Below are 57,671 nucleotides of genomic sequence, written 5' to 3'. Positions count from 1 at the left end.
ACGCAAACGATTGAACCGCAGTGGAAGATCGCGCGGAGGAGAAACATCGGATCGGACAGTTACAAGTACAATCCACATCGATATTATCAATGAAACCACCCCTAACATTACGCTTTCCACATTCTCAAAATCCTCAAAAAGATATCTAAAACAAAAAACCAAGAACGGAACATAAATAAAATTCATGCAAACCATAAGCCCCCGAGCCTCCACAAATGAGCGAGGCAACTCGAGATAAACGTCACTCAGATAATTTGGCGCCTGACCACCCAGACTTGGTTCGTCATTCGGTACATCATTAGGTCCTGGCAAATCTACCAGCCAACCACGCACGGGAGGATTCAATTTCGGTCGAATCATCGCGAGTCCCGAGAGATGCAAGCCATGCTCGATAAGGCATTTGACTCGACTGCCATCGTCATGCCCCGCCAACAATCGAGGCACGACAGGCCGAATCCGCAGGTGCAGTCCGCGATTCGATGTCCATCTCGGCAGGCCAGTTCACCTTCGGGCCCAATAAGTACGCTATGTTCAATGTGCGCTCGTCTTCGTTGTCGCGTGGCGGGTAATCAGGCGGCGGCAGTGAACCCGGACCTTCTTGCATGTACGTACAGATATAGGCCCATGTTGCTTCACCGTCACCTTTCGCCCCCAGTTGGAACCGATCGATCACCTCGTTGGTGCCCGGTTTGACCACCGATAGCACCACGCCCCACTTCATCACGTGGCCGCCATTGATTGCGCCTTGCTGTAACCATGCTTCGGCCCGAACATCGTCCCAATCATAGGTAACCGCCCGAATCGGCCAGCGAATAAACGGGTTCCACCACACCGCATCGATTTCATATACGTAGATCTTGCGGCGCAGACGGTTAAATCTCAGCGGCAAATCACGAGGAGGAGAAATATCCAAACGAAGTGACACACATACAATCCAAACGCATAGCAACGAAACGATAGATCCATATAATATCACCTCAAAATCATACGACCCCTCAAAGAATTCACACATCATAACCAAAGAAAATAACGCGAACAAAGAACCCACGAAAAACAACACACCCCTGATTTTCATAAGATTTCGAGGCAATTCAAGGTACACATCATTTATTTGATTTACCCCACGACCACCCAACTCCGGTTCTTCATTCGGAGTAGCGTTTGGCCCCGGCAAATCAGCCTGCCACCCGCGCACAGGCGGGTTCAATTTCGGTCGAGTCATCGTGACATTCGTTCCTGGGAGAAACAGGCCATACTTAATAAAGCATTTGATTCGACCGCGATCGTCATGCCTCACCAGCAGTCGATACACGGCAGGCCGAATCCGTCGGAGCCGTCCGCGATTCGATATCCATCGCGGCAGGCCAGTTCACCTTTGGGGCCAGCATGTACGCGATGTTCAATCTGTGCTCATCCTCGCTGTCGCGCGACGGAGAATCTAGCGGCGGTAGCGAGTTCGGGCCTTCTTGCATGTACGTACAGATATAGGCCCACGCTGCCTCAGCATCACTTTTCGCCCCCAGTTGGAACCGGTCGATCACCTCGTTGGTGCCAGGTTTGACCACCGATAGCACCACGCCCCACTTCATCACGTGGCCACCATTAATTGCACCTTGCTGCTGCCAAGCTTCGGCTCGAATATCGTCCCAGTCATAGGCTACCGCCCGGACCGGCCAGCGGATAAATGGGTTCCACCAGACCATGTCCATTTCATACACATACATCTTGCGGCGTATCCGGTTAAAACGCAGCGGCAAGTCACGAGGGGGGGGGATATATCTGATCGAATTGTAAAAAGCGATACCCAAACTCCAACAACAAAGAGTAGCCCACCCATAACGACAAGAACCATATTATCCAAACTATCGAATACACCACTCACGCTCCAGCCAACAATCGGGACCCCAAATATATTAATCAACAAAAGCAAGCCCCGAGAATTCATATAGGATCGAGGCAACTCCAAATACACGTTATCCAGATAATTTGGCGCCTGACCACCCAGACTTGGCTCGTCATTTGGTACATCATTAGGTCCTGGCAAATCTAACAGCCAACCATGCGCGGGGGGATTCAATTTCGGTCGAGTCATCGTGACAATCGGTCCCGAGAAAGGCGAGCCATGCTTGATAAAGCATTTGGTTCGACTACCATCGTCATGCCCCATACACAATCGATGCACGACAGTCCGAATCTACAGGGGCGGTCCGCGATTCGATATCCATCGCAGCAGGCCATTTCACCTTTGGGGCCAACATGTACGCTATGTTCAATCTGTTCTCCTCCTCGCTGTCGCACGATGGATAATCTGGCGACGGTAGCGAGTTCGGGCCTTCTTGCATGTACGTACAGATATAGGCCCACGCTGCCTCAGCGTCACTTTTCGCCCCCAGTTGGAACCGATCGATCACCTCGTTGGTGCCCGGTTTGACCACCGATAGCACCACGCCCCACTTCATCACGTGGCCACCGTTGATTGCGCCTTGCTGTAACCATGCTTCGGCCCGAACATCGTCCCAGTCATAGGCAACCGCCCGAGTCGGCCAGCGTATGAACGGGTTCCACCACACCACATCAATCTCGTATACGTACATCTTTCGGCGCAGGCGATTAAAACGCAGTGGCAAATCCCGAGGCGGGGATATATCCACCCGGATCATCAATAACAAATACCAAGTACACAACAATAATGAAGCCCCCGCCAACAAAAAAGACTCCATACCGTCAAATATATAATCCGGAAACGAAAATAAAAAAACCAATGCTGACCCAACAGCAATCCACACCAACAAACCCCTCACTTTCAAATACGAACGAGACAACTCCAAGTAAACATCATTTAACTGACTTAGCACGCAGCCATCCAACCCCGGCTCCTCATTTGGGACAGCATTCGGTTCCGGCAGATCAGCCAGCCAACCGCGTGCGGGCGGATTCAATTTAGGTCGGATCATCGTGACATTCGTTCCTGAGAGAAACAAGCCATGCTCGATAAAGCATTTGGTTCGAGCGCCATCGTCATGTCTCGCCAGCAATCGATACACGACAGTCCGAATCCGTCGGAGCCGTCCGCGACTCGATATCCATCTCGGCAGGCCAGTTCACCTTTGGGGCCAGCATGTACGCTATGTTCAATCTGTTCTCCTCCTCGCTGTCGCGCGACGGATAATCTGGCGGCGGTAGCGAGTTCGGGCCTTCTTGCATGTACGTACAGATATAGGCCCATGCCGACTCACCATCTCCTTTGGCTCTCAACTGAAATCGGTCGATCACCTCGTTAGTGCCAGGCTTGACCACCGATAGCACCACGCCCCACTTCATTATGTGGCCACCATTGATTGCGCCTTGCTGCTGCCATGCTTCGGCTCGAACATCATCCCAGTTATAGGCAACCGCCCGAACCGGCCAGCGTATGAACGGGTTCCACCATACTGCATCGATTTCGTACGCGTACATCTTTCGGCGCAAACGATTGAACCGCAGTGGAAGATCGCGCGGAGGAGATATATCTGCACGAAGTGTTACAAGCGCGACCCAGACACTAACGAGAATCGATGAAGCTCCGACAAAAACAAACGGCAATCCGGACGGCCACTCAAGAGTGCCAAGAAAAAAATAAAATATTGCTGGGATATATAGTACATTAAACCAAAACAAAGCCCCTCTTACATCCATATAGGAGCGAGACAACTCCAGATATACATCATCGCAGTGATTAGCATGACACCCATCCAAACTCGGCTCTTCATTCAGCGCAGCACTCGGCTCAGGCAAATCAGCCTGCCAACCGCGCGCAGGCGGGTTTAATTTAGGACAATGCATTATTGCAATTTTTCCCGATACGAAACTTCAGCAAATCCATAATCATCCACTCTATCTTTATAAAACCTTGCCACGATCGACACAACATCAATCTTACTCGTTGGATTAATATAGATTTTACCGCTCACCACCATCGGATCACCTGGCCTTATGTTTTTAGAAAAATCAAATCTCGGCGATTCAATTTCATAGTCTAATACCCCGTGGGTCGGCGGTTGGATATTTGCGAGCGGCGCCATATTTTTATGTCCGCCTGTCAGCACCTGCGAACCACCTCCGCGACGTGTAACGGTTACCGCATATGCATAGGCAGAAGTTACAGGATCAAAATTCGGCATCACAATACGGTATTTCAACGCCTGTCGACTAGATGTCACAACATCGATGCCACCCGTGCTAGTTAACGTGTCCCATTCATGTTCAGTATTCGTATCGATACTGAATCCCAAGAGCGCCGCATTCAACGCAGCTACAGCGTCACCTGCTTCGCCCGGAGTTTTCCACGATGCGGAATTCCCCTTATTAGTTCCGAACACACACCGACGAGCCCACATCTCAACTGGCGTCGCCTCTTGAGATTTTCCCCACCGTGTTAGAACGTAAGCCGCAAGCCCAAGAATGACAGCCCCCGCCAGCGGCGCCAGAAGAACACCGCCCGTATAGACAACATATATGCCAAGGCCACCAGCACCTAGATTCATCAGCCAAGATAGTTGATATGCGATTTCAGCCTTTTTATCCCCTTGTGCTCTTGCACGCTTGGCCATCATGACACTCTGCGCCGCATCCAAAAACGCCAGCGCCGCGAACACATACCCAGCCCCCTTAACGAGCACACCACCAACATCCGCCACATTCTTCAACGTCGCCACCGTGGCACGCGACGCCCCGCCCATCCTCGCCGCCGTCCTCGCACCGCTCGAGAACGCCTTCAGCGACACCCCGACAGTCTCTACCACCGCCGCCAGTGCACCAATCGACGCAGACACCGCACCGAGCTCCGCCTCCGGATAAGCCGCGCCCACCGTCGTCTTCACACTGTCCATCGACTGTTTCAAACTGTCATAAGACATCCACAGCGCCACCGCCGAAAACAGCAAACTCTGCGGCCCCGATCTCCGATGCATCGACACCGCGGTGATCTGCGTGAACTTCACCGCATCGCTACTTCTCACCTTCACGGCCTGGAAAAATTTCCTGGCCGCCGGATCGAACGTCTCGAGCATCACCAGCGACCGCATCGACAGACTGCCGATCGCAAGCGCTTCGCCACTCGGCTTGCCCGCCAAGTCGCGCAATCGCTTGCCAATCGATTCGGCACTATCCATGGCCCAGCCGGTGACCTTGATCACCGTATTCCTCAACTTGGGATTCGGAATCGAGATCAGCCCTCCCAGCAGCAATGAACGCACTTTCTTTCCACCGCTCTCCATGCCTCGATGGAGAGACTCGGAGAGCAGCGACATGTATTCCGTCAGTGTCAGGTCCACCTGGAATCGCGTAGGCTGCGTGCGGCTATAGAGGTACTGACATCCGATATTCAAGTTCCGCACCCACTTCGACACCTCCTCGCCGACATTCGCCGACAGGCTGATCGCTGCACTATTCACCGCCATCAACAGCACCCCGGCCGTATGCTTGATCTTCGGCTGCAGGAATGCCCCGCCTATGTCCTTGCTTTCGACCGCGGTGCGAATGGCCCCATACAACTTGGACGAATCGTTCAGGCCATCGGAACTCGGCATCAACCCCGCCAGGAAGCTCTTGTTCTTCGCCAATAGCGCCTGATAAACCGGACTCTTCGGGTCGCGCAGCCATTTTTCCCAACGCTTTTGCGTCGCATCTGTCAGCAGCGGTGGCTTTTTCGGATCCTTCGGATCACGCTTCGCTGGCGCACCCGATGGCCCACCCGCTATGCAGATGGCCATCATGTTCGCGTACGCGTGGCACGATCCCGATTTCAGATTGTCGCCGTCGTAATCGTGCTCGCACTGGCGCATCCAGCTATCCGTCCCGCACCAGCGATCCCAATGCTTGCCGAATGCATCGATCTGCGACTCGAAATACTTGATCTTGTTGTCATACGCGGTCTGGAATTTGTTGCGGAGCGACTCGTCGTAGGCATCTTCCAGGCGCCGGTGATACGCTTTCGTCTTCTCTTTCGCGACTCGATCGGCAACCTGCCCGACGTTGACAGGCGGTAGCGCGGCCTTGTTCGCCAGCACCGGATTCGAATTCCAGTCCTTCACGCGCTTGACCTGCTCCTTCGCAGCCGCCAAACCTTCCTGCTTGGCCCACTCGGCTTCCACCTCCCTGAGCTTCAACAACGCCTGCGACGTGAAGCACTTGTACTGATTCTCCGGATCGCCCGCATAGTTCTGAAGCTGCTGCATCCAGTAGACGCGCAGGCTGTTGTACTCCTGCACCATCCCGACCGCATCAGGCAGAATCAGGACCGGCACGCCTTTCTTGAACTGGTATTTCGCCACGCTCGACGTGACGAACGCCTGCATCGCGGCCACCCGGTGCGCGCGTGCATAGAACCCATGCACGCTGTGAAAATCCACCGAATTCGCCACGAACTCCCAGACCTTCGAACCCAGCTCGGTTACCTGAGTCAGGCCCATCGCGTTGCTGTCGTTGTCGGCGCCGGCGCTCGACGGGTCCGACTTCAGCTTGGCGATGTCGTAAGTCGCAAAACGCGACATCGGCGATTTGCCAGTGCGATAGGCATTCAGCACTTCCTTCGGCCACGGGTCGTTCGCAAATGCGATCTGCGCTTTTTTATAGTTGCCGCTGATGTTCAGAAACGCCGCCGCCACCTCATCTCCATTGCTGATGCAGCTTTCCGGCAGCGGCGGAATGTTGCCGTCCGCGTCGAGCGGCGGCGATTGCAGCGGGTCGAACTGACGCAGCGCGCCCTGATAGGTCACCTGGTATGCCTGCCAGACCTTGCCGTCGAGCAGCACATACAGGTAACCCGCGCGCAGCATGCGCAGCGATTCGTTGAAACCCGATGCTTCCATCGAAATCGACCGCTTCCCGAAGATCGGCGTCACGGCCTTGCGCAATGGCAGAATCGGAATACCCGTCCGCTTGCACGACTTGCATCGGGCGGGATCGCATTGCGCGGTTTGTTTCGAACATTCGTTCAGTTGAGCGGAGACCGCCATAGTTCATTCTCCTTATCGCCGGGCCGACAGAATCTGCGCCCATGTCGTATCGCTGAAGCGATCGAATTGATCCGCGAGCGGCGTACCCGTCGCCACTGCGTGGTGAATCGCCTCGCGGACGATCGAGTACTCGTCCAGTTTCGGATGAAGGTTCAGCCGGTGCAGCGCGAACACGATCTGATCCTCGAGCATGTTCAATCCCAACGCGCGTGCATCCTGCAATTCACGCCACGCGCGCGTCGCTGCACCAGATGGCAATTCCAAGCCGTGTCCCCGGGCAGGGGCATAGCTCAGCGGCAACGACAGCGATGCACGCCATCCAGCCAGAATGCGAACAACTGACGGGACATCCTGTTGCACGGTCAGGCTGTTGGCCGACACCGGGCGCTCATCGCCGCGTCGCTCCGTCGTCTGCAGGACTTCTCCGTTAGCGGACGGGTACAGCCAGCGATTGACCGGCCCGAGCCACGATGCCGCCTCGTCGGGAGCCAGCGTCGCCAGCAGTTCGTGGCGTATCGGCTCGAATAGCGGAACGAATGCCGTTTCGTCGCCTCGATCGACGATGCAGCGTTGGGCAATATCGAGCGCCAGTAACTCCGGTGCCTCTGCGCTGCTCAACCATCCACACACATAGCGCTTGTCGTTGCCGGCTTCTGCCTCGGCATAGCTCAACGAGGCATCCAGCAAGTCGGGATCCGGTATCGCACCGGGCGAAGCCAACGTCACGAGACGCGGGCAATGATCAGGCGCATAGGCAAGGTCAGCACGCTCGATCAGCGTCACTGCCGCATCGCCCAGCGCGTCGTAGAGATTCGGCAAGCTGATCGGGCTGTAACCCGCGCCGCTCGCCAGCGGATCAACCAGCAGGTAGAAATAATCGGCATCGCGATGCGCGGCGGCAAGCCTCTCCCGATTCGATGGCGCATTCATCGCGTGCTCTCCGAACAGTTGGCCAGCCGGCCCGGCGATGGCGTGCCGCTCATGCTCAACCCGTTACCTGCGCCGCTCGACTGCGTCACCGGGCCCTTCAGTCTGATCGCCACGGCTTCGATGGTCACGCCGCCTGCATCGACGGTGATCGTGCCGCCCGGCCCCTTGATGACGAACCGATCCGAGGCGTTCACTTCTGCCATCCGGGTCGTCTGGGTAATGCGTTGACCGGCCTGAAGCTTGTACTGCCCCTGCACGGTGTGCTCGGCATGGCCCCCCGTCTCGGTCGTATGATTCGCCCCGATCCGGTCACGTCGATGATTCCCCACAGTCTCGGTACGATCCGAACCGATCTCCACCACATGGTTGTTGCCGATCTTCTTCAGGTCGTTGTTGCCAATCCGGTGCGAGCGGTTCTCGTTGATGGCGACCTGCTCGTTATTCCCGACCGTCTCGTTCCGATCGTGGCCCACCGTCGTGGTTTCGTCGTGCTCGATCGACTTTCTCCGATCGTGCTCCACCACGTGCGATTCGTCGTGCTCCACCTCCGTTCGCAGATCCTTCTCCGCGTGGATCCACAGCTCCTCCTCGCCCTTCTTGTCCTCGAAGCGGATCGCGTTCGCGTTCTCGTAGCCGCCGTTCTTCGTCGAGCGCGTCAGCGTCCCGCTCTGCGTCGCGTTCTCCGGCAGTTCCCACGGCGGCATCGACATCGCGTTATAGACCCGACCCGTCACGATCGGACGATCCGGATCCCCGTTCTCGAAGTCCACGATCACTTCACTGCCTACCCGCGGTACATGTATCGAACCGTAGTTCTGACCCGCCCACGGATACGCCACCCGCACCCAGCACGACGACGTATGGTCCATCGCCGGTGAGCGATCCCAGTGGAACTTCAGCTTCACCTGCCCATACTGGTTCGTCCAGATCTCGCTGCCCGGCGCGCCCGTCACCATCGCCGTCTGCGGGCCCGTCGTGTGTGGCTTCTTCACCGTGCGCGCCGGGCGGTACATCACCGTACGCGGCTGCACCACAAACTCTGTCTCGAACCGGCTCTGCCCCTGGCCGCTGACGTCCCCGATCTCGGTCGCGCGGATGCTCGACGCGATCACCAGATAAGCCCGGTTCGCATCGCCCTGCGGGTAGTTCGCCAGCGTGAACACCGTCCCGCACACCACGTTGCGCAAGTTCCCCTCGCCGTATGCCCGGTCGCCCCTCGCGTGCAACTCCTGGATCCGGATTCGAGCGAACTGTTCACCCTCCTTCTTCTCCGCATAGTCGCCTGGCCACTCGTAGCGCTCGAGGTCGTTCTGCGCCGTGTTCTGCGGCAACTGGCGATTCACGGTCAGCTTCGCCTTCGGCTGGTGGAAGTCGTAGTCGTCCGTCGTCCACACCCCGGCCTGCAGGCTCTGCGAGACGTCAAACCGGCTCACATGCTCCTGGTCGATGCGCTGATCCGGCGGGTAGTACGGCAGCGTTCGATACGCTTCGCTCTCCACGGGGCGATGCGCACTCACGCTATCGACCAGCACCATCCGGTGGAACCCGTTCGTGTGCTCGAAGAACCAGTAGATGCCGTGCTCCTGCATCAGCCGCTGAATGAAATCGAGGTCCGTCTCGCCGTACTGAACCTGATACTCGAGCTTCGAATACATCTCGCCCAGGCGCTTGTCGTACGAGTACAGGTAATGGCTCTTGAGCACCTCGTCGATGATCTCGATCACCGTCTTGTTCTGGAAGATCCGGTAGTCCTTGCGCTCCGCCGCCAGTGCAATCCAAGGCTTCAATTTGAGCTCGTATCGGCCCCGACGATTGTCCTGGCCAAGGTAGCGTGCTTCGAATACCAGTCCGCTGATCTCGCGTTCACCCGCTCCGACGTTCGCCCGGCCGGTGTTGCCCGGCTGTCCCGCAGCGTACGTGCCCATGCCGTCCAGCTGGACCACCACCGTCAGTTCCTTGCCGATCATCGACTTCAGGTCGAGATTGGCCGCCTGGGTTTCACCTACGAACGGCTCGGAAGGCGTCGCCAGATCCAGCGTGTACGTGTAGACCTCGGACAGCGCTTCCTGGCCGTGAATCGCGCGCAGTTCCAGCAGCGGTTCGTCTTGAGACGACTTCGGTAGTGCAATGCCCCTGACTGAAATCGTTCGGTTGGAAGTGAAGCTCAACATGGCAGCCCTCGTAATACGCCGCTCGACAGCGGTCTGGTTGAATAAGCGGAAAAATGCCGTGATTCAGGCAACGAAGTGCGTGGGGCACGGCGCGGTTGTTGCAATCTCACCCGCCTGCTCACGGTAGTAAAAAGTCACCTTTGATCGATGCGCCAAGCGTGACTTGTCCAATCTCACATCGCCCGCGACGGCGCGGCAGACTGCTCGCCGACGAACTTCCATTGGAAACCGAACGGATCCACACCCACCTTGCCGGGAAGGTTAGGCATCGAGTCGCCCTCCTTCACGAACGTTTCGTGGTAGCCGCCGAGCGCATCGATGCTCTTGCCGACCGCTTGCCAGTAACCCGTGCGCGGTGCGAAGTCTCCCGGGCGCGCGAACGGAAACTGTGGGCCCTGCGTCTTGGCGTCGACTTCGCCGAGGAATTCGATGTGCCGACCTTGTTTGGCTTCCTCTTCTGTCGGCTTGTAAACCTTGAAGTACAGACGGTTCGACGGAGCGTTGTCGGTGATCGGGTACATCATCCGGCCCTTGCCCTGGGAGTCTGTCCGCTCCAAATACTCGCGGACGTCGATCCAATCCAGCTGTGAATGCCAATAGACGATCTCGTAGATGTGGGTACCCGGGAGGAATTGACTGTTCATGACCACAAATTCTGCTGGTCCGTCAGTCATATAAACATCGTGCGCTTTCAAGATGCTTGAATTTGCTTTTATTTGTTGATCCCTCGGAGCTGCCACATAAGGAACAACATCGCTCTGCCTCGACGGCTCAGGTGAAATCTCCGTTCCGCTTTGGTACAAACGAATTCCTCGCTCGGTAGGCATCGGCATACTTGTCCACTTGACATCCTTGTCACTAGGATTGATGTAAGACAGAAAATATTTAATTTCAATATAATCAGAACCGCGAATGGCTCGGTCAAATTTAATTTTAGTGACCATGGGATTTTTGATCCAACCAATCCGTTCATCAGGAACGATTTCTGTCATATTTCCGCTCACACCGCCCTCCATCGACACAGTTTCACCATTTCTCGATGACGCCATCACCTCTTGCGCACAAACCATTGCCCCCCTCAACGACAAAACCAGAAAAATAAGAAAACAAATATTGATATTGAAATTTATGCATTCACATTTCCAAATTCTCATGACGATTACCTATCAATAGAATCATCTTCATGAAAAATTTTCTGATTTCTCTTCATTCGCGCCGATACCGCAGACTGATCCCCGATGAACTTCCATTGAAAACTAAACGGATCCACACCCACCTTGCCGGAAAGGTTGGGCATCGAGTCACCCTCCTTCACGAACGTTTCGTGGTAGCCGCCAATTGCATCGATGCTCTTGCCGACTGCTTGCCAGTAACCCGTGCGCGGTGCGAAGTCTCCCGGACGCGCGAACGGAAACTGCGGACCTTGTGTCTTCGCGTCCACTTCGCCGAGGAACTCGATATGCCGGCCTTGTTTGGCTTCTTCTTCAGTCGGCTTGTAAACCTTGAAATACAGACGGTTCGACGGAGCGTTGTCGGTGATCGGGTACATCATCCGGCCCTTGCCCTGGGAGTCTGTCCGCTCCAAATACTCGCGGACGTCGATCCAATCCAGCTGTGAATGCCAATAGACGATCTCGTAGATGTGGGTACCGGGGAGGAATTGATCGTTCATGACGACAAATTCTGCAGGCCCGGCTGTCGTATAAACATCGTGCGCTTTCAAGATGCTTGAATTTGCTTTTATTTGCTCGTCTCGTGGAGCTGCCACATACGGTACGACGTCACTTTGCTTAGGCGGCTCCGGCAAAATCTCTTGTCCGGCTGAATACATGCGGACAGCAGGCCCACCCGGTGTCGGCATAGCAGTCCACTTCACACCTTCGCCACTATTATTTATATAAGAAAGATGAAATCGCAATTTCACGCTATCGTCACGCACAATCGCGTCATAAAATTTAATACGCGTGATCAGAGGATTTTTCACCCACGAAATTCTATTATTTGGAACAATTCCCGTTTTGTTTGCAGCTTGACCGGATCTCGCCCCTTCAACTTCCCCATAATAAGACGGCACCATCACGCCCCGCGCAGAGATAACTGGTTTGTTTAAAACAAATGTCACTCCAAACACAAATAAACCAGCGCCCATTCTGCCAATCAGGATTTTATTTTTCACCTTTCGCATAACGATGCCTCATCAATGCACAAACACATGGCACTCCGGCATCACTTCATTAACGAAGATGCCACTGACTGCTCGCCGACGAACTTCCATTGAAAACTAAATGGATCCACACCCACCTTGCCGGGAAGGTTAGGCATCGAGTCGCCCTCCTTCACGAACGTTTCGTGGTAGCCGCCAATTGCATCGATGCTCTTGCCGACTGCTTGCCAGTAACCCGTGCGCGGTGCGAAGTCTCCCGGGCGCGCGAACGGAAACTGCGGACCTTCGGTCTTCGCGTCCACTTCGCCGAGGAACTCGATGTGCCGGCCTTGTTTGGCTTCCTCTTCTGTCGGCTTATAAATCTTGAAATACAGACGGTTCGACGGAGCGTTGTCGGTGATCGGGTACATCATCCGGCCCTTGCCCTGGGAGTCCGTTCGTTCCAGGTATTCGCGAACGTCGATCCAATCCAGCAACGTTTGCCAGTACACAAGTTCATAAACATGAGTTCCAGGAAGAAACTGACTATTTAAAACAACATATTCCACAGCCCCATCCGTTTTCCATGCGCCGCGTGCCTTCACAAAATTTTCATATAACTTTATTTCTTCATCCCGAGGACCAGCCATATACGGCACAACACCATTCTCCTTTAATGGTGCAGGTAGAATTTCTTTCCCACCCCCATACAACCGCATAGCCGGACCATTGGGTGTGGGCATACCAGTCCATTTGACATCTACATCAGACGGATTAATGTAAGATAAATAGTAATTAAATTTAATGCTATCGCCACGCACAACTGCATCACGGAATTTTATACGTGTAACCATAGGACTCTTTATCCAATCAATCCGCTCATTCGGAACAATTCCAGTTTGATTCGCACTCTGACCTGCTTCCATATCACCACCCGTGATTTCACCCGATGACGCATCAATCCCTTTAAAAATGAGGAATGAGCACATAATCACAAAAAAAACAAACGAAACCACAAAGCGAATACCACCTACCTTCGCCACCTCATCTTTCATTTTTCACACTCTCTATAAAGAAGGCGATATTTTCAGCATTGGCCAACGCTCGATCAGGAGCAAACTCCGCCAAAACTCGAGCCAGCTTTGCTCCGTAGGCAGTATTAGTATTTAATTTTTCTGGATCTGCGACAGTTGCAGCCAACTCAATTTTTTGATCTTTTGCGTGTGCAGTGTTTTCCAAATGAGCCACTTCATGCAACTGGATTTCCATGCGATTCTGATACACCTCTCCCTCAATATTGAATTTCGCAAAAGATGAACCATATTGACATCCTATATTTACGCACTCCATCTTAAAGCTTGATTTTGCCGGAGCCAGCTCTCTATTCGGATATACCCCAGCAAAAACCCATGCACCGGCCCTAAACCCCAGAGATCCCTTCACAACTCGCTGCATCGAGATGTGTCGAAAACAATCGTACATTCCCTTTAAGTATTTGTAGACATAGAATCCAGCTGGCGCTGGAGAAAGTTTTCCATGCAGTGTTTCTGGCCTCACAATACCATTGGGCGTCACACCAAACCAATACTCGAAATTCGACCAAAAATCGGAATGACTGACATTATGAATCGTTTGCCATGTCGCGTATTCCCGAACAATAGCTAGGCGCGGCGATGGTTCCTCTGGCAGAGGCGCATTTGCATCTTCCCAAGATTCCAGCTGCTTGAGACGTTTTTCGATAAATCTCAGGCTAATCATCCAATTCTGGCGAATTTCGAGTTCAAATGCCTCTTCAGATAACCATGCATCTGTAGTCAGACATTCACGCATTTGAGTTAAAAATCCCAATGGATGAAAATGCCAGTTCTTCGCATTCATTTGATCCGCCGACGGATGCATTTCGGGATGACCAACCCCATCCACCTTAATCTTTGCGTCGCGCCAGAATTGCTGCTTTTCCATGTCCTGCAGAAATGCCTTGAACTGCACGTCGGTGAGTTGCAGAAGCGATGAATTTTCGTTATTTTTTAATCTTTTATATCGCCTCTCATTCAAATTACTGTCCCATTCAGTATGAAAATGAACTACTGCAGCCCAAAGAATTGCTTCCACACCATTGACATGAAGATCGTCAAGACTCAGGCTTGAGGAGGACTTGTTCGCGGCAGATAGAATCGCTTGTATCACGGCATCGTCATCCTCCACGAAACCATCGTCTGTCGTGTTCAACTCCCTGTCCACGTAAGATCTCCATCCTCGCTCCTCCCAATCGCTATCGGTGGTTAGCGTGACCCATGCGTCTCGGACAAAACTACGACTATCAGAAGCTGCACCGGCCTCATCTGCATACGCGTAATAGACAGATCCATCCATGCAGAACAATTGGAAACAGATCAAATCACTGTCCGAGATCGGTTGCGCACCATCTCGTCCGCATGGAATCGCGGCAAGAAAACACGATCCCCTGGGAAACGACGTCAGATCAGTTGGCAAAATATTTGCAAGACGGATATCAAAGTGCTTTCGTGCAAGGAACGCCGCCCGCGTCAACCACACCTTCCCCATCCCATCGCACATCGTCCCATCCGCATATTTCTGATGCGCCTCGGCAGGATGCTTGATCTCGGCAGGAACCAACGGCTTCATCGGTTTCACCAGCGCGTTCTCCGCCGTGAAAATCTCAAAATGAAAGCTGTCGTCCAGCACACCAACCGGACCATCCGTCTTGCCCGCATAGCCGATCACTTCCCCGACCCGAACCGGATAACTGACCGTCCTCACCGAGTCCAGTTTTCGCCATACACGCTCCGACGGATGGTGCGCATAGACCGATGTAATCGGATAACCGATTCGAACCTTCGCGGATTCCACAAGCGGAACGGCCGGATCAAGGTCCAGGTAAAGATGCTCGACCCACCCCTCTACGACCTTCGCACTGTTGATATCCGTGACACGCACCTTCACCATCCGATGCGCGTCATCCTTGACCGCCACGACCGTGACTTCGTCGCCGCGCAACGCGTACACGGTCAGCAACTTTTCCCCCGTCGTCAGAAACGGCGGCAGCAGCGGCTTGTCGTGCATATGCTTTGCCGGCATCAGGTTGGCGTACAGCGAGTAAAAATGTGCCCCCGTGTAGCGATCAACAGTCGTGGCGCCATTGTTCACCTCGCATTCGTGGCGAATCAGTACGAAGCTGCTGCTGAACTCGCGCGGCGGCTTCCTGGACCCTGCAGCACCCGATGCAACCTGGGCATCGAACGCACTCGGCGTATAGTCCGAATCGAGGCGATAGGCAACGATGGTTCCATCCGCAACGGCACGAATAGGCTTCGTCCCCTTCAGATGGACGCCACCATGCCAAAATCGATTCATGCCGACCGGAAAGACTCCGCCCGACACGCTTTTTGCGAGATCGAAGTATTTTTTCGACAGGGCAGGCATGGTCAGGGCCGCCCCACTCGACGTCTCGTAGGAAGGAGGCGGCGGCGCGCTGTAATATGGATCGTCCTCGAAAGGAAAAGTGACAATCATTTTTAAATCTCTCAGTTTTACTGATTATTTTTGAGACAACAGAAAATCAGCCGGAAAACGGAAACCGGAGCGGATCGAGCGGCGTGCCCTCCCTCACGCTGGCACGCAGATCCAGAGCATTCTTCACCCAGCCGCTAGATTGCGTCACCGCTCCGTTCAACTTGATCGCCACACCTTCGATGGTCACGCCGCCTGCATCGACGGTGATCGTACCGTCCGGCCCCTTGATGACGAACCGATCCGAGGCGCTCATTTCTACCGTTTTCGTCGTCTGGATAATGCGTTGACCGGCCTGAAGCTTGTACTGCCCCTGCACGGTGTGCTCGGCATGGCCCCCCGTCTCGGTCGTATGATTCGCCCCGATCCGGTCACGTCGATGATTCCCCACAGTCTCGGTACGATCCGAACCGATCTCCACCACATGGTTGTTGCCGATCTTCTTCAGGTCGTTGTTGCCGATCCGGTGCGAGCGGTTCTCGTTGATGGCGACCTGCTCGTTATTCCCGACCGTCTCGTTCCGATCGTGGCCCACCGTCGTGGTTTCGTCGTGCTCGATCGACTTTCTCCGATCGTGCTCCACCACGTGCGATTCGTCGTGCTCCACCTCCGTTCGCAGATCCTTCTCCGCGTGGATCCACAGCTCCTCCTCGCCCTTCTTGTCCTCGAAGCGGATCGCGTTCGCGTTCTCGTAGCCGCCGTTCTTCGTCGAGCGCGTCAGCGTCCCGCTCTGCGTCGCGTTCTCCGGCAGTTCCCACGGCGGCATCGACATCGCGTTATAGACCCGACCCGTCACGATCGGACGATCCGGATCCCCGTTCTCGAAGTCCACGATCACTTCACTGCCTACCCGCGGTACATGTATCGAACCGTAGTTCTGACCCGCCCACGGATACGCCACCCGCACCCAGCACGACGACGTATGGTCCATCGCCGGCGAGCGATCCCAGTGGAACTTCAGCTTCACCTGCCCACACTGGTTGGTCCAGATCTCGCTACCCGGCGCGCCCGTCACCATCGCCGTCTGCGGGCCCGTCGTGCGCGGCTTCTTCACCGTGCGCGCCGGGCGGTACATCACCGTACGCGGCTGCACCACGAACTCTGTCTCGAACCGGCTCTGTCCCTGGCCACTGACGTCCCCGATCTCGGTCGCGCGGATGCTTGACGCGATCACCAGATAGGCGCGGTTCGCATCGCCCTGCGGGTAGTTCGCCAGCGTGAACACCGTCCCGCACACCACGTTGCGCAAGTTCCCCTGGCCGTATGCCCGGTCGCCCCTCGCGTACAACTCCTGGATCCGGATTCGAGCGAACTGTTCACCCTCCTTCTTCTCCACGTAGTTGCCCGGCCACTCGTAGCGCTCGAGGTCGTTCTGGGCCGTGTTCTGCGGCAACTGGCGATTCACGGTCAGCTTCGCCTTCGGCTGGTGGAAGTCGTAGTCGTCCGTCGTCCACACCCCGGCCTGCAGGCTCTGCGAGACGTCGAACCGGCTCACGTGCTCCTGGTCGATGCGCTGATCCGGCGGGTAGTACGGCAGCGTCCGATACGCTTCGCTCTCCACGGGGCGATGCGCACTCACGCTGTCGACCAGCACCATCCGGTGGAACCCGTTCGTGTGCTCGAAGAACCAGTAGATGCCGTGCTCCTGCATCAGCCGCTGAATGAAATCGAGGTCCGTCTCGCCGTACTGAACCTGATACTCGAGCTTCGAATACATCTCGCCCAGGCGCTTGTCGTACGAGTACAGATAATCGCTCTTGAGCACCTCGTCGACGATCTCGATCACCGTCTTGTTCTGGAAGATCCGGTAGTCCTTGCGCTCTGCCGCCAGTGCGATCCAAGGCTTCAATTTGAGCTCGTATCGGCCCCGACGATTGTCCTGGCCAAGGTAGCGTGCTTCGAATACCAGTCCGCTGATCTCGCGCTCGCCCGCGCCGACGTTCGCCCGGCCGGTGTTGCCCGGCTGTCCCGCAGCGCACGTGCCCATGCCGTCCAGCTGGACCACCACCGTCAGTTCCTTGCCGATCATCGACTTCAGGTCGAGATTGGCGGCTTCCGCCTCGGGGACGAACGGCTCGGAAGGCGTCGCCAGATCCAGCGTGTACGTGTAGACCTCGGACAGCGCTTCCTGGCCGTGAATCGCGCGCAGCTCCAGCAGCGGTTCGTCTTGAGACGACTTCGGCAGTGCAACGCCCCTGACTGAAATCGTTCGGTTGGAAGTGAAGCTCAACATGGCAGCCCTCGTAATACTCCGCTCGACAGCGGTCTATTTGATCAAGTTGAAATAGCACCGCTGTTCACGCGACGCCACGCATTCCCATGCGCACCGGCCACCGCATGACAGCACCACGCTGCAAGGAAACGAGGCTCGTCTGGATAAACGAATGTCCCGATACGCATCGCGCCAGGTAGTGGTCCAGAATCAAACCGAACAGATACGGACTCACGCCATCGAACTCACCTTCGTCGACAGTGAGTTCGACGGCCAGGCCACGGCCGAATCGGAGCGGGCCACTGCCCGGCAAATTCCTGGTGATGGCGCCGATCTTGATACCGACGAGACTGTCGATCTGGCGTAGCTGACGCGTGTTATCGGGAGACACGAACAGGCTCAGTGCCTGACGCAAGCTGCGGGCCGCATCTTCAGCCGGCGCATCCATCAACGCCTGGCCGTCGAAGCCCAGTTGCCGGATCAAATCCCACGCGAAGTCACGTTGCGCCAGCGGAGGCCGTGGAGGTGACGGCGGATGGACAAGTGCAGCGTATTCAATCGGCATCGAAATGTCCGGCGTCAGCCTACGTCCGCCACTGCGATCGAAGAGAGTCGGCAGATCGCCGTTGGTCAACCACACATGGGCAGCCGCACAGCTCATGCGCTCGGGATACGGTCGATCGTCCTCGTCGACGAGCGACACGTAGCATTCGGTACTTGAATGCGGCGTAAGCGTGCCATAGCGCCTCACGGTATTCGACCGCACGAATTGCTCGCGCCTGATTCTGTAATACCGCCCATGTCCGCCCTCGTCCCGCGGCAACATCGCATCGCGCGGCATGAATTCCTGCCTCTCCGCGTCCTCATCGAGCTTCGCGTAAAAGCGATCGATCGAAAACACCTCGTAGTCCATCGGATTCAGCGGGACCGGACGCAACAACACTTCCGCGTTGCCGGATGGCAGCTCGATCGAGTCGGCGGCGTGCGGGAAAAGATTGATGACCGGCGTACAGAAAAGCGCGAAGCATCGAGCATTGACATGATTCGCCAACTCGCCCCCCGTTTGATCGAGCAGCACGACGATTTCGGCTTCGCGCCCACGAACCGCGGCCAGCCCTCTCTTCAGATTCGTCAACGTAAAGAAGTGAAAGCGATCCGGACAAGAGAAGAACTCATGAAGCAGGTTATGCCCGTGGAACCTGGGTGAGGTCAGCGGCAGCAGGCCCTGCCCCGGCTCCAGCCCTTCATGTACGACTGCACCTTCACGGACGGCGTGGAACGACGCACCCGACGTACCGAATTCACCCGGCGCGCCCGTGATCGTTGCGATCCCTGCCGCATGGATCAATTCGAACAGCTTCGAAGCGATCGACGCTTCGCCGGACAGGTACACGGGCAAGCGATCGACTCCTGTCAATTCCGCCATGTTGCGCTGGTTGCTCGTGCGGACGCGCAAGCGCAGCGCCGCCTTTACCCGTTTGTCGGCTGGCACCCAACGCTGCAACATCGGGATATCGGGTGGAATGCCCGTCAACTTCGCATCGACAATCTCGAGAGGGTAAAGCGCGACATCCTGGCTGGATGTAAACACACAGGGTGTTTGTTCTCCATCCGGAACCTCGCCCACAAACCGGGCACCGCGTCGGACCACAAAGCCGTTTGTCAGGTCGCCCTCCCTGGGATCGGGAAGCAATCGTGCGACCGACATCGATGGCGTCGGCGCCATGAAATTCGGATAGACGGTTTCAAGCAGACGCTCGGAAAATTCCGGAAACCGCGCATCGATCCTGATCTGCATTCGCGCGGCCGCGAAACTCGCCGACTGAATCAGGCGCTCGACATAGGGGTCGCCGATCTCACCCGACTGCATACCCAACCGACGCGCAACCTTCGGGTACATGTCGGCAAACTCCGCCGCGAGTTCCTTGAAATAGAGCAGCTCCTGGTTGTACGCAGCAAGAAGACGAGGATCCATGACGTAAGCAGTTCGTACTTCCGGGTTAGCGATTCGATGCGATGTTCGTCAGCAATCCGTCAGATGTTAGCCGCAATGAACATCTCAAAAAACACCCCGAATACGTTTGGCCAAACAAATGCGTTCGCGGCGCATGCGTCTCGATTCAGACGATTCCGATTGCCATAACTAATCAATCAGACACCGTCACCTCGATGCGACGGTTTCTGGCTCGCCCCTGAGCCGTGCCGTTGTCCGCCAAAGGATCCGCATCGCCTTTTCCAACGATTTCGACACGCTTCACGGGTACGCCGGCCGAGACAAGAATCTGCGCAACCTGCCGGGCACGCGCCTCTGAAAGAGCCTGATTCGATCCCCGACGCGACTGACTGACTCGCGAGTTGTCCGCGTATCCTTCCACCAGTACGTTCGCATTGCCAATCAATCCGGCAATTTCCCGACCGGCCAGCGCCACGATGGATGCGCCCCACGGGGCTACGGTTGAATCACCGGATACAAACATCCCTCCGAATCGGATCGTCATTGCACTTTTTCCAGCATCGCGGATCAACTCTACATTCCCTGCAGCGATTTCATCCCTGAGCCTGTCTTCGAGTTGCCTTGCCAGCGCATCGAGTGCGAACGCGCCGCGCTGCTCGCGCATACTGCGCGTCCAACACTCCACTGCCGCATATCCCCCGGCCCCAAGTAGCAATGCCCCGACAAGTCCGCCGACGATCCACCTGCGGGACCGGCGCACGAAGGGGCGGGAGCGGATCCGAGGCTCGACCGGCAGTCTTGCCGACCGAACAGGCACCACGTCGCGATCCGCACATAGTCCGCCTGTGACCACCACATCATGTATGCGCTCGTGAATGGCCTGAAGCTGCTGCCGGCCGCCGCTCACGAAACGATAACGCCCCTGAAAGCCCAGATTGAGCACGGCCTGAAACACCTCGATCAGATCGAGGTGTTCGCGAGGATTGCGCAGCGCGTCTTCGATCAGCCGGAACACGCGGTCCCCACCCTGGCGATCGTGTCCCAGCGCTACCGCCAGACCGCTTGTCTGCCAGTCGAAGCCGCCGGTTTGCCCCGCTCCCCAATTCGTCTGCATGGCAGCTTCGTCGTGCGCCGAACACAGGCAATAGCTCGCGCACCTGACATGCTCGGGCCGAAGCCGAAGCTCGCCGCACACGCGCGCAAACACCCTCAGTTCTGATTCCAGCCACTGGCGTCGCCATGCGATACCGTCGGCATCGAGCCGATCAGGCATATCCGCCAAAGCTTGCAACAGCGTACGCGCCGCTTCGAGTAACGGATTGACGGCCTGCTCCGCTGCCCTGAGGCGCACGGCGATCGACGATGTCTGTGCGCCGGCACGGTTTTCCCAATGTTCAAGCAATTGCGCCATTCCTCCCGTCCTGGTCAATGTGATGCGTCGAGCGACGGAACCGGAACGGCGCCGCGCGGCAATCCGGCCGGCGGGCCGCTGTCCACCAGGTTGAACAACGGCATCGTCGTGGGACACCGGAATGTCGTGAGGACATTGCTGGTCAGCGGATTCGCGACGCTCCCGGCGCTCGTGACGTCGAGCACCGCCTTGCGGCCATCGAAATCGAGCGCGATGCGGGTACGGCCGGCCGTTGCCGCTTCGACGACCTGCCCTTTCTGCAGAAGCCGCATCAGCGCCCACGGGCCGTCCGCCGCAATCGTCGACGTGTCGGGATGAATCCGCGGGCTGACCGTGATTTCGGTATGCACCCCACCGCGCGGCCCCGGCCACGACACCGTGAACGGCGCAACCGGACCATGTCGGTAAAGCGTCGTCTGACCGTCGATGTCGAGCGACAGGCTCGTAATGGTCGGATCGAGCTCGGGAATCCGGATGTCGGCCTTCCACGTCAGCTGCTTACGGCCGGGATCATTGAAAAACGTATCGCGAATTGCCTTCGCGTGCTCGAACGGTTCCAGGTCCGGCCCCTGCACCGGCTCCGTCGCCCCCGGCAGCGTTCGATAGCGCCAAGGCTTGGCCGACGTATCCACGAACGGTGCCAGCGTTTTCACGAAGAAGTCGTCGATGACGCCGCCTTGTGCGAAGACCCGCGTGAAGTCGCCGATACTGACGTCGCGCTTGCTGTTCGGAGAGAACGGATAATTGCCTTCGATGGCAAGCCGGCAGGTATCCCCGACCAACGCCTGCATCTGGCGCGAGAGCAGTTGCCCGATGCCCTGATTGACTTCGCGCGAGCCGCTGGCGGCAAGCTGGAGCAGCACCGCACGAAACGGCGCCGGCATCGTATCCGCCGACATCTTGAGTTTTGCCGACGTATCGTTTGCCGGCGGCATGCTGTTGTTCGACAACGCGTTGTCGGAAATGGTCAGCGCCGTGTAGTAGTCGTTCAGCAGGTTCGTGACCTCGTCGAGGCCCGACTTGCCGGCCTGAGCGACCGTTGCTTGTGTGCCTGCTCCCGTCTCGGCGCTGCCGGTCACCACCTCGCGCAACGCGGCGAAATGCGTGTCGACCAGTTCGCGTTCCACACGCTCGGACGCGCGAATGCCGAGCGCCTTGTCCGCTTTCTGACCAATCTGATCAGCCGCCTTCTGCAGCAACGATCCATCCTGACCGGAAACGACTTGCGCGAGCGTCGTTTCGCGCACGGCCGCCCGCGCAAGCCGGACAAGCGGCGAATCCGGTGCCGCAAATCTGCGCAGCACCTGGAGATCGAATGCGAGGCTCGTGCCGCTCACCGTCCGGATGTCGTTGAGAAACGCATCCCATTGCTGCGCATACTCGGCCAGATACTCACGGCGAACCGCATCCGTCAACGCATCGTCCGCCCCGATCGCATTGCTCACGATCTCAGCCGTTTTTTTTTGAGCCTCGCCCAGGTACGAACGCCCCATGACCCAGGCGTCGTCGTCGCGGGCGAGCTGCACGAATTCCGGCAACCGCTTGTCGAACAGGTTCCGGTAACCGTCGAACGTGAACAGGCCCGGCACGCCGCGCGAAAGCGGCTGCCCGCTTGCCCGGGTGAACACCGTGCCGGCCTGCGGGCCGACCGCGCGAAGCAAGGTGAACTCGTCCGGCGCCGCCTTCATCATGGCCACTTTTGCCCGCTGGTACAGGCGATCCGTCGCGTTGCTGCCGTCGAGAAACGCCCGGGTCTGCTGAATCAGCGCATCATTGCGAATGAGCGGCGACTGGACGGCACGGTCGCCCAAGAAAAGCCGCTGGACGTGATCGATCATCGAGGCGCGGCCGCCGAACACCGCCGCGCTGTCCGTTCGAGCCCAATCGTCCAGTACCCATGCCTTGATATCGGCAGCGTTGTACTTGTCCCGGTCGTACAGCATCAGATACACGCGCAGCGCGTCGTAAGCCGCCTTCGCATCCTTGCCGGCAATCGCTCCGGACATCACGTCTTCCATACGTCGCACGATCTGCGGCAGCAGCAGATTGTCCTCCAGCGCGTCGTACGTGCGACCGCTTTCCTTCACGATCTCCGGAGGCGTATAGAGGCCATAGCGCCAGGTGCTGACTGGGCTCGACAAATCCAGATTGGGAACCGTGGGCAAATAGTGCGCTTCGGTCAGCACATCGGGTACGGCTGCGGGCTTCGGTTCCTTGTAGAACTGCGTGACGCGCGTCGCCAGCGCCGTTACCTTGCGCCCAATTACGTCGAGATAGTCGCTGTTGTGACCGAAGCTCACGCGCAGGCCGAGCGCGAGCCAGACGAACAACAGCAAGGCAAGCGCATGACCGATCAGGCGCAGCAACCGATAGCGGTATTCCCACCGCAGGTTGGGACTGACGAGATGCGCTTCGGGAAACACGACGCGAGTCAGCACATCATGCAGGAAGAAGCTCCAATTGCCGTCGCCGTTACCAGATCCGCCTTGCCACCGTTTAGGTGCAAGACGTTGAACGATCGTGTCGCGCTCGGCGACGACCGCGCTGCCCGCCTGCTGCGCACTGGTGAAATAGACGCCGCGAAGGCTCGAATGAAGCTGCGTGCTGTCATAGCGCGAATCAAGAAACACACGATCGATCAGGTCGACCAGCGGCTCGATCAGCGCCGAAAACTCCTTCGGCAACAGAATGAGCTGGCGATTTTTCCTGGCCTCGTCTTCATCCTGAAGGCGCGTATGAGCCGTGCTCGACAACTGGTCGGCCAGTTGAGTCAATTCATCACGACAACGCGTGCGCAAACCTTCCTTCGCAATTGCCCCATTGCTCTGCGGAAGCGTAAAACCCCATGCCTGCCCACGGCTCTCGGCCGTCAATGCACCGAAATACTCGGGAAATCCCGTCAGGCGATCCATCTTGGTCACGAGCAGGTAGACGGGGAAGCGGATCCCCAGCTCCTGGCGCAATTCAGCCAGACGCGCCCGCAGCGCGGACGCTTCGGCAATACGCGCCTGCTCGTCCGCGCTCGCCAGCGTGGTCAACTCGATGGTCAGCAGCGCACCGTTGATGGGAGCACGAGGCCGATGCCTGCGCAACATACCGAGAAAGCCCAGCCATTCAGCGCGGTCGAGCGATTCGCGCCATTCGCGCGTATCGTTCCGAAACTGAAAGGCATTTCCGCTCGACATCGCCCCTGCAGCGGCCTGCACGGTCGATGCGTTGCCTTCTCCGGCCGTTTTTGTCCCGTCGCCGTCCTTGACCGCCCGTGGATCCGGCAGATCAATCGGAGCGTCCAGCTCCGTTGCCGGCGATGTACCGTGCCGCGTGTAGTAACCGGTCGTATCGATCAGCACCGCTTCATTGGTAAACCACCAATCCACGGCATTCGCGTCGCCGGCCGACGCCGCGACCGCACGTTGCATCTGTTCTGCTATCGGGAACGACAACCCGCCATTGAGCAACGCACTCGTCTTACCGGTACCGTTGGAGCCCAGTGAGATGTACCACGGCAGCTCGTAGAGGTAACGCTTTCCCTGAAACAGCTTTCCCGGCCCTCTTGCGCCGGTGCGCATCGATTTCAATCGCGCGATCGCACTCGTGACAATGGCGTCGACCTTCTGCAGCCGTCGCGCGGCGGGTGACTGCGCCTTCTTGCGGCCGAAGCGCAGCATCTTCTTCAGGAATTCCTCGTCTTCCTGCGCACGCTGCCAGAGCCGGAACATCCGGTGGACAACGAAAACGGTCACCACCACTGCAATCGCGGCGAGCCTTACGGCAGCTGGCTCAAATGGCGAGGTCCGGCCGAATGACAGCAAGGGCGACACGTACCAGATCAGCAGGCAGGACAGTGCAACAAACACAATGCGCGTCGACCAATCCGCGAGCCAAAGCAATACCCCTACGAGCAGCAGACTGATCAGCAGCACACGCATGCCTGCGCCGGCAAGCGGCTTGAGGCCGCCAAACGAAAAGAATGGCCCGACGAACCAGATGACCACCGCCGCAACGATCAGCGCGAGAAACCCGAGAAACTGCCGGGATGCGAGAAACAAGCGAAACTTCTTCATATACGTTTCCGGAAGCGGGCCCCGCGTTATTGCGCGACGACGATCTCGACGCGCCGGTTCTGCGCGCGCCCCTGGGCTGTACCGTTGTCACCGATCGGATCGGCATCGCCCTTGCCGACCACTTCAAGGCGACCAGGGGGGACGCCAGCCGACTGCAACATCTGCATGACCTGCGTTGCCCGCTCCTCCGACAGCGCCTCGTTTGAAGGGAACTGGCGGCTGCGTATCGGCACGTTGTCCGTGTAGCCGAGCACGGTAACCTTGCCAGGCACCTTCACGATTTCACTGGCAATCTTCGCAACGAGCGGTGCTATCGAACTCTTGATCGCGACGCTTCCGGGCTGGAACATCGCATCTCCCCGGAACGTCACCGCGCTGTGACGTGCATCTTCGTCAACGCCAACCGTGCCCGCCGCAATCTCGTCCTTCAGGAGCTGCTTCAGGTGCAATTTCGGTGGTGCCGGCGGCGGCGTCATTCGACCGATCTCGGCAATCTGCTTCTGCACCGAAGCGCTCCGGCTCATCAACTCGTACTTGAACCAGCCAAAGATGGCGAGCAGGATGATCGACAGGAACGCAACACTGATCCACACCGGGAAATCGTGAAAAGACAGCCGCTTGCCCTTCGCGTCCGACTGCCAATGCGGCGACAGCTTCGCGGGCGCCGATCCGCGCCGCATGGTGATTTCGTTATAGAGCCGCTGACGAATCACTTCGTGCTTGCGCGTTCCGTTCGTTTCGTGCCGGTAACGTCCCTCGAAGCCGAGACTGAGCATCTCGTAGATGACTTCCAGGAGTGGCAGATGCTCCCCTGGCTCATTGAGCAATCGGGCGATCAACAGATAAACCTTGTCTCCGCCATCGCGATCCTCGTGGAACGTCGTGGCGAGCCCGGCCTTGATCCACTGGATGCCGAACGAGCCCTCTTTCCCCCACTCGGTTCGTCCCGCGGCCTCGTCGAGCGCCGTGCAAAGGCAATACCGGGCCCCGATCACATGATCGCGTCGAACATTGGCCTGCTCGCACAGCTTCTGGAAGGTACGCACCTCCTGCGTGAGCAGGTCGTGCAGTACGAATGTTTCACCCGCGTCGAGATGATTCGGCATCTCGGCGAGTGCTCGAAGAAGCGGCCATGCCGCTTCGCGCAACGGATTCGTCGCCCGTTCGACGGCAATCAGGCGTTCTCGGAAAGGAATACCCGACCCGCTGGACGCATTCGATTCCCGATTGATGGAATCAGGTTTCGTTCCGCTCTCCGACGGACTCGTTCCGGTAGATTGATTGCTCATGGCGATACGTCGCTGATCGCGATTCCACAATTCCGGGAGGAACTTTCGGTATTCACGCGCGAACCCCCCACAGCTCAAGCTCGAGCGACGGGAAGTCGCCGGCTACGTGCAGCGCGATCCCACCATGGCGCACCACCTCCTCCCACAGCGCCCCGCCCTGCATCAACTCGTAATAGATGTATCCAGCGTTGAACGGAATCTGTCGCGGCGGCACCGGAAGGACCTGCATGCCGATACCCGGCAAATGACTGCGCACCAGGCTCGGCAGCTTTTCCGAGGGCCCCGCCTTCGCCTGCGCGAGAAACTGCTGCCGCAGCGCATCGGGCGGCATCGCCGCATGCACGGCCAGCACCAGCGAAGCGAAGCCCTGCATATCCACCGGATCGACCACCGCATTGCGCATGCCGTGGCCCCGATCCTCGAGTGCGATGCTCTGCGCACTGCGCACCAGCACGGCATTGAGCAGCCGATGCGTGTCGTCGACCACCGGCTTCAGGCAAAGATGCGGCGTCGTATGCCGATAAGGCGGATGCGTATCGAGCGGGCGGCGCGTATTCGTGCGCAGATGCGTCGAAAGCTCCCCGGCCATCGCGATCAGCAGCGTGTAAACATCGGCAGGCGACGTGGTAGGCACGCGCAGCATATGCTGCAGCAATGGCTCGTATCGGTTCAGGATCTGCAACAGCAGGTAATCCGTAACCGTCGCCGCACTCGCAGTCGTGTCATCGGTGCCGGCCAGCCGCTGCGACAGCGCATTCGCGCGCAGGTGGGCCAGATCGTGGATCTTCGTGATCCAGCTCGTCAGCAAATCGCTCGCGCCGTATCCGGACACCGGCGGCACAATCGTGTCGTCCAGTTCGATGCTCCCGTCCGCGCGGATGGTCTTCACGCACGTCAGCGCAAGGCCGATCCATGCATCGCCCAGTTCCTTCTCCGGTACGAGTCGCAGCCGCAGGTTCGACAACTGCACGGACTCGGGTGCCAGTCCGACCGAATTCGAGTCGCGCAGCTCAGTGTCGAATACCTGATAGCGCGCCATCGAATCCGCAGTGTTTTCGAACGTCGTTTCCTCGCAGTTCGGCAAGCGCACCGGCACCGCCAGATAGATCACCTGGTCGAGGTGTTCCGGGCGGATCGTCAACGGTGGCGGTAGCGGGGTATTCCCCGGCGCATCGAACGGCGTGCCGTCGGCGAACACGCCTGCGGCCGACTTGACGATCACTTTCCCAAGCGCGAGTGACTCCAGATCAAGCCCGTAATGCGCGAAGCCGAAGAAGAATGGCGACAGCGGCGCCGCACGCATGTGTGCGTACTTCTCGAAGTAGCGTTCCTGTTGCTGGAACAGTTGTGGTCTGAAAAACAACCCTTCCTGCCAGGCGACCTTGGCGTACCAGCTCATACATTTCGTCCGTTGTGTTGCGCGACGTGTTTCATTGCTTCTTCGCTTCCTCGATCTTGACGGCCCTGGCCTCTAGATCGACAGTCAGCTTCACCTTGGGTGTGAAGCGGTACCACGCCTTGTCAGGCGCAGCGGGCATCGTGTAGACCGACCGCCACACCGCGTTCGGCAAATCGCGATAAGCCGCGATCACGCCGATGGCGGTCGTTTCCGGAGCGGGCCGCCGCACGACTTTCCGATGCTCTCCAGGCCGCAACTGGAACTCGTCGCGCTTGACGACGTCGTCGGCCAGTACGGTCTTCTCCTGGTTCTCCAGCGTGAAGAAATCCGCCGCCGCGAATGCGTTGTCGTTCTTCAGCTCATAGATGCGTATCACGATCGGCGCTGCGCGCCCGCGATCATCCGGATTGACGTCGGATGCCGCCTTGACGGCCAGTTCGAGCCGAACCGGCTCCTTCGGCTTCGGTTCGCCGCTCGCACAGGCCGAGAGCAGCACGACACCGGCGAGCGAAGCGGCAGTCAGAATCGAACGCATGCAGAATTCCCCTCGATGAAGCGCGAAACGCGCCGCGCGCGGAGAACACGACTTCTCGGCCATGCGCGGCGCCCCGCACTTACGCTTCCTTGTTGCCCTTGATGTCGAAGCTCGCCGTGACGGCACCGCCGCTGCCGCCCTGCGCGTTCTGCACGACATACTCCTGCTTGACCTTCGAGAACGACAGCGACACCGTCTCGCGGCTCTTCTCTTCACCTGCCTTGCTGCCGGACGGCTTCACGCGCGTGACGATCACGTCGCTCATCGTGAGCTTCAGGTATTCGAGCGGGTGGCCGCCCGCCTTGCGCATCACCAGCACGGCCTGGTCGATGTGCTTTCCCGTCAGCGCGTACTTCATCAGGTTGGGGCTCGCACGGTCGATGTTGTGTTCGAACGTGAGATCCTTGACGGTCGCCTTGCCCGCGCCGCCGCCACTACCCGAATGCATCGACGATTCCTGCTGGATTTCCCAGTCCCAGTTCAGGATCTCGATTTCGTCCTTGTGCTTGTCATCGAGCGATTCGCCGTTGATGCCGTCGATCTTCAGAAAAATGTCCTGTGCCATGCGTAGTACTCCTTTTATTAAACGATTGAAAACTGGCCGATCATCGGGTGCGAAGCATCCCGCTACCCGGCCCTGCGGGACCCACTGATTGGTTAGGCGGCTTCCTTGATCGACGGCAGCTTCGTCACGAGTCGAAGCGAAACTGTCAGCCCTTCAAGCTGGAAGTGCGGGCGCAGGAAGAACTTCGCCTGGTAGTAGCCGGGATTGCCTTCCACGTCCTCGACGAGCACCTCCGCCGCCGCAAGCGGCCGGCGCGCCTTCGTGTCCTGCGACGAGTTCGCGGGATCGGCGTCAACATAATGCATGATCCATTCGTTAAGCCAACGCTGCATGTCCTCGCGCTCCTTGAATGCGCCGATCTTGTCGCGCACGATGCACTTCAGGTAATGCGCGAAGCGCGAGCACGCGAACAAATACGGCAAACGTGCGGACAGGTTGGCATTCGCGGTTGCGTCGCGATCGTGATACTCGGCCGGTTTCTGCAGTGACTGGGCGCCAATGAAGGTCGCGTGACCGGTGTTCTTGCGATGCACGAGCGGAATGAAGCCGTTCCTCGACAGCTCGGCCTCGCGACGATCCGAAATCGCGATCTCGGTCGGGCACTTCATGTCAATCCCGCCGTCGTCCGTCGGGAACGTGTGGCACGGCAGGTTCTCGACCGTGCCGCCCGATTCGACGCCGCGGATCAGCGAGCACCAACCGTATTGCTTGAAGGAGCGGTTGATGTTGACGCCCATCGCATAGGCCGCGTTGGCCCAGCCGTAGCGGCTGTGGTTCGAGCCGTTCGTGTCTTCCTCGAAATCGAACTGGTCGACCGGATTGGTCTTCGCGCCATATGGCAGGCGCGCCAGGAAGCGCGGCATCGCGAGGCCGATGTAGCGCGCATCCTCGGTATTGCGCAGCGAATTCCACGCGGTGTATTCGAGGTTCTGCGTGAAGATCTTGGTCAGATCGCGCGGGTTGGCCAGTTCCTGCCAGGACTCCATCTGCAGCACCGACGGGGCTGCACCGGTCACGAACGGCGTGTGCGCGGCCGCCGCCACCTTCGCAATCGAGCCGAGCAGATCGACGTCCGGCGGCGTATGGTCGAAGTAGTAGTCGGCCACGATGCACCCGTAAGGCTCGCCGCCGAGCTGGCCGTATTCCTGCTCGTAGATCTGCTTGAAGAGCGGGCTCTGGTCCCACGCCTGCCCCTTGTAGCGACGCATCGAGCGATGCAGCTCGGTCTTCGAGACATCCATCACGCGGATCTTCAGATGCTCGTCCGTCTCGGTGTTCGACACGAGGTGGTTCAGGCCGCGCCACGCGGATTCGAGCGCCTGGTAGTCACCGTGATGCAGGATCAGGTTGATCTGCTCGGAAAGCTTGTGATCGATCTGCGCGATGATGGCCGCGATGCTCTTGTAGGCGTCGTCACTGATCGTGATCGATTGCGCGAGCGCCTGCTCCGCGAGCGTCTGCACCGCATGTTCGACCGCCGCGCGGGCCTGGTCCGTCTTCGGACGGAATTCCCGCTCCAGCAGTTGCGTAAAGTCAGACTGGGTGGTCGCCTGGGCCTCGACGGCCTGTGCTTGCTGTTTTGCCATGATGGTCATCCTCGATCAGTTGGTCGGTCAGCTCGCGTCGCCCAAATCGGCCGCGCCTTCTTCGTGCCGCTCGGGCCGCGGCGCCGCAGCCAGCGACTTCAGTAGTGCCGGGTCCTGCAGCAACTGGGTGACGAGCGCCTCCGCCCCCGACTTGCCGTCCATGTATGTCTGCAGGTTCGCCAGTTGCGTACGCGCCTGAAGCAGCCGGCGCAGCGGCTCCACCTTGTCGGCGATCGCGGCCGGCGAGAAGTCCTCCATGCTTTCGAAGGTCATGTCGACCATCATCTGGCCTTCGCCCGTCAGCGTATTCGGCACGGCGAATGCAACACGCGGCCGGATCGCCTTCATGCGCTCATCGAAGTTATCGATATCGATTTCCAGGAACTGACGGTCCGACACCGCGGGCAGCGGTTCGACCGGATGCTTGCCGGACAGGTCGGCGAGCACGCCCATCACGAATGGAAGCTCGATTTTCTTCTCCGAGCCATACACTTCGACGTCGTACTCGATCTGCACGCGCGGCACACGGTTGCGCGCGATGAACTTCTGCGAACTGCTAGCGGACATGAACAGTCTCCTGACAGTGGTTGACGGATGTCGAGCTCAACGGCACGGCTCGACAAGATGAGAAGTGGTTGCCTCTATCGACAGCGCCAGGGCCGGCGGCGCGGAGGAATCGGTCACGCCGATCGCGATGCCCGCGAGCGGCGCCCGCGATGCGAACGCATCGAGCCAGAGCGCGGAAAGGCGCGGCAGCACGTGCTGCTCGATAAAGCCGATGAGCACGCGCGCGCCAGTCTCCTGAACCAGGCAGCGACCGACGATGTAGCTCACGACCGCGTCGTCGTAGGCAAGCGCGATGTCGTGGCTGTCCGCCATGCGTTTCACGACGCGATCCAGATGCAGGCGAACGATACTGGCGAGCGCGTGGTCGGCAAGCGGCCGGTACGGCACGACCGTCACACGCCCCATGAACGCCGCCGGAAATACCCTCAGCAATTCCGGGGCAAGCGCGGCCCGCAGGCCATCGAGATCCGGCGACAGCGCCGGATCCGCGCACAGGCTTGCGCTCAGGTCGGCGCCGACGTTACTCGTCAGCAGGATGGTGGTATTGCGGAAATCGATATGACGGCCGTCGCCGTCCTCCATGTATCCCTTGTCGAACACCTGGAAGAACATTTCGTGCACGTCGCGGTGCGCCTTCTCGATCTCGTCGAGCAGCACGACCGCGTAGGGGCGACGACGCACCGCTTCGGTCAACACGCCACCTTCACCGTAGCCGACATAGCCGGGCGGCGCGCCTTTCAGGCCCGACACCGTATGCGATTCCTGATACTCGCTCATGTTGATCGTGATCAGGTTCTGTTCGCCGCCGTACAGCGCCTCGGCGAGCGCCAGCGCGGTCTCGGTCTTGCCTACGCCTGACGGGCCGGCAAGCAGGAACACACCCAGCGGCTTCTTCGGATCGGTCAGCCCCGAGCGTGCGGTCTGCACGCGTTCGCCGATCAGGTGCAGCGCATCGCGTTGCCCGATCACGCGCGCGCCCAGCGTTTCCGGCAAGCGGCGTACCGCGACAATCTCGTCAGTGACCATCCGTCCGACCGGAATACCGGTCCAGTCCGAAACGATTTCGGCCACGACGGACTCGCCGACCTCGGGAAAGACCAGCGGTACATCGCCCTGCATGGCGGCCAGCGTCCGCTCGAGTTCCCGCAGCTGGTCGACCGATACCGGTGGATCTTCTGCGTCCGCGATCGCGGCTTCACGTCCGGCGAGCAACGCCTGTGCGGCTGCCACCTGTTCGCGCCAGCGATCCGCGATCGCCGCTTCTTCCATCGCCAGAACGGCGATGCGCGCGCGCACGCGGCTCAATGCCTTGTCCGCATCGAGACCGATTCGGGCCTCCTGCACCAGCAAAGCCTCTTCGGCGTGCGCGGCTGCCAAGCGCTGCCGCACTTCGTCCAGTTCGCGGGGCGTCGCGTGCTGCGACAGCGCAACGCGTGCACATGCAGTGTCGAGCAGGCTGATCGCCTTGTCGGGCAACTGACGGGACGGAATATAGCGATGCGACAGCGCCACTGCGGCACGAATTGCTTCGTCGCGAACGATGACGCCGTGATGCGACGAGAACGTCGGCACGAGCCCGCGAACCATGTCGGTCGCGGCAGCCTCGGACGGCTCCGAGACCTGCAATACCTGAAAGCGCCGCGTCAGCGCCGGATCCTTCTCGATATGCCGCTTGTATTCGGCCCAGGTCGTCGCGCCGATCGTGCGAATCGTGCCGCGCGCAAGGGCCGGCTTCAGGAGGTTCGCGGCATCGCCCGTTCCGGCCTGCCCGCCCGCGCCGACCAGCGTGTGGATTTCGTCGACGAAAAGAATGATCGGCGCGGCCGATCTTGCCGCAGCCTCAAGCACCCCCTTCAGGCGAGCCTCGAACTCCCCCTTCATGCTCGCCCCCGCTAGAAGTGCGCCGACATCGAGGCTCAGCAAGCGTACGTCCGCGAGATTCGGCGGCACGTTGCCCGATGCGATCGCACGCGCCAGCCCTTCCACCACAGCCGTCTTGCCGACGCCGGCCTCACCGGTGACCAGCGGATTGTTCTGCCGCCGGCGCAGCAACACGTCGATCATGGTGCGGATCTCGAGCTCGCGGCCGATGACGGGATCGATTTCGCCGGCGCGGGCTCGCGCGGTGAGATCCAGGCAATACTGTTCGAGTGAATTACGCTTCGACGCGCCCGACACGGCACCCGAAGTCTCGCCCGGCAGGGCCGGCGACAGTTCACTATGATCGTACGGCCCTTCGGCTGCCTCCGGCGACCCATCGATCCAAGCGGGAAGCACGTCGCCAAGATCTTCCACTGGAATTTTGCCAAATTCCGGGGAAATCGCGAGAAGCACGCGTCGCAGTTCGGGCGTCGACACAAGCGCCGCGACAAGCCATGCACCGCGCACGCGACGATCGCCATGACCGAGGGTCGCCAGCACCCAGCCTCGTTCGATGGCCGTTTCGATATGCCAGGAGAAATCGCTGATCGAACTCGCGCCAGCCGGCAACGCCGATAGCGTCCGCGCAAGATCGCGCTCGAGCGCATCGCGATCAATCTCCGCATGGCGCACGACCCGCTGCAGGTCGCCATCCGGCTGCTGAAGCAGTTGGTGCAGCCAGTGGACGAGCTCGACGAACGGATTCCCGCGCAATTTGCAGAAACTCGTTGCCGACTCGATTCCTCGGTAAAGCTCGACCCCGAGCTTGCCGAACAAAATCTGGCGTGAAATGTTCATGGTGGTCTTGTTCTGTTTGTTAGCGCATTTCAAACGAATCCGTCACACCAATCAGGAGTCCTTCATGGACTCCATGACAGACGAAACATCGAACGTTCGAAACACACTTCTCTCTCCGGTTCGAAAATGACGGCCACTCGAATCAGGAGCCGCATTATCGACACGGAACAATAATTAAGTCAATGAATTAACCAACCCAACAAACACAAAATCACGAATTAGGAAATGTCTTATATCAGCCACACCAAGCTCACGACGAATCACTTCAACCGAGCGCCCCACCTTCGCGCAACCCCGCCGATCACATCACTCACAAGCCATTGTTATTTCGAGATAAATTCTGAATATCAGCCAACCGAAATGTAAAAAAACAACGCCACCTCATTGATTATAAAAAATGTTTTTATTTAACCGTTGCACTTTTTAACAATCACGCCGCCGCCGATCTTCATATGCCCGCCTGACAAGGTACTTTTTTGAGATGAAAGATTCATCGATACTCGCACTTGATTTTCAGATATTTCACTATCGAACACACTCATGCGATTCCTTCGCCTGCCCTGGCGTCGTCAGCCGAACACGTCGCTCATCGCGCCCTCGCCGAAGGACGCGCTCTCGCGGCTCGTTGTCGACACGTTGCCGCTGGACGGCGTCTTCGGTCCCACGCACGCAGACGACGACTTGCTCGGCCACCTCGGTATCGGCACCCGGGACGGTGCTGCAGCCTGCCCGCATACCGCAGCAGACACGGTCGGCATCGACGCCGGCAACACCGACGCGCTGATCGACGCGCTTCATGCGCAGTACTGGCGCGCCCTGACCGACCCCGGCGCGCCGCTCGCATCAGCATGGGCCCCATCGGTCGACGTCACGCTTCCGCGCGAGGTCGCCTCGGATCACCCGCACGACGCGCATGCCTACGAAAAAACCGGGCATTCGGATTCGATCGAGACGCTCCTGTCCGGTCATCGCACGATCGACGATGCCTTTGGTCGTCTGGACGGACACGTGGAACTGGTGACCGGCGGCGAATCCGTTCCGGAGATCCTGCAGCTCTTCGCGCCGCCCGAATTTCGTGCCGCGTCCGCGCGCCGTGCGCCCTCACCGCCTCCGCCGCTTTCCCGGCGCGAGCACCATGCGCTGTCCGTGGACAGTCCATTGACCGCGCCCTTGCGCAAAGACCAACCATGACCGGATTCACCACCACCGATCCCCGCTCCACGCATCGCGCGGACGACGTCCCCCTCATCGACCAGATCACACGCATCGAGACACGCATCCGCTCGCAACCGACGACCGCGCCTCATCGCTGGGCGCTGTTCCAGCTGCTGTGCATCGTCGGCGAATGGTCGCGTGCGATCCAGCAACTGCAGGTATGGGCAACGCTCGATCCGGGACAGGCCCGAACCGCGCAGATGTATCGCGACCTGATCCGTGCCGAACGGTGGCGGGCGAAGGTGCTCGCGGGCCGGGAACGCCCGGGTGTCGTCCTTGCGGCGCCGCCCTGGATCGATGCACTGCTAGACGCGATCCGCCACGCTACCGACGGACGGGTCGAGCAGGCCGACACCATCCGTGATGCGGCATTCCGGGCTGTGTCGGACGCTCCGCTCGTCGCGCCGCAAGGCCGAGCCGCATGGATCGCAGACAGCGATTCCCGTTTCGGCCCGGTCTGCGAAGTCATCACGGCCGGACACTATCGCTGGGTGCCGTTCGCCGACCTGAAGGCATGGCGCGTGTCGCAACCGACGCAACCGGTCGATCTGGTCTGGGCGCCTTGCGCACTCACGCTCGTCGACGGCAGCGTCATCCACGGCTTCATGCCGGCCCGGTATCCTGGTTCGGAGTCCTGCCGCGACGCCGTGCGCCTTGGGCGCGAAACCATCTGGCACGACATCGGCCGCACGGGTGTCGTCGCGCTCGGGCAGAAAACCTGGACGACCGACCTGGGTGACTTCAGCCTGTTCGAACTGACACACGCCGAATTCGGCTCGCGCGCCACACCTTACGCAATCGAAGCGGATCAGGCCCATGACTGAGCACCGGAAACGCCAACCGGGAGCCAACGCCCCAACCGCACGTACGCCGCGGCGAGCCAGCTCGCATCTGATGCCGACCCTGCTCGACCGCCTGCGCGACGATGCACCGCATCGACAGACCGAAGCCCCCGAGGAATACACCGTGACGCGCAAGCAGATGCGCGACATCGTGCAGCGCGATCTCGCCTATCTGCTCAACACGACGAGCATCGAAGACCGGATCGATCGCGCTCGCCATCCGCAAGCGGCTGCGTCGACCGTGAATTTCGGCGTACCGCCGCTCGCCGGCACCTTTATCGCATCGCGCCAGTGGAACGACGTCGAATCCATGATCAGCCGCGCCATCCGCGATTTCGAGCCGCGCCTGATTCCGGATTCGCTGGTGGTATCGCCCCGCACCAACGCCGATGCGGACTCCGCAGGCGAACATCACAACGTGCTCGCCTTCGAAGTGCGCGGCCTGATTCACATGGATCCTTATCCGCTCGAATTCATGGTGCAAAGCTCGCTGGATCTCGAAACGAGCGAAATCCGCATCACGGGCATGCGCGCCGGGTGAGCACGGCGTATACAACGACCACAACGAGGCCTCTCCGATGGACCCGCGACTGCTCGACTACTACAACCAGGAACTCATTTACATGCGCGAGCTCGCCACCGAGTTCGCGCATGCGCATCCGAAGATCGCGCGCCGGCTCGGCATGCAGGCCGGCGATGTGGCGGACCCTTATGTCGAGCGCCTGATCGAATCGTTCAGCTTCATGGCTGCGCGCATGCAGATCAAGCTCGATGCGGAGTTTCCGCGGTTCACGGAACGGCTGCTCGAGGTCATCTACCCGAACTACGTCGCGCCGACCCCGTCGATCTCGATCGCACGCCTGTACCCCGGACAGTCCGAGGGCAATCTGGTCAACGGCTATCGCCTGGCGCGCGGGACCTCGTTCACCGCGCAGGTTGCCGATGGAGAGCGCACGGCATGTCAGTTCACGAGCGGCCAGGACGTCACGCTGTGGCCCCTCACGATCACCTCAGCGCGGCTGACGGGCATTCCACCGGACATCCCGGCGCTGGAGCGATATAGCCCGCCCGATAAGCAAGTGCGCGGGGCGCTGCGGATCAGGCTCGCGACCACGGGAAACATGCGGATCGCCGACCTGAAAGGACTCGACCGGCTTCCGGTGTATCTGGCGGGCGACGAGCAGGTAGCATCGCATCTGTTCGAATTGCTGCACGCGGGCGGCATTGCCTCCGTGATCGGCGCGCCCGGCGAATTCGGTACACCCGGCCGGCCACTCGCGGCCGTCACCGACAATGCGATCGAACACGAAGGACTGCGCACCGATCAAAGCCTGTTGCCGCTCAACTGGGCCAAGTTCCACGGGCACAACCTGCTGCATGAATACTTTGCCTGCCCCGCGCGATTCTGGTTCTTTGCGTTGAACGGCCTTGCCGAAGGTTTCTCGCGCATCGATGGCCGGGAAGTCGAGATCGTCGTACTGCTCGACCGGGCGCCAGGGTCACTCGCCAATCTCGTCGATACGTCGCGCTTCGCGCTCTTCTGCACCCCCGTCATCAATCTGTTCTCCAAGCATACCGATCGGGTCGAGATCTCGCCGCGCGACACCGAATTCCATCTGGTGCCGGCGAGACTCACGCCGCTCGACTACGAAGTGTTCTCGGTCCGCACCGTCTACGGTCAGGTCGCTGCAACGTCCTCCGAACTCGAGTTCCGGCCGCTCTATCAGACGCTGAACAACGACGAAGGCAACCACGGCCGTTATTTTTCGGTGCGGCGCGAGCGACGCCTGCTGTCCGATTCGGCACGCCGCTACGGTACGCGCACGCCTTACGTCGGTACGGAAGTATTTCTCTCGCTCGTCGACCAGACCGAGGCGCCGTACGGCGAAGACATCCGCTTCCTGTCGGTCGAGGCACTGGTGACGAACCGCGATCTCGCCACGCTCGTACCGCGCAACGGCGTGCACGACCTGGAGACGGCCCAGTCCGCGCCGGTCGACAGCATCGGCCTCATTCGCCCGCCGAGCGCACCGTCGCCGCCTTATGCCGAACGGGATATGGCATGGCGCCTGATTCGCCAGCTGAACTTCAACTATCTGCCGCTCGAAGCGCTGGATCACCGGGAAGGCGGACAAGGCCTGCGCGATCTGCTGCGCCTGTATCTCGTGGACGGTGACGCCGGACAGGGCCGCCAGGTCGAGAGCCTCGTCGGCGCGAAAACGCGCCCCGTGACACGCAAGCTGCCGGGAACCGGCCCGATGACTTTCGGACGCGGCATCGAATGCGCGCTGACGGTCGACGAGACAGGTTTCTCGGGCGTGAGCCCCTATCTCTTCGGCGTAATCCTCGAGCATTGGCTCGCGCGGCATGTGTCGATCAACAGCTTCACGCAAACGGAGCTGCACTCGATGCAACGCGGCAGGATCGCGCGCTGGCCAGCGCGCACGGGCACACGCGGAGCCCTGTGATGACGCGCGCCACACTTCCCGCCTTGTTACGCGACAACGCACTGTCGCCCGAATTGCTCGAATCCCTGCAAGCCGAACCCTGGCGCTTCGGGTTCCTGTCGTTATTGCGGCGGATCGGCGCAAACCCGGCGATCGATCCAGTCGGTACCGCGCGCCGGCCACAGGCAGAACCGTTCAGACTGGGCCAACAGCCGAGCCTGGCCTTCCCACCGTGTGAAATCGCGAGCGCGCACGAAGCGGCCGGGCGACTCAAGATACGGCTGTTCGGCCTCGGCATGCTGGGACCCAATGGCCCATTGCCAATCCACGTTACCGAGATCGCGAAGGACCGGGAAAGCAGTCGCCACGACACGACCACGATCGACTTCTTCGACATCTTCCATCACCGGTTCTTCACCCTGTTCTATCGGGCGTGGGCTTCCGCACAGGCAGCCGCCGGCCTCGACCGAAAACATGACGAGCGGTTCTCGTTCTATATCGCAAGCCTGGTCGGGCAGGCTGTCGGCGAAATCAACCAACGCCCGCTTCCATCGCACGCGCGCCTGGCCGCCTCAGCCCACCTCGTTCGAGAATCGCGCAATCCGGACGGGCTGCGCACTACGCTCGAACACTATTTCGGCGTCCCGGTCGCCCTCGAGGAAAACGTCTTTCACTGGATCGAAATCGCTCCTGCAGACTGCGGGCGCATCGGGTATCCGGGCGCCGCCGCGACGATGGGCCAGGGCGCAGTTCTCGGGCGTGTCGCTCCGGACCGTCAGCACCGGTTCCGCATCGTGATCGGCCCTGTCGATCTGGATGCATACCTGCGCTTCACGCCGCAAGGCGAAGACCTGCCGCGTCTCGTCGAGTGGGTTCGGGCATTCGTCGGGCACGAGCTCGAATGGGAACTGGAGCTTCGCATCAAGCCTGAGAGCGCGCCGCCGGCCGTGATGGGCGGCCGGCAGCGGATGGGCTGGTCCGGGTGGCTGGGCAGTCCGGCGACCGACCGGCCGATCACCGGCATGCGCTTCGAGCCCGAACGCCATGCACGCCTTTTCAATCGTCGCGACACTGTCTCCAAACATCGACCATGAGCAAGAAATCGTCTCCCGCCCCAAGCAAACCTGGCCGTACACCCATCGCAGATGCACCGCACGACGACTGGCTGGGGCCGTTGAACGGTACGGATCCGTGCGGGCCGGATCTCGAATACGATCACGATTTCGTGGTGCTGTTTGCCGGTATCGCACCCAGACAGGATGTGCAATACGGCACATTCGTCGGTTCGCCGGACCCGCTCAACTGGAGCGAGATCGAGCGAGACTGCCGTAGGTTGATGACGCGCACGAAGGACATGCGCGTTGCCGTGCTGCATACGCGCTGCCGCACACGCCTGGGTGGTGTGGCAGGCCTTTCGGAAGGAACGCGGCTACTGGCGGCCTGGTTGCATGCGTTTCCGGATCATGTCCATCCCCAGGCCGACGCCGACAACGATCGCCACGCAGCGCTTGAGATGCGAATGAACGCACTGCAGGCGCTGACCGATCCGGAAGGGTTGCTGGCGGATGTGCGGGAAATCGTATTGACGCGATCGACTGCCACCCGGTTGCAGGTTCGTGACGTCGAGCGCGCGTTCGCGCATCCGCGCCCGGTCGACGCGCTCGCGCCTGATTCGGTCGCCCTGCAGTTGCGAACCCTGCGGGAACAGCAACCTTCGACAATGCAGGCCTTCGACGATACGATCTCGAGCTTATCGGCTATCGATTCGTGGTGCACGGCGCACCTCGAGACGTATCTGCCGGATTTTTCCCCGTTGATTCGCCTGCTCCGTCTCTTTCGAACTACCGATCCTCAGGTCGAAGCGCGGCCGGACATCTTGCCGGCGGACGAACACGAGGACGGCGACGCGAATGCGCTGCCGGTACTCGCAGAAGCAGCGCCCTCACCGGCATGTCAGGATAGCGAACAGCCAGCCGCCCCGACCTCGGCTGCCATTGCTGCGCGTCCCAATCTTGCACCGACGGACCGGCAGGCAGCCCTGACGCTGATCTACACGGCACGTCATTGGTTCGAAACGAACGAACCAAGCAGTCCCATCCCGGTGCTGCTCAGGCGCGCGGAACAGTTCGTCGGAAAGCGCTATGTCGATGTCGTCAAGGCCATTCCGCCGGAGCTTCTCGCCCAGTGGGAAGAGACGGACGGCTCATGACCGCGTCTCGTCGGGGCGCGGCGTGACGAGATGCGGTGCGCACTCGACTTTCAGCTCTCCACATCCTCGAGACTGAACACCTCGGTCTTGTCGTTGTACGAGAAGACTTCGCCGTAACGGCCCCAGTCGATCACCGCGTCGAGCGTTTCCTCCGCCGCGTCATCCGACAGGAAATCCTCCAGCTCCTGCTCGAAACGCACGCGCGGCGCGCGATGGCCGGGGCGCTCGTTCAGCACCTTCCTGATCCGCGCGGCGAGCGGCACGTGCTTCAGCAGATGATCCGCGAACATCAGCTTGCGCTCCTGCGTGCCGAATTCCGCGAACACGCGCGCGGGCGGCGTCAGGAACACGTCGCCTTCGCGCACGTCGGCGAAGCCGAGGTACTGCAGCACTTCGGCGATCGGAAACAGTTCGTCCACTTCCAGATGCAGCGTGCGTGCGATTTCGGGCATGTCGGCGCGACCGTGATACGGCGCCATCGCGAGCGTCTCGATCAGGCCGGCCATCAGGTTGGTGGACACGCGCGGCATCCAGCTGCCGAGCTCGAGCCCCTTCTTCGTCGCCTCGCCGGTCTGGCGCGCGGTCATCTTCGCGTAGATGTCGTCGACGAGCTTGCGGAAATCGGGATCCAGCCGGTTGCGCGGATGCTTGAACGGCACCTTGATCTCGGCGATCACGCGGCCCGGGTTCGACGACAGCACGAGAATCCGGTCGCACATGAACACCGCTTCCTCGATGTTGTGCGTGACGATCAGCACCGACTTGATCGGCATCCGGCCTTGCGTCCACAGATCGAGCAGGTCGGTACGCAGCGTTTCGGCCGTCAGCACGTCGAGCGCCGAGAACGGCTCGTCCATCAGCAGGATCGTCGGGTCGACCACGAGCGCGCGCGCGAAGCCCACGCGCTGACGCATGCCGCCCGACAGCTCACGCGGGTAGGCGTTCTCGAAGCCGTCGAGACCGATCAGGTCGATCGCGGCGAGCGCGCGTTCGCGCCGCTCGCGTGCGCCGACGCCGAGCGCTTCCAGCCCGGCTTCCACGTTCTGCAGCACGGTGAGCCACGGGAACAGCGCGAAGGTCTGGAACACCATCGCGACGCCTTCGGCCGGGCCGGTCAGCGGCTTGCCGAGGTAGGTCACTTCACCGCCGGTCGGCTCGATCAGCCCCGCGATGATCCGCAGCAGCGTGGACTTGCCCGAGCCCGAACGACCGAGCAGCCCGACGATCTCGCCTTCGCGCAGCGACAGGTTCGCGTCGTCGAGCACGAGCAGTTCGCCCTGCGTCTTGTTGAAGCCACGGCAGACGTGATCCACGCGCAGGATTTCCTCACCGAGGCGCGGCGGCTGAAGCGGCTGGGACGTCTGGGCGGGTGCGTTGATTACGGTCGAATTTTGCATCGCGCTTACTCTCAATCGAGACGGAGCCGGGATTCCGCATAGGCGTACATCGGACGCCACAGCAGGCGGTTGAACAGGGTAACGAACAGGGACATCACCGCGATACCCAGGATGATCTTCGGGAAGTCGCCGGCGGCGGTCGTCTGTGCGATATACGAGCCGAGGCCGTGCGCGACGACCTTCGTGTCGCCCCACTGCACGAACTCGGACACGATGCTCGCGTTCCACGCGCCGCCCGACGCGGTGATCGCGCCGGTCACGTAATACGGGAAGATGCCGGGCAGGATCGCCTGGCGCCACCACTGCCAGCCGCGGATGCGGAAATTCTTCGTCGCTTCCTTGTAGTCGTTCGGATAGGACATCGCGCCCGCGATCACGTTGAACAGGATGTACCACTGCGTGCCGAGCACGATCAGCGGCGACAGCCAGATGTCCGCGTTCAGATGGAAGTGGACGATCACGATCACGAACACCGGAAACAGCAGGTTCGCCGGGAACGCCGCAAGGAATTGCGCGAGCGGCTGGATCTTCTCGGCCAGCGCGGGGCGCAGCCCGATCAGCACGCCGAGCGGCACCCAGATCACGGACGCGATCGCGATCAGCACGATCACGCGCAGCAGCGTGATCAGCCCGAGCATCAGCACGTGGCCGACCTCGCTCATCGTCACGCCGGTCGCGACGAAGCTGACGACGCGCCACGCGACGTACGCGGTCAGCACGATCACGAATGCGCCCCACACGATGTCGCCGATGCGCGACGGGCGATGGCTCGCTGCGCCACGCGCGCCGATACCGCCGAACGACGGCACGCGCAGCGGAATCCGCGCGGCCTGCGACAGCAGCCAGCCGGCCGGCACGAGCAGCTGATGAATCAGGTGCGTGCGGCGCATCATGTCGAGCAGCCAGGATTGCGGTGCGTCGCCCGACGCGGTGTTCTCCATCCGGAACTTGTCGGCCCATGCGACGAGCGGGCGGAACAGGAACTGGTCATAGGCCAGGATCACGACCGACATCGCAACGATTACCCAGCCGACCGCGCCGATGTTCTTGTCCGAGATGGCTTGCGCGAGATATGCGCCGATCCCGGGCAGCGTGATGGTCTGGTTGCCGACGGTGATCGCCTCCGACGCGACGACGAAGAACCAGCCGCCCGACATCGACATCATCATGTTCCAGATCAGTCCCGGCATCGAGAACGGCACCTCGAGCTTCCAGAAGCGCTGCCACGACGTCAGGTGGAAGCCGCGCGACACTTCGCTCAGGTCGCGCGGCACCGTGCGCAGCGACTGATAGAAGCTGAACGTCATGTTCCACGCCTGGCTCGTGAAGATCGCGAAGATCGCCGCGAGCTCGGCCCCGAGCACGCGGCCCGGGAACAGCGCGAGGAAGAACGTGACCGTAAACGAGATATAGCCGAGCACCGGCACCGACTGCAGGATGTCGAGGATCGGGATCAGCACCATGCCGGCGCGGCGGCTTTTCGCGGCGAGCGTGCCGTAGACCAGCGTGAACGCGAGCGACGCGATCATCGCGGCGAGCATCCGCAGCGTGGTGCGCAACGCGTATTCGGGCAGGTTCGACGGATCGAGCGAGATCTTCTGCGTCTGCAGGGTCGCGATCGGCGCCATCGTCTCGTGAAAGCCGACGATCGCCATCGCGAGTATGCCGATCATCAGCGGAAACGCGACCGCATCCCAGCGGTTGGGGAGCACGCGCCACGCGGACGCGTTGGCGGTGCGATTCGGATTGAAGAAGCGGATATCCATCGGTAGCGTCTTGGTCGAATTGAAAATCGATGGGACCGGCCGCGTGCCGCGCGGCCGGGTATGGCATCGGCCGGCGCGGCTCAGAACAGCTTGTGGAGCGCCCAGTACAGTGCCGCCGACTGCGCGACGAAGAGCAGCACGATCGGCAGGACCGAACTTTCCTTGACCAGACCGGGATCCGCGCTCGGGTGAGCGCCGACGTGGACGATGCCGCAGGCAACGATCGGAAAGAGCGACGCGAGACTGATGGTGCGCGTGCTCCGACCGCCCGCACCGCTGGTTTCCGTTGCCGCGGGATTCGGCATGAGGGGCTCCGGATAGATGATTCGGTGTCGCAGGCTATCGGGCGAACATGACGCAAACGTGACGTGTCACTTACAGGACATTGACGGGCCATCCATCAGCGCTCCGTCAGCGATCCGCAAGCATCGAACGCCCGCGTCAGGCCTCGCAAAGAAGCGGGAATAAATCCGTCGCCGCATCGGTATGGAATGCGAAGGCGCCGGCTAACTCCAGGACGATCCGGCCGTCCGGTTCCGTCATACGAATGCGAGGCTTACATGTCTTCATCGACTCCCACCCGCCCGTCGCGCCGCAAGGCCCTGCAATGCATGGCGTTCGGCGGCCTCGGCACGCTGTTTACGCTGTCGGGCGGCATCCTGACACCGTTCGATCTCGCGCTCGCGCAAAGCGGCGCCGCACTCCCCGCGAATGCGGGCCGGCCGCTGTTCGTGCAGATCAGCGACACGCACATCGGCTTCAACAAGGACGCGAATCCCGACGTCGCGGCCACGCTGCGGCAGACGATCGATCTGGTGAACGGGATGCCTGCCGCGCCCGCGCTCGCGATCCATACCGGCGACATCACGCACCTGTCCAAGGCGGAAGAATTCGACCACGCGTCGCAACTGCTGTCCGCGCTGCGCGTGCCCGAGTTGCACACGGTGCCCGGCGAACACGACGTGACCGACGGCTCGGGCGCCGAATATTTCAGCCGGTTCGGCAAGGCTTCCGACAACCGTGGCTACTACAGCTTCGATCACGCGGGCGTGCACTTCGTCGCACTCGTCAACGTGATGCATTTCAAGCCCAACGGGCTCGGCAGCTTCGGCGACGAACAGCTCGCGTGGCTCGCGCAGGATCTGAAGGGGCAATCATCGAGCACGCCGATCGTCGTGTTCTCGCACATGCCAATGTGGACCATCTACGAGCCGTGGGGCTGGGGCACCGGCGACGCGCCGCAGACGATGGCGCTGCTGCGCCGCTTCGGCTCGGTCACCGTGCTGAACGGGCACATCCACCAGATCGTGTCGAAGGTCGAGGGCAACGTGACGTTCCACACCGCGCGCTCCACCGCGTTCCCGCAGCCGACCGCCGGCAACGGCCCGGGCCCGGTGCCGCTCACGGTGCCGCGCGACCGGCTGCCCGCGATGCTCGGCGTGACGACCGTCGACTTCGCCGGCCATCCCGTCGCGGCGTCGCTGCACGACACGACGCTGGCCTGATGCCGATACACAAGGAGACCGACATGACCTTCCTGAAGCCCTCGACGCTGGCGGCCGCACTGATCCTGAGCGCGGCCGCCGTCGGCACGCCGCTCGCCGCGTTCGCGCAGACCCCGGCCGGCCCGCTCGTGACGATCCACAATTTCATGTTTTCGCCGATGTCGACCACGATCAAGGCCGGCACGACGGTCACGTGGAAAAACCTCGACGCGGAGCCGCATACCGTCGTCAACGACGCGGGCATCTTCCACTCGAAAGCGCTCGACCAGGACGAGACCTACTCGTTCCGTTTCGACAAGCCGGGGGTCTACAAGGTGTTCTGCGGGATTCATCCGTACATGAAGGAGACCATCACCGTGGAATGACGCGGCGCGCCGCAGCGCCCCGCGAACATCCGGCGCCACGGATGCGGCCCGACGATCGCCTACACTGGTTCCATCCGGCCGGCACCCGCCGGCCGTCACCGACCACGAGGCAAGCGATGACGGCAAGTCAACCCGCACATCCGAAACTGCCGGGCCAGGTCGTGCTCGTGCTCCAGGGCGGCGGCGCGCTGGGTGCCTACCAGCTCGGCGTATTCGAGGCGATGGAGGCGGCGGGCATTCAGCCCGACTGGGTCATCGGCACGTCGATCGGCGCGATCAACGCGGCGCTGATCGCCGGCAACGCGCCCGGACATCGCGCGCAACGGATGGCCGAATTCTGGCGACACGTCACCGAACGACCCGCCGTGAACGTGCCGGGCTTCCCGACGAGCTGGGACAAGATCGGCTCGGAACTCGCGGTCATCGGCGCGGGCCTGCCGGGATTCTTCCGGCCGAATCCCGCCGCCTGGCTCGGGCCGCTGGCGCGGGTCGGCGTCGAGCGCGCGTCTTACTACGTGGTCGAGCCGCTGCGCGACACGCTTGCGTCGCTCGTCGATCTCGACCTGCTGAACGCGGGCCGGCCACGACTGACCGTCGGCGCGGTCAACGCGTGCACGGGCACGATGCGTTATTTCGATTCGCGCGACCGGCCGCTCGGCATCGATCATGTGATGAGCTCGGGCGCGCTGCCGCCCGCGTTCCCGGCCGTGCGGGTCGACGGCACGCCCTACTGGGACGGCGGCATCTACTCGAATACGCCGGTCGAGGTCGTGCTGGACGACGCGCCGCGTCGCAGCTCGATCATCTTCTCGGTGCAGATGTGGAATCCGGTCGGGCCGGAGCCGCAAAGCATCTGGCAGGTGTCGGAGCGGCAGAAGGACATCCAGTACGCGAGCCGCACGGACAGCAACATCGCGCGGCAGCAGCAGATTCACCGGCTGCGCCACGTGATCCGGGAACTGGTCATGCAGCTGCCGGAGGCGGAGCGCACGTCGGCCGATGTGAAAGCACTCGCCGCATGGGGCTGCCAGACCACGATGCACGTGATCAAGCTCGCGGCGCCCCGGCTCGACGGCGACGATCAGTGGAAGGACATCGATTTCACACCCGCCGGCATCGCGGCCCGCCGGCAGGCCGGGTTCGACGCGACGATGCAGGCGATCGCCGCGCGGCCCTGGGATCTGCCGATGGACCCGACGGAAGGGCTCAGCGTCTGGAGTCCGGAAGAAAACCGGATCGGCGAGCGGCACAACTGATGCCTGGCGTCGCGCGCCGCCTTCCGCTTACAGCGCGCGCACGATCCCGCCGTCGACGCGAATGTTCTGCCCGGTGATGTAGCCGGCGCCTTCCGACAGCAGGAACGTCACGGTCTGCGCGATCTCCTGCGTCCTGCCGAAGCGGCCGGCCGGAATGCGGGCGACGATCTCGGGTGTCGCCGGCCAGCTGTCGATGAAGCCGGGCAGCACCGAATTGATGCGGATGTTGTCCTTCGCATACCGATCGGCATACAGGCGCGTGACCGAACTCAGCGCCGCGCGCAGCGCGGACGACACCGGCATCGCCTGCTCGGGCGCGTCGGCCGCGAAGCTCGAAATGTTGACCACCGCGCCGCCGCCCTGCTTCAGGAACACCGGCGTCACCCGGCGCAGCACGCGAACGACGTTGAGCACGATCAGGTCGAGCCCTTCGTGCCACTTGTCGTCCTCGATGGCGAGCAGGTCGCCCTTCGGCGGATGCCCGGTGTTGTTGACGACCGCGTCGATGCGGCCGTACTTCGCGAGCGTCCCGTTCACGAAACGCTCGATGTCGGCGTCGTCGGTGACGGATCCCGCCATACCCAAACCGCCGAGTTCCGCGGCAAGCTCGACCGCGCTGCCGGACGGCGACATCAGCGAGACGCGATAACCGTTGCTCGCAAGATCCCGCGCGATCGCGGCGCCCATGCCCTTGCCCGCCGCCGTCACCAATGCCACTTTCTCTACAGTCATGCTGTTCTCCCGAATAGGTCGGCTCAACGCCGCGATCGTCGTGCTGAAGCGCCACTCTAGGACTCTATAATCGCCTTGTCGAACGATGATTTCTCCACACACACTGTAGATTTTCTACTGCATGAAGGCTCTGTCGCGTACCCGTCGCCTCCCGCCGCTCAATGCGCTTCGCGCGTTCGAGGCCGCCGCGCGCCACCTCAATTTCCGGCTGGCCGCCGACGAACTCGGCGTGACCCAGGGCGCGGTGGCGCAGCAGGTCAGGCATCTGGAGGACGTCGTGGAGATTCAGCTGTTCCGGCGGCTGCCCAGGGGGCTGGCGCTGACGCGCGAAGGGCTCGAGTACTTTTCGTCGGTCCAGCGCGCGCTGCAGATAATCGCCGATGCCACGGACGCACTGGGCCAGCGCCCCATGGTCCTGACGGTCAGCACGACGCCGTCGTTCGCGTCGAAGTGGCTGATCCCGCGCCTGTCGGACTTCGGTCGCCTGCATCCCGACATCGAGGTTCGCGTCATCGCCGACGAGCGCCTTGCGTCGTTCCGTGCCGACGGCGTCGACATCGCGATCCGGCTCGGCAAGCCCGCGTTCCCCGCCGGCCTGGTCGCGGAATTGCTGTTTCCGCTCGACATCTTCGCCGTCGCCAGCCCGAAACTGCTCGAAAGCGGCCCGCCGATCCGCACACCCGCAGACTTGTCGAAGCATGCGCTGTTGCACGACGCGCACGACCTGTGGCCGGAGTTCATCGAGAAGCTCGGCGGAAAGGGGCAGACCGATCCTACGAAAGGGCCGCGGTTCAGCCAGTCGCTGCTCGCCATCGACGCCGCCGTCGCGGGTCAAGGCATCGCGCTGACCAGCGAGCCGCTCGTCGAACGCGATATCGCGCAAGGCCGGCTGCGCCGCGTGTTCGATTTTTCGTTTCCGATGTCGCTCGGGTTTTACGTCGTCTTTCCGCAGGCCAATGCCCATTCGGAAGCGCTCGAGGCCATGCGCCGCTGGCTGTTCGCGCAGTACGGGGGCGCGTGATTCGCTGATGCTCCGACCGACGAACAACCCCACTTGCATCAGTGCCTTCATGCGTATCGCAATTTTCCGATATATGATTCGCCCATCGACGATACCTATTTGCACCGGTTTTCCGGACGAACGCCCCAAACACCACACCCTTCCATGCCGACCGAACTCGACATCGACGCGATCCTGAAAGCGCTTTCGAACCCCGTGCGCCGGGAAATCCTCGTCTGGCTGAAAACGCCGGGCGCGCATTTCCCGGAGCAGACGCTGCCGTACGACCACGGCGTCTGTGCCGGGCAGATCGACGCGCGCTGCGGGCTGTCGCAGTCGACCGTCTCCGCGCACCTCGCGACGCTGCAGCGCGCGGGGCTCGTGACGTCGACGCGGATCGGCCAGTGGGCGTTCTTCCGGCGCAACGAGGCCGTCATCGATGCATTTCTCGACGCCCTGCGCCGTGAACTCTGACCCAGGCCATGCGGGCCGCACGCCGCGCACGACGCGGCGGTAATCCCGCCCTTCTGAAAAGGTTATCTGCCATGCCCACTCTGTTCGATCCCGTTACCCTCGGCGACCTGACCCTGCCGAACCGCGTCGTGATGGCGCCGCTCACCCGTGCCCGCGCAGGCAGCGCGCGCGTGCCCAACGACCTGATGGCCCGCTATTACGCCGAGCGTGCGTCGGCCGGCCTCATCATCAGCGAAGCAACCTCGGTCACCCCGCAGGGCGTCGGCTACGCGGACACGCCGGGCATCTGGTCCGACGAGCAGGTGGAAGGCTGGAAGCGCGTGACGCAGGCCGTGCACGCGGCCGGCGGCCGCATCGTGCTGCAGCTCTGGCACGTCGGCCGGATTTCGGACCCGGTGTTCTTGAACGGCGACCTGCCGGTCGCGCCGAGCGCGATCGCCGCCGGCGGTCACGTGAGCCTCGTGCGGCCGCCGCGACCGTTCGTGACACCGCGCGCGCTCGAACTCGATGAAATTCCGGGCATCGTCGCCGCGTACCGCAAGGGCGCCGAAAACGCGAAGAAGGCCGGCTTCGAAGGCGTCGAGATCCACGGCGCGAACGGCTACCTGCTCGACCAGTTCCTGCAGGACAGCACCAACCACCGCACCGACGCGTACGGCGGCCCGATCGAGAACCGCGCGCGCCTGCTGCTCGAAGTGGTCGACGCGGCGATCGACGTGTGGGGTGCGGGCCGTGTCGGCGTGCATCTCGCGCCGCGCGGCGACGCGCATACGATGGGCGATTCCGACCCGGCCGCGACGTTCGGTTACGTCGCGCGCGAACTCGGCCGCCGCAAGATCGCGTTCATCTTCACGCGTGAATCGTATTCGGGCGACCAACTGAGCCCGCGTCTGAAGGAGGCGTTCGGCGGCCCGCTGATCGCAAACGAGCAATTCACGCTCGAATCGGCGCAGGAGACGCTCGCGAGCGGTCACGCCGACGCGATCGCGTGGGGCAAGCTGTTCATCGCGAACCCGGACCTGCCGCGCCGCCTCGAACTCGGCGCACCGCTGAACAAGCCGGTGCCGGAGACGTTCTACGCCGAAGGCGAAACGGGCTACACCGACTACCCGGCGCTCAGCGACGCGGCCTGACGGGCGGCGACGCGTTCATGCGCGCACGTGAGCGCGCATGAACACGCGCTGCGTCTCGTCGAGCCCGCGTGCCACGTGATGCGCGCGAATCGCGCGCAGCGTGTCGTCGAGCGATGCGTCGTCGATGACGTCGAAGCCCAGGCGCGCGTAGTACGGCGCGTTCCATGGCGCGTCGCGGAACGTCGACAGCACGACCTGTGCGATGCCATCCTGCGCGGCGCGCGTCATGATCCGTTCGATCAGGCGCGCGCCGATCCGCTGCCCCGCGTGCGACGGCGCGACATCCAGCTCCTCCAGATAAAGCCGCCGCGCATCGAGCAGCCGGTAGAACGCAAAGCCCACGCACGTCCCCGCTTCGTCCGTCGCGACATACGCGCGACCCTCGTCGATGCGCATGCGCACGTCGGCCGCATCGGTCGGCTCGCCTTCGGCGATGTCGGGCATGCCGATGTCGCGAAAGCGCTGGGCGGCGGCCACTTCCACGGCGGCCATCGCGGCCGCGTCTTCCCGCGTGGCGGGACGAATCCGGATCGATACTGTCATCACGACGAGGTAGGCAGGCGGGAACGGCCGTCACTATAATCGAAACTTCATACGTTTCGAACGCCCTGCCCACGAGGTCCGTCATGACGCTGTCCGCGCTCGCCGTGTTCGCCATCGCCCTGCTCGTCACCGCCGGCACGCCCGGCCCGAGCGTCGCCGCGCTCGTCGCGCGCGTGCTGACGAACGGCGTGCGCGACGTGCTGCCGTTCCTCGCGGCGATGTGGATCGGCGAGGCGCTGTGGCTCACGCTGGCGGTTGCCGGGCTGTCCGCGTTCGCGCGCACGTTCGCGACGGGCCTGCTCGTGCTGAAGCTGCTCGGTGTCGCGTACCTGCTGTTTCTCGCGTGGAAGATGTGGACCGCGCCGACCGACACGAAGGCCGGCGACCTGCCGCGCGGCCAGTCGCCGTGGCGCATGTTCGTCGCGGGCACGCTGGTCACGCTCGGTAACCCGAAGATCATGCTCTTCTATCTCGCGCTATTGCCGACGATCGTCGACCTGACGCATGTCGGTGTCCTCGCGTGGACCGAACTCGTCGGCACGATGCTCGCGGTCCTGATCCTGGCCGACTGCTTCTGGTCGCTGCTCGCTTCGCGTGCGCGTGCGTTCCTCACGTCGGCACGCGCGAAGCGGATCGCGAACCGCACGAGCGCGACGGCGATGGCCGGTGCGGCGGTGGCGATCGCGACGCGCTGAACGGCACGGCCGCACGCGCATCCGCACGACGTCTCGTCGTTGCGAAACGGGGCGGACCGCCGCGTCCGCCCGTCAGCGCACAACAGCGCGTTACGGTGTCCCGGCGCTGCAGCAATACGCGAGCAGGAACGTCGCGGTGCCCGGACCGCCGTGCACGATCGCGCTAATGTCGCTGTTCAGCTTCGCCATCGCTGCCACCACGTAATCCGGCGCGGGCAGCTTCGCCGTATTGAAGTCGTGTACCGCAACCGCGACCGGCTTGTTGTCCTTCGTCTTCGGCGAAGCCAGCGCCCGGTCTTCCGCTGCGAATCGCTGATCGCGCGTGGCGACTGCACCGACCTGCCCGTCGCAATAGCCGTGCGTTCCCGACATGATGTGAATCGTGTGACCGTCACCGCTCAACCCGGACGCGATGGTATTCAATGCCGCTGCGACGTCCCTGACGTTGCACGGGCCGTGAAAGCCCCAGATCTGCACCGCATTCGGGGTGCCCTTCGTGATGTTGACGAGCGTTGCCATGACCTCTCTCCTTGCAGTCCTGCGTCGTGGACAGTTCGCGGCGAAGCAGGCGCTGCCTTCCACGACGACGTTCATGGGCCGGCGCGATGCCGAACACACAGTGCCCGTTGCCTCGCGCCGAGTTGAGAAACATCCGGATATCCGCGACGGACTCGATCGAACCGCGCCCGCCACGAACGGTTCAACCTTATCCATCGGCCTCGGTTCGCAACATGGACCGCTCGTCATACATTCGGCAACGTGCCGATCTTCACGGGAAGCGGAGGTCCCGCCACACGCCACGCAAAATCAGGCACAGGTGTACAGCGGGCCGCAGGCCACGTGTCGGCACCGACGCGCAAGATTTCGGTTACCCAACCTTCCACCAAACGCTCGCCCTGCCGGTCTTCACTAGCACCCCGCCAGCCTGCGCCTGTCACCCGGCTCGCGCACGTGATCGTTGCATTCGACCAGCGCCCGCACCAATGCCCAGTCATCGTCGTCGCAGAAATCGAGCAGCATCGCGCCATACGAACCCCGTTGCTCGCGCAACCGCGCCGCGAGCCGCGCCTGAATCCCCTGCACCCTGCCGTCGCCGCGCGCGACCACCGACGGATTCGCGCCCATCCCCGTACCGCTGCAGAAATTGATCGCCCAGCGGCCGCTTTCCGGCGACGGCATGCCGGTCAGCAGCGCATCGATGACGCGCCACTTGTAGTTGATCGACCCGGCAACGGGCACACGGTATTCGTCCTGGATCACGAACGCCGCATCGGGATGATCGATCGTGAAGGTCGCGTTGTCGGGCCACGCGGTCAGGTCGATGCCCAGCGGCCGGCTGCTGCGGAACCGCCTCAACAACACCACCGCGCCGCGCACGTCGCCGAGCGCCGGCAGCGCGCCGCCCGCATGCCAGCGCAACCGCGGGTGCCGCGCACGATGCGCGTCGAACGTCGCATCGAAACCGCGCGTGCACGCCTGCGCGGGCCATTCGTCCTTCACCGACATCACGATGCATTCGCGCGGATGCGCATCGAGAAAACGCGTACAGTCCGCGAGCACGTCGTCGAACGACATGCCGAGCGCGATCCCGCCGTGATGGATGTCGAACGCATCGCACCGGTGCCGGCAGCGGATGTCGAGCAGCCGCACGCCGTGCGCGAGCTGCGCGGCGAGCGGTGCGCGCTGCGTGCGCACGAGCGGATCGTCGACCGTATACGCACAGGTGTCATGGCTGCCCGGTAGGGTCAGCGTATGCAGCGGCCGCGCGTCGTCGAGCGCCGACATCCAGTCGGCCAGCGGCGTGGAAGCTTCGTATCGCGAAGGGATCATGAATCGATGAGTGACAAGGAAAGAAAAACGTGGGTGACTGCATCGGATGTCGCCGTGCGGGCCGGCGTGTCGCGCTCGGCGGTGTCGCGTGCGTTCTCGCCGACGGCGAGCATCGCACCCGAAACGCGCGAACGCGTGATGGTGGCCGCGCGTGCGCTCGGCTACCAGGTCAACCTGATCGCGCGCGACATGATCACGCAGCGCAGCAGCATGATCGGCGTCGTGACGGCCGGGTTCGAGAATCCGTTCCGCGCGCGGCTTCTGTCGGACCTGATGGCCGCGCTCGGTCAGCGCGCGTTCACGCCGCTCGTCACCAACGCGGATGATCCGCACCAGGTCCGGCAATCGCTCGAACGGCTGCTCAGCTACCGGATCGCGGGCCTCGTGATGACGTCCGCGTCGCCGCCGCTGTCGGTCGCGCGGCAGTATCTCGATCACCGGATTCCCGTCGTGATGATCAATCGCGAAGCGAACCTGCCGGGTGCGGATGTCGTCATCAGCGACAACGCGGCGGGCGCCGCCCATGCCGCGCAACGGCTCGTGCGGGCCGGCGCGCGCCGGCTCGCGTTCGTCGGGCCGCGCACGGCGAGCTACAGCGCACGCGCACGTGCGGATGCGTTCGCGCTGGCGCTGCAACGCGGCGACGCGTTCGATGCGGTACTCGTCAACATGATCGATACGCGCTCCGATACACATGCATGCGGCATCGACGCCGCGCGGCAACTGTTCGCATCCGGCGACCGCCCGGACGGCGTGTTCTGCTCGTCCGACCTGCTCGCGCTCGGCGTGATCGACGCCGCCCGCGACGCATTCGGCTTGCGCGTGCCCGACGACCTGCGCGTGATCGGCTTCGACGACATCCCCGCCGCCGAATACGACGCGTATCGGCTCACGACACTGCGCCAGGACACGCAAGGTCTCGCGCACGCGGCAGTCGACCTGCTCGCCGACCGGATCCAGACGTTCGACGGCGCATCGCGCACGCGCGTCGTGCCGGTTACGCACGTGGTCCGGCACAGCTGCGTGTAACGCGTCGCGTCACTTCAGTCCGCCCGCGAAGCCACGCAGCAGGTAGCGTTGCACGTAGCCGGCCACGGCCAGCGTCGGCAGCGACGCCAGCAACCCCGCGCTCATCAGGTCGCCCCAGTCGATGCCGTTCTCCGTCACGTAGCCGGCGATTGCGAGCGGCAGCGTGAAGCGGCTCGGCGTCGACACGAACAGCAGCGCGATCAGGAACTCGTTCCAGGCGGCGATGAACACGAAGATCGCCGTCGCGATCAACCCCGGCGCGCACAGCGGTAGCACGATCTGCACGAGCCGCCGCGCGAGCCCCGCACCGTCGATGCACGCGGCCTCCTCGTATTCGACCGGCACGTCGCGCACGAACGCGAGCAGCATCCAGATCGCCATCGGCAGCGCGTAGATCTGGTAAGCGAGCATCAGCCCGAGTGTCGAATCGAGCAGATGCAGCCGCTTCGCGAGTGCGAACAGCGGCACCGCGATCGTGATCGGCGGCATCAGCTTCAATGCCAGCACGAGCATCAGGAACAGCAAGTCGAGCCGGGCCGGAAACCGCAGCCGCACGAGCGCATACGCGGCAGGAAGCGCGAGCGTCAGCGCGAGCAGCGTCGTGCCGAACCCGACCAGCAGCGAATTGGCGAGCGGCGCGCCGATGCCGTTCGACCAGACCGACTCAAAATGCTCGAGCGTCGGCGCGGCCGGCAAGATTCGCAGCGGATGATCGAGGCGCTCGAGCGTCGGCATGAACGCCGCGCCGGCCATCCACAGGCACGGCAGCAGCAACAGCGCGAGCGCGGCGGCGCGCAGCATCCACGGCACTGCGCGACCGAATGCGGCACGCGTTCGTGCGTGCGCGATGCCCGCGGGTCGCGCCATCATGCGCGCCGATTGCGAACCGTCTGCCATACGTACCCCGAAACAAGCAGCGCGGACGCCGCGAGCATCAGCACCGACGCGGCACTCGCCGGCCCGACGTTGAAGAAGCGGAAGCCCGTGTCGTAGATGTAGGTCGACAGCGTCTGCGTCGCGTTGCCGGGGCCGCCGCCCGTGAGCGCATAGACCTTGTCGAACAGCTTGAACGTGTCGATCGAGCGCAGCAGCAGCGCGAGGCCGATCTGCGGCGCCGCGAGCGGCAGCGTGATGTCGCGCAGGCACTGCCACTCGCTCGCGCCGTCGGTGCGCGCGGCTTCGTACAGCTCCTGCGGGATCGATTGCAGCCCGGCCAGCACGATCAGGAACGCCATCGGCGTCCACTGCCAAACGTCGACGAGCGCGAGTGACCACAGCGCGAGATGCGGATCGGACAGCCAGCGCACGCCTTCCATGCCGAACGCGGCGAGCAGCGCGTTGAGGAAGCCGTCGAAATTGAGCCAGTTGCGCCAGATCGCCGAGCACACGAGCGTGGACAGCATCATCGGCAGGATCGCGAGCGGCAGCGCAATGCGCCGCCCCGGAAACGCGCGCACGAACAGCAGCGCAAGACCGAAGCCGAGCGCGACTTCAACGAGCGATGCCGCGATCGTGAAGCGCAGCGTGTTGCCGAAGCCGGCCGCGAACGCATCGTCGCCGAGCACTGCGCGATAGTTCGCGAGCCCCGCGAATGCGCGGCGGCCTGCCGTGTAGTCGACCTGGCAGAACGAGTCGATCAGCACCTGCGCGACCGGGTACAGCGCGAGCGCGGCCAGCACCAGGAGCGCGGGTCCGAGCAGCGCGACGAACGCCAGGCTGCGGCCGAGGGCTTTCATGCGCGGCTTCCCGATGACGCGTGGCGGCAAGCCGTCACTTGCCCGCCGCGGCCATCGCCTGCGCGATCTTCTGCTGCGCCTGGCGCAGTGCTGCGTCGGGTGCGGCCTGCCCGGTCAGCGCGAGCTGCAGCTGGTCGCCGAGAATGCTCTCGACCTGCTGCCAGTCCTTCACGCGCGGCCGCGCACGACCGGCCTCGAGCGCCTTCAGCTGATCGGGATACCAGCGGTACTGGCGCACCAGCGCCGGATCGGCGAACACGCTGCGGCGCGTCGGCGGAATGCCGATCCCGGCGAGGCGCGTTTGCGTGTCGCGCGAACTCAGGTAGACCAGGAAGTCCTGCGCGAGCTTCGCGTGCGGCGCGTCCTTCGGAATCCCCATCTGCCAGATGCCGAGCATCGGCGCCGGGCCGGCCGTCTGCCCGGGCGGCTGCTGCAACGCGATCTGCCCGACCACGCGCGACTGCTTCGGATCGTCGAGCGCCGGAATCCACGCCGGCCACACCTCGATCGACTGCGCGGCCGTGCCGCGCTGCAGCGCATCGCGCACTTCGGCGGCGCCGTACACGTCGACGTCCTTCGGCGCGGAGGCCTTCAGCGCGAGGAACGTCTTCAGCGCGGCCTGCGACTCGCGCGAATCGATCGTCACGTTGCCGGCACGGTCGAACACGTCGCCGCCATAGGCCCACAGGATCGGCAGGAAGCCCGTCACGACCGGGTTGCCCTTGGTGCCGCGGAACACGACGCCCGACACGCTCTTGTCCGCGCCACCGACGGTCTGCGCGATCTTCAGCACGTCGTCCCAGTTGCGCGGCGGCTGCAGCTTGTATTTCGCGAGCAGGTCCTTCCGGTACGCGAACATCTCGACGTTGCCGACGATCGGCAGCGCGTACAGCGCGCCCGCCGAGTTGCGGCCCAGCGCGACTGCCGACGGCACGAGATCGGCGTCCGCGAGCGATGCCGGCAGCGGCTTCAGCCAGCCGTTGCCGATGAATTCGGGCGCCCACGTGTCGTCCATCATCACGAGGTCGTACGTGCCGGTTCCTTCGCGCATCGACAGCTTCAGCTTCTGGTACAGGTTCGCGTTCGGCAGCTTGAGCAGCTCGATGTCGGTGCCCGGATGCAGCTTGGTGAAGCCGGCGACGGCGTCGGCGAGCCCCTTGCCATAGATGTCGTCGCGGCCCGCGATGACGAGATCCGCCGCGAAGGCGTGCGAGGCGGCAAGGGACAGCGCAACGGCGGCGGACAGCGCGCGCAGGCGGCTCAGCAGGGTCATGTGGTCTCTCTCGATCGGCGTGGTGGCGGGTCGGCCTCGCGTTGCACACGTGTGCAACACGTGCGACGCTTCGGGCGTCCTGAAGCGAACGCCATTGTTCACGTCGATCGTTAAGAATTTGTGGCACGCGGCGGAACCGGCCGGCCATCGCAGC

Annotated in this window: 47 protein-coding genes (1 of these 47 running past the window's edge); 14 read left to right on the top strand and 33 right to left on the bottom strand. The window is 61.6% G+C overall.

The genetic code is table 11. The features are described from left to right. The 23 genes from ACT2FV_RS02545 to tssH all read right to left on the bottom strand — a co-directional run. Positions 1-360: the beginning of a DUF6708 domain-containing protein gene (locus ACT2FV_RS02545; protein WP_444503135.1), read on the bottom strand. It extends 444 nt beyond the left edge of the window; the window shows 360 of its 804 coding nt (coding positions 1-360); its start codon is at positions 358-360; its stop codon lies off the left edge, out of view. A 58-nt stretch (positions 361-418) separates the two neighbouring features. Then, on the bottom strand, positions 419-1,222 hold the full coding sequence (locus tag ACT2FV_RS02540) for a DUF6708 domain-containing protein (RefSeq protein ID WP_444503134.1): 804 nt from the start codon (positions 1,220-1,222) through the stop codon (positions 419-421). A 64-nt stretch (positions 1,223-1,286) separates the two neighbouring features. Further along, positions 1,287-1,757 carry a DUF6708 domain-containing protein gene (locus ACT2FV_RS02535; protein WP_444503133.1) on the bottom strand — a complete coding sequence of 157 codons (471 nt, stop codon included), beginning with the start codon at positions 1,755-1,757 and terminating at the stop codon, positions 1,287-1,289. A gap of 399 nt (positions 1,758-2,156) precedes the next feature. Continuing rightward, positions 2,157-3,044 carry a DUF6708 domain-containing protein gene (locus tag ACT2FV_RS02530; protein ID WP_444503132.1) on the bottom strand — a complete coding sequence of 296 codons (888 nt, stop codon included), beginning with the start codon at positions 3,042-3,044 and terminating at the stop codon, positions 2,157-2,159. Next, positions 3,019-3,822, bottom strand: coding sequence for a DUF6708 domain-containing protein (locus ACT2FV_RS02525; RefSeq protein ID WP_444503131.1), 804 nt, complete (start codon positions 3,820-3,822; stop codon positions 3,019-3,021). The genes ACT2FV_RS02530 and ACT2FV_RS02525 overlap by 26 nt, the downstream gene beginning before the upstream one ends. After that, positions 3,822-6,995 carry a T6SS effector BTH_I2691 family protein gene (locus tag ACT2FV_RS02520; RefSeq protein WP_444503130.1) on the bottom strand — a complete coding sequence of 1,058 codons (3,174 nt, stop codon included), beginning with the start codon at positions 6,993-6,995 and terminating at the stop codon, positions 3,822-3,824. The genes ACT2FV_RS02525 and ACT2FV_RS02520 overlap by 1 nt, the downstream gene beginning before the upstream one ends. A gap of 12 nt (positions 6,996-7,007) precedes the next feature. After that, the gene (locus ACT2FV_RS02515; protein WP_444503129.1) at positions 7,008-7,925 is read right to left on the bottom strand and encodes a hypothetical protein; all 918 of its coding nucleotides are present in this window, start codon (positions 7,923-7,925) and stop codon (positions 7,008-7,010) included. After that, positions 7,922-10,096 carry a type VI secretion system Vgr family protein gene (locus ACT2FV_RS02510; protein ID WP_444503128.1) on the bottom strand — a complete coding sequence of 725 codons (2,175 nt, stop codon included), beginning with the start codon at positions 10,094-10,096 and terminating at the stop codon, positions 7,922-7,924. The genes ACT2FV_RS02515 and ACT2FV_RS02510 overlap by 4 nt, the downstream gene beginning before the upstream one ends. Positions 10,097-10,269: 173 nt before the next feature. Continuing rightward, entirely contained in the window at positions 10,270-11,250 is a 981-nt protein-coding gene (locus ACT2FV_RS02505) for a hypothetical protein (protein WP_444503127.1), read from the bottom strand. A 5-nt stretch (positions 11,251-11,255) separates the two neighbouring features. Then, the gene (locus ACT2FV_RS02500) at positions 11,256-12,281 is read right to left on the bottom strand and encodes a hypothetical protein (RefSeq protein WP_444503126.1); all 1,026 of its coding nucleotides are present in this window, start codon (positions 12,279-12,281) and stop codon (positions 11,256-11,258) included. A 41-nt stretch (positions 12,282-12,322) separates the two neighbouring features. Further along, on the bottom strand, positions 12,323-13,294 hold the full coding sequence (locus ACT2FV_RS02495) for a hypothetical protein (RefSeq protein WP_444503125.1): 972 nt from the start codon (positions 13,292-13,294) through the stop codon (positions 12,323-12,325). Continuing rightward, complete coding sequence (locus ACT2FV_RS02490; protein ID WP_444503124.1) at positions 13,284-15,773, bottom strand: hypothetical protein; 2,490 nt, start codon at positions 15,771-15,773, stop codon at positions 13,284-13,286. Before ACT2FV_RS02490 ends, ACT2FV_RS02495 begins: the two co-directional genes overlap by 11 nt. 46 nt (positions 15,774-15,819) lie before the next feature. Further along, on the bottom strand, positions 15,820-18,003 hold the full coding sequence (locus tag ACT2FV_RS02485; protein ID WP_444503123.1) for a type VI secretion system Vgr family protein: 2,184 nt from the start codon (positions 18,001-18,003) through the stop codon (positions 15,820-15,822). A 64-nt stretch (positions 18,004-18,067) separates the two neighbouring features. Continuing rightward, positions 18,068-19,957, bottom strand: coding sequence for a type VI secretion system baseplate subunit TssF (tssF, locus tag ACT2FV_RS02480; RefSeq protein WP_444503122.1), 1,890 nt, complete (start codon positions 19,955-19,957; stop codon positions 18,068-18,070). A gap of 172 nt (positions 19,958-20,129) precedes the next feature. Beyond that, positions 20,130-21,347, bottom strand: coding sequence for a type IVB secretion system protein IcmH/DotU (icmH, locus tag ACT2FV_RS02475; protein WP_444503121.1), 1,218 nt, complete (start codon positions 21,345-21,347; stop codon positions 20,130-20,132). 14 nt (positions 21,348-21,361) lie between these two features. Then, positions 21,362-25,411, bottom strand: a complete 4,050-nt coding sequence (tssM, locus tag ACT2FV_RS02470) for a type VI secretion system membrane subunit TssM (RefSeq protein WP_444503120.1) — start codon at positions 25,409-25,411, stop codon at positions 21,362-21,364. A 26-nt stretch (positions 25,412-25,437) separates the two neighbouring features. Beyond that, positions 25,438-26,700, bottom strand: a complete 1,263-nt coding sequence (tssL, locus tag ACT2FV_RS02465) for a type VI secretion system protein TssL, long form (RefSeq protein WP_444503119.1) — start codon at positions 26,698-26,700, stop codon at positions 25,438-25,440. Positions 26,701-26,752: 52 nt separating this feature from the next. Further along, entirely contained in the window at positions 26,753-28,099 is a 1,347-nt protein-coding gene (tssK, locus tag ACT2FV_RS02460; RefSeq protein WP_226114549.1) for a type VI secretion system baseplate subunit TssK, read from the bottom strand. Positions 28,100-28,130: 31 nt separating this feature from the next. Further along, positions 28,131-28,634 carry a type VI secretion system lipoprotein TssJ gene (tssJ, locus tag ACT2FV_RS02455; RefSeq protein ID WP_226114550.1) on the bottom strand — a complete coding sequence of 168 codons (504 nt, stop codon included), beginning with the start codon at positions 28,632-28,634 and terminating at the stop codon, positions 28,131-28,133. 79 nt (positions 28,635-28,713) lie between these two features. Next, positions 28,714-29,199: an Hcp family type VI secretion system effector gene (locus tag ACT2FV_RS02450; RefSeq protein WP_226114551.1), complete on the bottom strand. Its 486-nt coding sequence runs from the start codon at positions 29,197-29,199 to the stop codon at positions 28,714-28,716. 92 nt (positions 29,200-29,291) lie between these two features. Then, positions 29,292-30,785, bottom strand: coding sequence for a type VI secretion system contractile sheath large subunit (tssC, locus tag ACT2FV_RS02445; RefSeq protein WP_226114552.1), 1,494 nt, complete (start codon positions 30,783-30,785; stop codon positions 29,292-29,294). A 27-nt stretch (positions 30,786-30,812) separates the two neighbouring features. Further along, a complete protein-coding gene (gene tssB / locus ACT2FV_RS02440; protein ID WP_444503118.1) occupies positions 30,813-31,352 on the bottom strand; it encodes a type VI secretion system contractile sheath small subunit in 540 nt (179 codons plus the stop codon). A 36-nt stretch (positions 31,353-31,388) separates the two neighbouring features. Then, entirely contained in the window at positions 31,389-34,070 is a 2,682-nt protein-coding gene (gene tssH, locus ACT2FV_RS02435) for a type VI secretion system ATPase TssH (RefSeq protein WP_444503117.1), read from the bottom strand. Between the two features lie 540 nt (positions 34,071-34,610). Here tssH and ACT2FV_RS02430 point away from each other — a divergent pair. The 6 genes from ACT2FV_RS02430 to ACT2FV_RS02405 are packed head-to-tail and all read left to right on the top strand — an operon-like array spanning position 34,611 to position 40,783. After that, positions 34,611-35,261, top strand: a complete 651-nt coding sequence (locus ACT2FV_RS02430; protein ID WP_444503116.1) for a TagK domain-containing protein — start codon at positions 34,611-34,613, stop codon at positions 35,259-35,261. Next, complete coding sequence (locus ACT2FV_RS02425) at positions 35,258-36,109, top strand: type VI secretion system accessory protein TagJ (RefSeq protein WP_444503115.1); 852 nt, start codon at positions 35,258-35,260, stop codon at positions 36,107-36,109. Before ACT2FV_RS02430 ends, ACT2FV_RS02425 begins: the two co-directional genes overlap by 4 nt. Beyond that, positions 36,102-36,668, top strand: a complete 567-nt coding sequence (gene tssE, locus ACT2FV_RS02420; protein WP_444503114.1) for a type VI secretion system baseplate subunit TssE — start codon at positions 36,102-36,104, stop codon at positions 36,666-36,668. The genes ACT2FV_RS02425 and tssE overlap by 8 nt, the downstream gene beginning before the upstream one ends. A gap of 37 nt (positions 36,669-36,705) precedes the next feature. After that, positions 36,706-38,595, top strand: a complete 1,890-nt coding sequence (tssF, locus tag ACT2FV_RS02415; RefSeq protein WP_444503113.1) for a type VI secretion system baseplate subunit TssF — start codon at positions 36,706-36,708, stop codon at positions 38,593-38,595. Next, positions 38,595-39,668, top strand: a complete 1,074-nt coding sequence (gene tssG, locus ACT2FV_RS02410) for a type VI secretion system baseplate subunit TssG (RefSeq protein ID WP_444503112.1) — start codon at positions 38,595-38,597, stop codon at positions 39,666-39,668. The genes tssF (ACT2FV_RS02415) and tssG overlap by 1 nt, the downstream gene beginning before the upstream one ends. Then, complete coding sequence (locus ACT2FV_RS02405) at positions 39,665-40,783, top strand: ImpA family type VI secretion system protein (protein WP_444503111.1); 1,119 nt, start codon at positions 39,665-39,667, stop codon at positions 40,781-40,783. Before tssG ends, ACT2FV_RS02405 begins: the two co-directional genes overlap by 4 nt. Before the next feature lie 50 nt (positions 40,784-40,833). Here the strand turns inward: ACT2FV_RS02405 and ACT2FV_RS02400 are convergent, their stop codons facing one another. From ACT2FV_RS02400 to ACT2FV_RS02390, 3 genes are all read right to left on the bottom strand, one after another. Then, complete coding sequence (locus ACT2FV_RS02400) at positions 40,834-42,180, bottom strand: ABC transporter ATP-binding protein (RefSeq protein WP_151048499.1); 1,347 nt, start codon at positions 42,178-42,180, stop codon at positions 40,834-40,836. Positions 42,181-42,191: 11 nt separating this feature from the next. Next, positions 42,192-43,946 carry an ABC transporter permease gene (locus ACT2FV_RS02395; protein ID WP_124628265.1) on the bottom strand — a complete coding sequence of 585 codons (1,755 nt, stop codon included), beginning with the start codon at positions 43,944-43,946 and terminating at the stop codon, positions 42,192-42,194. 80 nt (positions 43,947-44,026) lie between these two features. Continuing rightward, on the bottom strand, positions 44,027-44,251 hold the full coding sequence (locus tag ACT2FV_RS02390) for a phosphate transporter (protein WP_444503110.1): 225 nt from the start codon (positions 44,249-44,251) through the stop codon (positions 44,027-44,029). Between the two features lie 255 nt (positions 44,252-44,506). Between ACT2FV_RS02390 and ACT2FV_RS02385 the strand changes: the two genes are divergently transcribed. The 3 genes from ACT2FV_RS02385 (at position 44,507) to ACT2FV_RS02375 (ending at position 47,072) form a co-directional block, all read left to right on the top strand. Then, positions 44,507-45,451, top strand: a complete 945-nt coding sequence (locus tag ACT2FV_RS02385) for a metallophosphoesterase family protein (RefSeq protein ID WP_059686111.1) — start codon at positions 44,507-44,509, stop codon at positions 45,449-45,451. A 23-nt stretch (positions 45,452-45,474) separates the two neighbouring features. Next, positions 45,475-45,816, top strand: a complete 342-nt coding sequence (locus ACT2FV_RS02380) for a cupredoxin domain-containing protein (protein WP_124628263.1) — start codon at positions 45,475-45,477, stop codon at positions 45,814-45,816. A gap of 116 nt (positions 45,817-45,932) precedes the next feature. After that, positions 45,933-47,072 (top strand): patatin-like phospholipase family protein, encoded by a 1,140-nt coding sequence (locus ACT2FV_RS02375; protein ID WP_444503109.1) that lies wholly within the window; start codon positions 45,933-45,935, stop codon positions 47,070-47,072. Between the two features lie 27 nt (positions 47,073-47,099). Here the strand turns inward: ACT2FV_RS02375 and ACT2FV_RS02370 are convergent, their stop codons facing one another. Continuing rightward, entirely contained in the window at positions 47,100-47,804 is a 705-nt protein-coding gene (locus ACT2FV_RS02370) for an SDR family oxidoreductase (protein ID WP_124905713.1), read from the bottom strand. Between the two features lie 121 nt (positions 47,805-47,925). Between ACT2FV_RS02370 and gcvA the strand changes: the two genes are divergently transcribed. The 3 genes from gcvA to ACT2FV_RS02355 all read left to right on the top strand — a co-directional run bounded on the left by gcvA (position 47,926) and on the right by ACT2FV_RS02355 (position 50,411). Further along, a complete protein-coding gene (gene gcvA / locus ACT2FV_RS02365; RefSeq protein ID WP_151048498.1) occupies positions 47,926-48,825 on the top strand; it encodes a transcriptional regulator GcvA in 900 nt (299 codons plus the stop codon). Between the two features lie 144 nt (positions 48,826-48,969). Next, positions 48,970-49,278, top strand: coding sequence for an ArsR/SmtB family transcription factor (locus ACT2FV_RS02360; RefSeq protein WP_059449595.1), 309 nt, complete (start codon positions 48,970-48,972; stop codon positions 49,276-49,278). Positions 49,279-49,349: 71 nt separating this feature from the next. Continuing rightward, on the top strand, positions 49,350-50,411 hold the full coding sequence (locus ACT2FV_RS02355) for an alkene reductase (protein ID WP_151048497.1): 1,062 nt from the start codon (positions 49,350-49,352) through the stop codon (positions 50,409-50,411). 15 nt (positions 50,412-50,426) lie between these two features. On the opposite strand, the gene ACT2FV_RS02350 is transcribed toward ACT2FV_RS02355, so the two are convergent. Further along, positions 50,427-50,954: a GNAT family N-acetyltransferase gene (locus ACT2FV_RS02350; RefSeq protein WP_444503108.1), complete on the bottom strand. Its 528-nt coding sequence runs from the start codon at positions 50,952-50,954 to the stop codon at positions 50,427-50,429. Between the two features lie 83 nt (positions 50,955-51,037). Here ACT2FV_RS02350 and ACT2FV_RS02345 point away from each other — a divergent pair, with 83 nt between their 5' ends. Beyond that, a complete protein-coding gene (locus ACT2FV_RS02345; protein WP_059686100.1) occupies positions 51,038-51,649 on the top strand; it encodes a LysE family translocator in 612 nt (203 codons plus the stop codon). A 90-nt stretch (positions 51,650-51,739) separates the two neighbouring features. Here ACT2FV_RS02345 and ACT2FV_RS02340 read toward each other — a convergent pair whose 3' ends face one another. Next, the gene (locus ACT2FV_RS02340; protein WP_444503107.1) at positions 51,740-52,168 is read right to left on the bottom strand and encodes a hypothetical protein; all 429 of its coding nucleotides are present in this window, start codon (positions 52,166-52,168) and stop codon (positions 51,740-51,742) included. 390 nt (positions 52,169-52,558) lie between these two features. After that, entirely contained in the window at positions 52,559-53,479 is a 921-nt protein-coding gene (locus tag ACT2FV_RS02335) for a phosphatidylinositol-specific phospholipase C (protein WP_170296408.1), read from the bottom strand. A 6-nt stretch (positions 53,480-53,485) separates the two neighbouring features. Here ACT2FV_RS02335 and ACT2FV_RS02330 point away from each other — a divergent pair, with 6 nt between their 5' ends. After that, a complete protein-coding gene (locus ACT2FV_RS02330; RefSeq protein ID WP_151048494.1) occupies positions 53,486-54,508 on the top strand; it encodes a LacI family DNA-binding transcriptional regulator in 1,023 nt (340 codons plus the stop codon). Positions 54,509-54,517: 9 nt separating this feature from the next. Here ACT2FV_RS02330 and ACT2FV_RS02325 read toward each other — a convergent pair whose 3' ends face one another. The 3 genes from ACT2FV_RS02325 to ACT2FV_RS02315 are packed head-to-tail and all read right to left on the bottom strand — an operon-like array spanning position 54,518 to position 57,517. Then, entirely contained in the window at positions 54,518-55,378 is an 861-nt protein-coding gene (locus ACT2FV_RS02325; protein WP_151048493.1) for a carbohydrate ABC transporter permease, read from the bottom strand. Further along, positions 55,375-56,244: a carbohydrate ABC transporter permease gene (locus ACT2FV_RS02320; protein WP_444503106.1), complete on the bottom strand. Its 870-nt coding sequence runs from the start codon at positions 56,242-56,244 to the stop codon at positions 55,375-55,377. Before ACT2FV_RS02320 ends, ACT2FV_RS02325 begins: the two co-directional genes overlap by 4 nt. 34 nt (positions 56,245-56,278) lie before the next feature. Then, positions 56,279-57,517, bottom strand: a complete 1,239-nt coding sequence (locus tag ACT2FV_RS02315) for an ABC transporter substrate-binding protein (protein WP_444503105.1) — start codon at positions 57,515-57,517, stop codon at positions 56,279-56,281. Positions 57,518-57,671 lie beyond the last annotated feature (154 nt).

The sequence above is a fragment of the Burkholderia sp. PR2 genome (assembly GCF_052372875.1).
GTDB lineage: Bacteria > Pseudomonadota > Gammaproteobacteria > Burkholderiales > Burkholderiaceae > Burkholderia > Burkholderia diffusa.
This window is presented reverse-complemented; position numbering and strand designations above follow the sequence as displayed.

Excerpts from the sequence above, each read along its gene's own strand:
- tssF (WP_444503113.1), top strand. The coding sequence starts at position 36,706 with ATGGACCCGCGACTGCTCGACTACTACAACCAGGAACTCATTTACATG.
- ACT2FV_RS02500 (WP_444503126.1), bottom strand. The coding sequence starts at position 12,281 with ATGCGAAAGGTGAAAAATAAAATCCTGATTGGCAGAATGGGCGCTGGT.
- tssK (WP_226114549.1), bottom strand. The coding sequence starts at position 28,099 with ATGAGCTGGTACGCCAAGGTCGCCTGGCAGGAAGGGTTGTTTTTCAGA.
- ACT2FV_RS02370 (WP_124905713.1), bottom strand. The coding sequence starts at position 47,804 with ATGACTGTAGAGAAAGTGGCATTGGTGACGGCGGCGGGCAAGGGCATG.
- icmH (WP_444503121.1), bottom strand. The coding sequence starts at position 21,347 with ATGGCGCAATTGCTTGAACATTGGGAAAACCGTGCCGGCGCACAGACA.
- ACT2FV_RS02345 (WP_059686100.1), top strand. The coding sequence starts at position 51,038 with ATGACGCTGTCCGCGCTCGCCGTGTTCGCCATCGCCCTGCTCGTCACC.
- ACT2FV_RS02400 (WP_151048499.1), bottom strand. The coding sequence starts at position 42,180 with ATGCAAAATTCGACCGTAATCAACGCACCCGCCCAGACGTCCCAGCCG.
- tssH (WP_444503117.1), bottom strand. The coding sequence starts at position 34,070 with ATGAACATTTCACGCCAGATTTTGTTCGGCAAGCTCGGGGTCGAGCTT.
- ACT2FV_RS02325 (WP_151048493.1), bottom strand. The coding sequence starts at position 55,378 with ATGATGGCGCGACCCGCGGGCATCGCGCACGCACGAACGCGTGCCGCA.
- ACT2FV_RS02360 (WP_059449595.1), top strand. The coding sequence starts at position 48,970 with ATGCCGACCGAACTCGACATCGACGCGATCCTGAAAGCGCTTTCGAAC.
- ACT2FV_RS02315 (WP_444503105.1), bottom strand. The coding sequence starts at position 57,517 with ATGACCCTGCTGAGCCGCCTGCGCGCGCTGTCCGCCGCCGTTGCGCTG.
- tssB (WP_444503118.1), bottom strand. The coding sequence starts at position 31,352 with ATGTCCGCTAGCAGTTCGCAGAAGTTCATCGCGCGCAACCGTGTGCCG.
- ACT2FV_RS02485 (WP_444503123.1), bottom strand. The coding sequence starts at position 18,003 with ATGTTGAGCTTCACTTCCAACCGAACGATTTCAGTCAGGGGCGTTGCA.
- ACT2FV_RS02505 (WP_444503127.1), bottom strand. The coding sequence starts at position 11,250 with ATGAGAATTTGGAAATGTGAATGCATAAATTTCAATATCAATATTTGT.
- ACT2FV_RS02525 (WP_444503131.1), bottom strand. The coding sequence starts at position 3,822 with ATGCATTGTCCTAAATTAAACCCGCCTGCGCGCGGTTGGCAGGCTGAT.
- ACT2FV_RS02340 (WP_444503107.1), bottom strand. The coding sequence starts at position 52,168 with ATGGCAACGCTCGTCAACATCACGAAGGGCACCCCGAATGCGGTGCAG.
- ACT2FV_RS02425 (WP_444503115.1), top strand. The coding sequence starts at position 35,258 with ATGACCGGATTCACCACCACCGATCCCCGCTCCACGCATCGCGCGGAC.
- ACT2FV_RS02540 (WP_444503134.1), bottom strand. The coding sequence starts at position 1,222 with ATGACTCGACCGAAATTGAACCCGCCTGTGCGCGGGTGGCAGGCTGAT.
- ACT2FV_RS02330 (WP_151048494.1), top strand. The coding sequence starts at position 53,486 with ATGAGTGACAAGGAAAGAAAAACGTGGGTGACTGCATCGGATGTCGCC.
- tssM (WP_444503120.1), bottom strand. The coding sequence starts at position 25,411 with ATGAAGAAGTTTCGCTTGTTTCTCGCATCCCGGCAGTTTCTCGGGTTT.
- ACT2FV_RS02510 (WP_444503128.1), bottom strand. The coding sequence starts at position 10,096 with ATGTTGAGCTTCACTTCCAACCGAACGATTTCAGTCAGGGGCATTGCA.
- tssJ (WP_226114550.1), bottom strand. The coding sequence starts at position 28,634 with ATGCGTTCGATTCTGACTGCCGCTTCGCTCGCCGGTGTCGTGCTGCTC.
- ACT2FV_RS02335 (WP_170296408.1), bottom strand. The coding sequence starts at position 53,479 with ATGATCCCTTCGCGATACGAAGCTTCCACGCCGCTGGCCGACTGGATG.
- ACT2FV_RS02450 (WP_226114551.1), bottom strand. The coding sequence starts at position 29,199 with ATGGCACAGGACATTTTTCTGAAGATCGACGGCATCAACGGCGAATCG.
- ACT2FV_RS02390 (WP_444503110.1), bottom strand. The coding sequence starts at position 44,251 with ATGCCGAATCCCGCGGCAACGGAAACCAGCGGTGCGGGCGGTCGGAGC.
- gcvA (WP_151048498.1), top strand. The coding sequence starts at position 47,926 with ATGAAGGCTCTGTCGCGTACCCGTCGCCTCCCGCCGCTCAATGCGCTT.
- ACT2FV_RS02380 (WP_124628263.1), top strand. The coding sequence starts at position 45,475 with ATGACCTTCCTGAAGCCCTCGACGCTGGCGGCCGCACTGATCCTGAGC.
- ACT2FV_RS02385 (WP_059686111.1), top strand. The coding sequence starts at position 44,507 with ATGTCTTCATCGACTCCCACCCGCCCGTCGCGCCGCAAGGCCCTGCAA.
- tssL (WP_444503119.1), bottom strand. The coding sequence starts at position 26,700 with ATGAGCAATCAATCTACCGGAACGAGTCCGTCGGAGAGCGGAACGAAA.
- ACT2FV_RS02350 (WP_444503108.1), bottom strand. The coding sequence starts at position 50,954 with ATGACAGTATCGATCCGGATTCGTCCCGCCACGCGGGAAGACGCGGCC.
- tssC (WP_226114552.1), bottom strand. The coding sequence starts at position 30,785 with ATGGCAAAACAGCAAGCACAGGCCGTCGAGGCCCAGGCGACCACCCAG.
- ACT2FV_RS02320 (WP_444503106.1), bottom strand. The coding sequence starts at position 56,244 with ATGAAAGCCCTCGGCCGCAGCCTGGCGTTCGTCGCGCTGCTCGGACCC.
- ACT2FV_RS02375 (WP_444503109.1), top strand. The coding sequence starts at position 45,933 with ATGACGGCAAGTCAACCCGCACATCCGAAACTGCCGGGCCAGGTCGTG.
- ACT2FV_RS02405 (WP_444503111.1), top strand. The coding sequence starts at position 39,665 with ATGAGCAAGAAATCGTCTCCCGCCCCAAGCAAACCTGGCCGTACACCC.
- ACT2FV_RS02520 (WP_444503130.1), bottom strand. The coding sequence starts at position 6,995 with ATGGCGGTCTCCGCTCAACTGAACGAATGTTCGAAACAAACCGCGCAA.
- ACT2FV_RS02430 (WP_444503116.1), top strand. The coding sequence starts at position 34,611 with ATGCGATTCCTTCGCCTGCCCTGGCGTCGTCAGCCGAACACGTCGCTC.
- tssF (WP_444503122.1), bottom strand. The coding sequence starts at position 19,957 with ATGGATCCTCGTCTTCTTGCTGCGTACAACCAGGAGCTGCTCTATTTC.
- tssE (WP_444503114.1), top strand. The coding sequence starts at position 36,102 with ATGACTGAGCACCGGAAACGCCAACCGGGAGCCAACGCCCCAACCGCA.
- tssG (WP_444503112.1), top strand. The coding sequence starts at position 38,595 with ATGACGCGCGCCACACTTCCCGCCTTGTTACGCGACAACGCACTGTCG.
- ACT2FV_RS02355 (WP_151048497.1), top strand. The coding sequence starts at position 49,350 with ATGCCCACTCTGTTCGATCCCGTTACCCTCGGCGACCTGACCCTGCCG.
- ACT2FV_RS02515 (WP_444503129.1), bottom strand. The coding sequence starts at position 7,925 with ATGAATGCGCCATCGAATCGGGAGAGGCTTGCCGCCGCGCATCGCGAT.
- ACT2FV_RS02395 (WP_124628265.1), bottom strand. The coding sequence starts at position 43,946 with ATGGATATCCGCTTCTTCAATCCGAATCGCACCGCCAACGCGTCCGCG.
- ACT2FV_RS02495 (WP_444503125.1), bottom strand. The coding sequence starts at position 13,294 with ATGAAAGATGAGGTGGCGAAGGTAGGTGGTATTCGCTTTGTGGTTTCG.
- ACT2FV_RS02490 (WP_444503124.1), bottom strand. The coding sequence starts at position 15,773 with ATGATTGTCACTTTTCCTTTCGAGGACGATCCATATTACAGCGCGCCG.